The following is a 57671-nucleotide window of genomic DNA, read 5'->3' on the forward strand; positions in this document are numbered from 1 at the left end:
CACAAGCAGAGCATTACTAATTAATCCGATAATGCCAATAACGACAATGAAAATAAACGACATTCGCCAATCGGTTACTTGTCCAATAAAAGTTCCTAGCGGGACACCAGTGACAGTTGCTAATGTTAGCCCAGTGAACATAAAAGCTATTGCACTTGCTCGTTTATTAGGTGCTACAACTTCTGCAGCGATAACAGAGGCAATGGACATAAACACGCCATGTGCTAATGCTGAAATAACACGACCGGTTAGTAGTAATGAGAATGATGGTGCTAGGGCTGCAAGTAAATTACCGATAATAAAAAGGACCATAACGAGCAATAATACCTTTTTGCGACTAAGACGCGATGTTAAGGCTGTTAAAAGCGGTGCACCAATAGTTACACCTAGTGCATATATGGATACGGTTAAACCCGCAGTACTTAACGTTATACCGAAATCTTCTGTAATTAATGGTAGAAGTCCGACGCTTATAAATTCTGTAGAGCCAATACCAAAAGCACTGATCGCAAGTGCGAGTAATGTTAGTTTAGCATTCGGCACTTTTGTATTTTTCATTCTATTAATATCTCCTTTGATTTTTTGTATAGTATATAGTAATATTCATACATGCCTAAAAGTTATATAGGGTACTTTTAGTTACTTTTGAATATTACAGGGGGTTTACAATGAAAAAAGTTTATAATATCGGTGTTGAAGCCACTCTTGAAGTCATTGGAGGCAAATGGAAACCTATTATTCTTTGTCATCTTAACCACCATGGTCAGATTCGTACGAATGAATTTCGCCGATTGATTCCAGGCATTTCGCAAAAAATGCTAACAAGCCAGTTGCGTGAATTGGAGCAGTCTGGATTAATTAATCGTAGGGTTTTCAATCAAGTACCGCCAAAAGTTGAATATTCATTAACACCTTATGGTCAAGAGATGGACCCTGTGCTGAACATCCTTTGCACTTGGGGTGAAAAACATATCGAAGTGCTACAAGAAAAAGGTGAAGATGTTCTGTTAATGCAACGGGATGAAGATATCGCAATAAAGCATACATCTTAAATAGATTGGAAAGAGACTGTCTAAAAAGTTTTCTATACTAAGAAAATAAGACAGTCTCTTTCACGTTTACATAGCTATCGTTTACATGACAAAATCAAACTCATCTGGGTTTGGTCCAACACGTTGATCTAGATTCATGGCGTTAATGATAGTCATCTCTTCATCAGTTAGTGAGAAATCAAAAATATCAGCGTTTTGAATCATACGTTCTTTGCGCACAGATTTTGGAATTGTGACGATACCATTTTGAATATCCCAGCGCAAGATAACTTGAGGGTTTGATTTCCCGTATTTTTCAGCTATTTTTGAAATAGTTTCATTTTCAAGAAGTCCACCTTGCATTAATGGTGCCCAAGCTTCCAGTTGTATATTGTGCTCTTCGCAGAATGAACGTAGCTCAGTTTGTTGTAATCGTGGATGAAGTTCCACTTGGTTAATAACTGGTTTGATACGAGCTATTTTAAGAAGATCTTGTAAGTGTGATACATGGAAATTACATACCCCAATAGCTTTTATTTTCCCTTGCTCGTATAAATCTTCGAGTGCTCTCCAAGCCTCAGCAAATTTATTTTTACCTGGCCAATGAATGAGATATAGGTCTAAATAATCTAGCCCTAATTTTTCTAAGCTGTCTTCGTATGCTGCAATTGTCTCTTCGTAGCTCAAGCCATCGTTCCATACTTTTGATGTAATAAATAAATCCTCACGTTTTAAACCAGTAGTTGCTAGTGCCTGACGAATACCTTCACCAACACCAGCTTCATTACCATAGATAGCAGCAGTATCAATACTACGGTAACCAACCTCAATCGCATTTTTCACCATTTCTGCTGTAACATCATTCGGTACTTGGAATACACCTAGACCCATACCAGGCATTTGTAAGCCGTTATTTAATGTAATTTTATCTTGTAAATGATTAATCATTTTTCTGTCCTCCAATTTCATTTGTGCTTTGTTGCTTTCTTATTATGCTTCCATGCCATTGCAAAAAAAAGTACGCACTTTTTGGTTTCATAGAAACGTGGAGGTAACTTTTGTGGAATATCAATGGTTCGTTGTAAGAAATTTTTATTAGTTTACGTGGTTCGGTCTTCTATATGCGTTACAATTAATGGTAGAAAATTGAATCTTTGAAAAGGGTTGGTGAACGTATGGTAATAACAAAAAACTTGGCAAATCACTTAGAAGAGACCGAAATAAAGATGTTCGAATCAAGGCTGAATGCAATTAAGGAAATTCAGAACAACGCAATGGGAGTGGAGGTTCGTCAATTTGATAGTGCCTATGCTTTCTCCATAAAAAATATCCCCGGTCCCTCTTACAATGTGGTAAAGGGTGATAGCTTTAGTTCAGAGGAAAACATAGAAAAAATACTAAACTTTTATAAAACAAGAGAAATACCAGCTCGTTTTGATTTAGCTCCACAATACGTAGATGCTACTTCACTACAAAAATTACATAACGCCGGTCTTTATCAGAGTGATTTTCATGCAACATTATATTGTGAGCTAAATGGAGAGATGGTAGGGAAAACAAAGAATTCCTTTATTAAAATAAGACAAATCGATGAAGCTGAATTTGATCGTTACGGAAATATCTATGTTGAGGGTTTTGGTATGCCAGCATTTTTAGCGGAAAGTGTCACAGCGAACAATAAAGTTTTGTATGACAAGCCAGGTTGGTCGTTTTATATCGCTTCTCTTCAAGGTGAGGACGTTGGTATCGGCTCTTTATATATAAATGATGAAACTGCTATTTTAGCCGCATCTGCCGTGAAACCAATTGCCCGTAATCAAGGGATTCACCAAGCATTAATTCAGTTTCGTATCAACGAAGCTCTTCAACAAAATTGTAGTTTAATGTTAGGTCACGCGAAATTTGCATCCATTAGCCAAAATAATATGGAACGCTGTGGGTTGGAAATGGCTTATACAAAGAGTATATGGACAGAGGCAACATGAGTGGATTGCGGAAGTTAGAAGGGGATTTAACCCTTAGGAATATTACATTTTTTCGGATTCAGATAGGTCGCTGCCACCAACCTGGTATAAAAGGTTTTTATGCGAAATCAGTGATTGGTGATATGAAAATACCCGGCAATTATTATTACATATACATATTTGTTGTAAAAAGAGGTTTTAAAAAGACTACATACTTAGATTTAATTGAAGTTCTCCTAAATTTAGAGGATACAAATTAATACATTTGATGATAATTAATAACTTTTTAATAATTATTTTTTATTCTGTAAATAAGAGTATTTTAAAACGAAAATTTTGAAAAATTCCAATGTATGTATTTTAGGTAATTTGAAGATCATTTCAATTTGTTAATAAACGAATTGAGTAAGTATCCAAATCTGTATAAGAACATGATATTAATATGCTTTAGTTAAACATTTTGATGAGAGATTTCTCATTCTATCCAAAAAACATTGTGCTGTAATTTTATTAATAAAGGTAATTACTCATTTAAAGTTTATGGTTAAAACCAATAATGCACTATAGAGGGAGGTAGTTTTTATGGAAAAAATCGCTTTAATCATTTCTATGTGTGCCTTGTTAGGTACATTTGTTGTCTTTCTTTATGAATTTATAAAAAACGGTAAGTTGGTATTTGAGTCTAAAATAGTAAAAATTTTATTCGTCGTTTATGTTGTTTTCTTTTTTGTTTTTGTGATTGGCTATAACTCTAAATAAGCATTTCTAAATTAGGAATTTCATTGCGTAAGCCGATGATGAGTATTTGAGACACTACAAGTTCTTTTTGAATTGTTCAAGTGGCATACTGTTTGCTGTTGCTACGTGTAGAAAAAATCTATAATACGCTAATTTTTCGTAGGGTATTTATGGCACATTATGAGTTATTTAAAAATATTATTTAGAGGAGACATGTTTAAATGATTTCAATTATTGATTTAAATTTACAAACAAAAAAACAAATAATATTAGAAGATATTAATCTTAACTTCAAAGATGGGAAAATATACGGTTTGTTAGGTCCTAATGGCTCAGGGAAAACAACTTTATTTAAATCTATATTAGGTTTAACTAATTATGATGGGGAAATATTACACAACAATAGACCTATAAAAGATGCGCATATTGGTAAATTAATTGAATATCCCATGTTTTATAATAATTTAACCGTGTTAGAGAATTTGAAGCTTCATGGAGCATACACAAACCTTGAAAATATAGATTATAAGGAAATCCTTAGTGGTTTTGACATTTATGAAGCTAAGGATAAAAAATATTCGGAAATATCTTTAGGGATGAAACAGCGATTAGGAATAGCTAGGGCCATTATGGGGGATCCTTCGGTTATTTTATTAGATGAACCTACAAATGGGTTAGATCCACTCGGTATTAAATCTGTTAGAAATTTGATTAAAAACTCTTTAAGAAAACCTACTAACTGTATATTAATTTCTAGTCATAATCTTACAGAAATCGAGTCAATTTCAGATGAATTAATATTTATAAAAAAGGAAAATTATTACAAAAATTAAGAACAATAATAATAAGCTATTCTATGTTGTTACTTTAAAAAATAAAGAGAGTCTTGCCAGCGATTTTTCGGAAAACCCATATGTTTCTAAATTGCATTTAGAATCAAACTTTAATAAATATATTTATAGTGGGGATGATGAAAAGTTGATTAAAGAAGGTAATTATACTTTTGAAAAATACACATTAGAGGATTTATATGAGGAAATAATGTGTTCTTAAGAAGGAGCTTATTAAAATGAAAATATTATTTAAAAATGAGTTGTTAAAATTAAAAAGAGAAAAGTTTATTTGGTTTCTACTGGCATTAAATCTATTACCTATAGCGATGAATATAATTAATTATATTGTTAACAGTAAAGATTCGAATATTAAAGATGTTTATTTTATTTTCTATAATCAATATTTTATGTTCTTCCCTATTATTGTTGGTATTTTAGTAAGTTCGGTATTTTATATAGAGTACAAAAATGGTACCTATCTAAACTGGATAACATATAACTTTTCGAAAAATAAACTTTTCTGGGCAAAAATTATTACGGCTTCGTTCTGTTTGTTTTTATTAGCAGCTTTAAATTATATATTATTATTGATCTATGGGATAGTTATTGATTGGGGGAAAGAAAGTTTAATTAAGAATATTGTTGATATCACAATTTCATATTTGATTATGACTTTTTCTTTAAGTGTGCCCATTTTACTTTTAAGCACAATTGTAGTGGTCTGGTCTAGAAATATTGTTATAAGTAGCATTATTTCTATCGTATTTTCACTATTCTCAATGATTCTAATTGCTGCACCCTTTGCTTATACTATTTTTTCAACATTCTCGTATAGGCTAGGTCTGTATAGAATAGATAAAGATTACTATTTTGATAATACTATGTCTGCCACAATAGTGGGAAGTATAGCTTGGTGTAGTACCATTTTAATTTTATATTGTTTATATGTATTTTTCACTTCAAGAAAATTAATTATTGAAAAATAGAAAAAAGAGTAACATTCAAAAGATCAGAAAAGGATCTTTTGAATATGGGACTATAGAAGATAATATTCGCTTCTATAATAATAATGTTTCATCTTCGGATATTGTACATGCTGCAAAAATGGCATGCATCCATGAAGAAATCATTAAATTTCCAATGGGGTATAATACAGTGTTAGGAGACAATGGAGCAACAATATCGGGTGGACAAAGACAGAGATTATCAATTGCAAGAACCCTTGCCGCTAATCCTGAAATGTTATTAATAGATGAAGGCACAAGTAACCTAGATATTGATACTGAGGAAGCAGTAATTAAAAATTTATTTGCTACTAACAAAACAATACTATTTATTTCACATAGACATAAAAATATCGATGGTGTAAATCATATTTATAAACTTGATAATAGATTGTTGCAAAAAGAAAAAGAATTAAATATAGTCCTCGTAATATTATTTACTTGGACTATATTTTGGAGAGGGGAGATAAAAATGGATTGCGGAATGCTAAAACATCTAAACTTAGTAATTATTGAAGATAATGAAGATATTTGCGAATTTTTACAAGACTTCTTCTCTAATTACTTCAAAAGTGTCATTTGTTTTAAAGATGGAACATGTAACTTATCAATATTTAATGGTGTACATATTGTAATACTGGACATTATGTTACCATTCGAGGATGGATTTAGTTTATGTTCCAGGATAAAATTGCAAAATCCAGAATTGCCCATTATTTTCTTAACAGCTAAAAATAATATAGACGATAAAATAAAGGGAATAACCATGGCTGATGACTATCTGGTAAAGCCCTTTGACCCATTGGAATTACTAGCTAGAGTAAACTCTATAGCAAACAAAAAATATCATTCTATTATTGAAATTAAACATTTACTATTTAATATGCAAACCAAAAGATTACATAATAAACTTAATAATGAAGAGATATCATTAACTGATAAACAACTAAATCTATTTTTATATTTCATTCATAATAAAAATATTAACCTTTCAAAAGAACAAATTATGTCTTATTTGTGGGAAAATTATAGTACTTATGGAAATTTATCGGTGCATATAAAGCATTTAAGAGATAAAATTGAAATTGACCCTCAAAACCCAACTATTATAGAAACAATATATGGTTATGGTTATCGTTTAAATTATTAACCTTGATTGGAATGAGAAAAGGTGAGTTTTAGAAGAAAATATAAATTATTCTTATATGTATCCTTAATAAGTATGCCATTTTTGTTTTTAATATCAAATTACCTTTTTTACTTATTTTTCTTAATTAGTAATTTTTTCTCGAAGGGATATTCTATATTTAACTCTGGAGATGCATATCCATATATTATAATACTCTTTTTATGTATAGTTTTTTTATACGGTTATTTATCATCAAAAATAATTGATAAGCTAACAGATGATATTAATAATATTAGAGATGTGATTGATAACATTTACAGCAATTCTAAAATACCCGTTAAGCTTCCCGTTAAAGGGGAAGATGAAATATCAAAACTTAGTTTAGCAATAAATAGGCTACTAGATAGATTAATCTATAATCAATTAAAGATTGCTCAACAAGAAAAACTAAGAAAAGAATATATGAATCAATTATCTCACGATATTAGAACGCCTTTATCAGTAATAAAAACCCAACTGTATTATATTGAGAATGAAAAAAATCTTCCACAAGCCATCCAAAAAATTAATTATAATATTAACTATTTAACTAAATTAATTGATCATATGTATGATGAAACTTTTATAAAACAAGAAGATGTAGACATTCCTTTAATAGAAGAAAATATTCAAGAAATTATATTGGAATCACTAAAGAAATGGAATTATTTATTTAAGAAAGAAAACATAACAATTCATAACAATATTAAACATTTAATAGTTTGGAAAATCGATAAATTATGGTTTGAAAGAATTTTAGATAATATCTTCCAAAACATTGTAAATCATGCATCAGATAGCGATAAAATTATAATTAATTATGTACCTTCAAACGGGGAAGTACACGAATGTATATCTATTATAGATTTTGGATCAGGTTTTGATTTTGAACAGGAAATGCGTAAAAATGAGAATACAGGTCTCAAAATTATAAATAATGTTTCAGAAAAAATAGGTATTACCGTAAATTATACTTCTTCCAACAAAGGTACTCAAATACAGATGTTTAGAAAGTTAATTTAATCTATTATGAAGTTTCGCTCGCATAGGTTAACTAATGTTTATCAAGCATTAATATAGTTTCGTTTAAATGAGCCTCCAAACGAAACTGTAGTTTCATGATAGGTCACGCAAAATTTGCATCCATTAGCCAAAATAATATGGAGCGCTGTGGATTAAAGATGGCTTATACAAAGATTATATGGACAGGAGCAACATGAGAATTGCAAGAAGCTAGAAGGGGATTCAATGCTTAAGATAGAATAAGTAATTGAATCTTTTATAAAGGAGAGAGTAGGATGAATCGTTTAAATTTAATAACATTGGGTGTAAAAGATATGGTCGAGTCTCTTAAATTTTATCGAGAGGGTCTAGGGTTTGAAGTAATTGTTTATGGTGAAGAAACAAATCCGGATGTTATTTTCTTTAATAATGGAGGGACAAAAATCTCACTGTTTCCGATTGACCGTTTAGTAAAAGATATTAACGAAGCAAATCCACCGGCTATGGGCGATGGCTTTAACGGGATTACGCTTGCTTATAACGGAAAGTCCAAAGAAGAAGTTGATCAAGTGTTTGATTTAGCTAAAAAGGCCGGAGCGAAAATTGTGAAAGAGCCAGAGACTGTATTCTGGGGAGGCTATAGTGGCTATTTTCAAGACCCAAACGGCTACTATTGGGAAGTTGCTTATGGGGACATGTGGCAGTTTGATGAAAATGATATGTTGATTATTACTAATAATTAAAGATATAGACGTATTTGGGGGATCCAAATACGTTTTTTTATTGTTAGCTTGTTTTATCGATGGAATTAAAGCCTACGGACGTAATTATGCCGAGGCATAATTGATAGTTATCGCCCAACTTTTTAGTTTTATCGACATACCTAGCACTAGATATGATGTTCGAGCATTTATTAAATGAATCTCTCACTTTACAAACAACGATTGAGTACAAATCTATGAAATCGTATAATACAGAATAACATTATTTCTAAAATATAGCTTAGATTGGGAGGATTACTATTGTATCGCATATTGTACATAGAAGACGAAAAAGAGATTGGCCAATGGGTGACAAAGGATTTAACGGAAAGAGGATATGAGGTTACATGGCTTGAATCTGGTGAAGAAGTCGATCAGCACATAGCCTCTAAGGATATCGCTATATTGGATGTGATGCTACCAGGCTTAGATGGCTTTTCGATTGGCAAAAGAATTAAGCGGGAAAATAAAGAAATCCCGATTTTAATGCTGTCAGCACGAACTGCTGTAGAGGATAAAATAGAGGGTCTCAATTTTGCAGATGATTATTTGACAAAGCCATTTCACCCAGATGAACTTATAGCTCGGGTTGAGGTTTTACTAAGAAGATATCAAAAGAATGATGATGTGCTAGATCTTCAGCATCTAAAAATTTATACGAAAGATATGCGGATTATCAATAAGCAGACCGATGAAGAAATTCAATTAACAGGTAAGCAGTTCTATCTATTACAGTATTTTATTCGCCACTTAAATCAAATTTTAACGAAGGAACAGCTTTATGAAGGTGTTTGGGGTGAAAGTTACATAGAAGGTGATAAAACATTAATGGTGCATATTCGATACTTAAGAGAAAAAATAGAAGTAAATCCAGCCAAACCGACGATTATCGAAACCATTCGAGGCATTGGGTATAGGGTGAAGCTATGAAATTTTTCCGATCATTATTAGCAAAGTATATGTTGATTATTTTTTTAGCCATCTCTATTGTTCAATTATCATACTTTGCTAGTGCCGCTTTTATTTTTGGAATAGGAAAAACTGATTTTTCAAGTGAAGTTCTCAGAGAAAACGAAGTAGAGAAAAAATGGCATACGGAAGCTAAAAGTATAAAAAGTTTTACAGATGTAGCCGTTTCTCAACATTTTGAGGATTGGCAAAAGCAATATCCAAAATCTTCTATGTTTTGGGTAGACGAGGATGGAACTTTACTAACAAAAGTGAATGTGAAGGAACAGCTTCCATCGAAATGGACTCCAGCGTATACTACAAAATTTATTAAAGAGCGATATGGGGAAGATCCGTTTACAGTTATAGCTTTTTTAGGACAGGACGAATCAAATGGGTTTATCGTTTTTGAGATTCCAAGAGAAGTGTTTAATCCACCTCTTAAAAATGTTTATGAACAATATGGAGCATTCGTATTTTTCGGTGTTATTGCGATTATATTATTTTTCATTATAGTCTCCTTTTTATTTTTCAGAGGGATTCGAAGACGACTATTGCGTCTTCAGGAAGCGATGGAAATTCGTGATGTAGATGGCTTACCTATTGAAACGAAGGTCAAGAAGAAGGATGAAATTGGTCAGCTTGAACAAAGCTTTAATCGCATGGTGTGTGAGCTTAGGGAGAGTAAGAATCGTGAGCAGAAGGAAGAACAGTTAAGACGTGAATTGATTGCTAATTTATCACATGATTTACGAACACCATTAACGAAAATACGAGCACAATCATATTCAGTTAGTAAAGAGGTATTATCAGAGGATGGAAAACAAGCGATTAAGGCAATGGAAACGTCGATTGTTAATATTGACGCCTTAATAGAAAATTTAATGTCCTATACATTGCTGACGGCTAGTAAATATAAATTTGAGGCGAAAGAAATCAACGTTATACGTTTTGTACGTGAGCAAATGACGACATGGTATCCAGTGTTTGAAAAGGAAGGCTTTGAAATCGATATTGAGCTACATCCATTTGAGAAAAATGAATGGCAAATTGATCCGATTTGGCTTGGACGTATATTTGATAATTTGTTTCAAAATATATTACGTCATGCGAGTAGCGGGAAATATATTGGCGTCGAAACCGAATCGACGGAGCGCTATGATGCATTTATCATAAAAGATCACGGAAAAGGAATGAAAAATGAATCCAATGCGAAAGGTGCTGGTATCGGCTTATCGATTGTTGATATTATGGTGAAGGGCATGGATTTAGAGTGGGATATAGAGTCCAGCGAATCCGGCACAAAGATTAAAATTAAACACTACAAATAGAATATTTCGTGAAGCATGCTAAGGCATGCTTCATTTCAGTAATTGTTCAAACAGTATGCCAGCAAAGCTTATGGCATGCTGTTTTTTTATTCATAATGCATACAGACTCCTTGGGAAAGTAGAATGGAGTAAGGCAATCGGAATTGCTATCTTCTTTTTAATGCTCATCACAAGAGTAGGGATACCATTTGTTAAAACGTACGCCATGTAAATAAGTTGATTGGAGTGGAGGCTGGGTGACTCCTCGGGGATTAGCGATAGAGGAACGAAGGCTAAAACCATCACATCCTGTGATAACGCCTTCGTGACCAACATCGTGTTGGCCCGAGACCCTGCAGCGAAGCGAAGCGGCTCATCGGACGCCCCCAGGAAGCTTTGCTCTGTGCGAAAGCGAGGCGTCAGCAATTGTTTTATCTGTGCGTAAGCGTAGCGACAGCAACAACAAAGCACCCAGTCGGAACGGAAATCAACCCACGTTATGATAAAGTATCTTTTTTAAACAAAATTTAAACTTGAGCCTTACCTGTTTTTAACCTTCATTTCTTATGATAATTACAGAGGTGAGGACAATGGAATATATCATACAAACAGAAAATTTATCAAAGAGCTTTGGTAAAGAGCAAGCTGTATCAAATATAAATTTAAAAATACGCAAAGGTGAAATATACGGATTTTTAGGACCGAATGGAGCGGGGAAAACTACGACGATTCGTATGCTTCTTGGATTAATGAAGCCAACTTCTGGGACCATTAAAATCTTCCAAAAAGATTTAACGAAGGAACGAATTAATATTTTAGCAAAGGTTGGTTCATTAGTAGAGAATCCTTCTTATTATCCACATTTGACGGCCTATGAAAATTTAGAAGCGTTAAGAAAAATTTTAGGTGTACCGAAGTCACGCATCGATGAAGTATTAGAAATTGTTCGTTTAAAGGATGCTGCAGATAAAAAAGTAAAAGGCTTTTCACTTGGAATGAAGCAACGTTTAGGTATTGCTGCATCTTTGTTACATAATCCTGAATTACTTATCTTAGACGAGCCAACGAATGGTCTTGATCCATCTGGTATTATTGAAATTCGTAATTTGATTAAACGACTTCCAGAAGAATATGGAATGACGATTATTATTTCAAGCCATCTATTATCTGAAATAGATCAAATGGCAACGCAAGTGGGCATTGTGACAAAGGGGAAAATGATTTTCCAAGATTCAATTGAAGCAATGCGTAGATTTGCTCAGCCAAAGGTAGTAATTAAAGTGAGCGATAGTGAAAAGGGCTGGCGTTCATTAGTGGCAAATGGCATTAAGGCAGAACATAAGGATGACCTCATTTTATTTGATGAATGTTCAGATGAAAAAGTAGCACATATTGTACAAATCCTTGTACAAGAAGGTATTTCGGTATATCGAGTAGAGGAAGAGAAACGATCTTTAGAGGAGATTTTCCTTCAAATGACAACAGGAGAGCAAGCGCTATGATAGGGAAACTGTTAACTTCTGACTTTTTGAAAATTAAACGCAAAGGATTATGGTTTTTAACAGCTTTAGGACCAATTGGTGTTGTTGCCATGCAAATGGTAAATTACGGCGTAAGGAAGGACTATTTGTTAGAGCAAAGCGAGGACGATTGGGGTTTCTATTTATTAAATGTTCATTCATTTACACCACTTGCTATCGTATTAGGGATTGCTATTTTAACTTCATTTATGGCGAGCATTGAAAATGAAACGAACGCTTGGAAGCAATTAATTGCACTACCGGTGTCTAAATTAACGGTGTATTTATCAAAGTTCACGGTTCTAGCGATTTTACTGTTCTTGTCTTCCACGATTTTAATGTTAATGACACTGACTTACGGAATCTTTTTAGATTTAGGCGATAGCACACCCTATATGGAAATTGCTAAATTTGCTTACTATCCATACTTTGCAGCGTTGCCAATATTGGCACTGCAGCTTTGGATTGCGAGTGTTTGTCATAATCAGGGGATCCCAATTACAGTAGGTATTTTCGGCGTGATTTTTGCTTATTCATCATTTGTATTGCCTGATTGGATGATTTGGAAATGGCCATCTTTAATGAACCGATGGGATGAACCTGTTATAAATGTCATGCTTGGAATAGGCATTGGTATTTTACTGTATATTATCGGAATGATAGATTTTGCTAGAAGGGATGTAAAGTAAATGTGGTCTATACTGAGCGCTGAATGGTTTAAATTGAGAAAATCAAAAATGGTGCCAATCATTTTAGCAGGACCGATAATCGGACTTTTTATCGGATTAACATCAAATATGGAAGCTAATTTGCAAGGTATTGATGTGAATAATTGGTATATTCCGTTAGTTTCAATGAATTTAACGTATGCATTATTATTTCTACCTTTAATTGCAGGGGTATTTGCAAGTCTTATTTGTAGATATGAGCATCAATGTGGTGGTTGGAAACAGCTTCTAGCATTGCCGGTAACGAGAGGAAAAGTATTTGCTGCAAAATATGTGTTAATTATGATTCTTATGATGGCGATGCAATTACTATATTTATGTTCTATATTTGCTGTAGGCATGATAAAGGGCTATACAGATCCTTTCCCGATGGAGATTGTTTGGAAGAGCATTATCGGAGGATGGGTAGCGACATTGCCACTAGTGGCTTTGCAGTTGTGGATGTCTATCATGTTTAAAAGCTTTGCTGCTCCATTTGCTGTTAATGTAATTTTTACTTTACCATCTATATTAGCAATCAATTCAAAAACTATCGGACCCTACTATCCATGGGCTCAACCATTCTCAATGATGTATGTAGGCGACAATACGGATGATGTATTCTTCGTACCTTGGGATCAATTATTAACAGTTGTAGGTGGAGGATTTGTACTGTTTTTCCTTGGAGGGTATTTATATTTCCAACGAAAAGCTGTATAAAGTGAAATGGGGATTTACTCATCCCCACTTAGTCTTCACCAATAGGGCGATAAGGAATAAACTTTTAAGGGAGAATTTTATAAATGGTATTTGTTAAAAAGAGCTTTTTATTAATTTCAGCATTATTTCTTTTGTTATCTCTAGCGGGATGTGGCAAGGGAGAAGCCGTTAAGGATGCTTCGAAATATACATCCGCGGTTGAAGATATCGATATTCCAAATGATGTGAAAGTAATTGGTTTTGGAGAAGCAACACATGGAAACGTTGAATTCCAAACATTAAAGAAGGATGTATTTCAGGCTTTAATTAAAAATGAAAATGTTCGTGTTTTTGTATTAGAAGGAGATTTTGGTGGCGCTCAGCAAATTAATCAGTTTATTTTAAATGGTACTGGCACAGCTGAGGAAGCGGTAAAAGCTTTGGATTATGGTATCTATAAAACGGAGCAAATGATTGAGTTTGTTCAGTGGATGCATGATTATAACATGGCTGCAGATGAGAAAGATAAAATTTATTTTTACGGTAACGATATGCAACGCTATGATTATAGTAAAAAAGGGTTACTAGATTATTACGAAGTGGTTAAAAGTGAAGGCGCTAAGAAATATAAGGCACAGCTAAAAGATGTAACGAATAAAACAATGAGAGATTTATCAACTAGTAAGCTAGAGGAGCTTGATAAAAATATTGATGCAATCATCAAGGATTTGCAAACTAATAAAGAATCTTATGAAAAGCAATCCTCGAAAGAAGCATATTTATTTGCTGCTCAATATGCACAAATCATCAAGCAACGAACGCAATTATTTTTAAATGACAGCAATTATATGAATCTTCGTGATGAATATTTAGCGAACAATTTACAATGGATCGTTGATTTTGAAGCGTCTCAAGGTCATGATAAAGTACTAATGTCTGCTCATAATGGACATATAGAGAAGACTTCTGCTAATGTGGCAGGATACAAATCTATGGGTCAATACTTAGACGAAGTGTATAAAGATGCGTACTTTGCCATTGGGACTGACTTTGTTAACAATACGTTTCAGGCACAAAATGGGTCAGGCGAAAGAAAAAATTATACAATTAAGCATCATAATGCTTTAGTAGACGCCTTTAGTGAGGTCAAGGACAATATTTTCTATGTAGACTTTAAAAAGGCTAATGAATCTCAGGAGTTAGCTGACATCGTAGCAAAAGAACAAAGAATGGGCAATATCGGCGATGATTTTAGCTTTTGGTACAAGTTCACACAGATGCTTTATACGATTAAAATGACACCTGCTGAGGCATATGATGGCATGATAATTGTTCAAGAGGCAACACCAACAAAGGTTATTGAATAATGCGCGAAAAAAATGCTATTACCTTCATGTAGGTAATAGCATTTTTTGGAATTATGGATGAGTTTCTTTACCAGAAGCCAGTAAACATCCATATACTTCTGTTTCATTACACCTTCTGTATTGAATACTTCAATTTTGTTAATGATAAAAAAGAGGAGGTGTGGAAACAATGGCACAAGAAATTCTTTGTGAAGTTAATAACTGTACATTTTGGAACTCTGGAAACAGATGTGGTGCAGAAAAAATCTATGTTGTAAGTCAAAAGGGACAACAGGCATCTAATAGTGAAGAAACAGATTGTAAGACATTTAATCCTGAAACGCATTAGATAGTAAGGGTAACCATATAAATGGTTACCCTTTTCCAATATCTTTATAAATAGACATCGACTTTTACCTTGCTAAATAAAAGCGCATGAGCATTCTTCACTTTTTCCTCTACATAATCTAATGAATACTGTCCATAGGAATCTGTTAAATCACCAATAGCACGAGATAAATTATCAATAACGGGAATCAAGGTTTCTAAGTGAGTAAGTTCTTCACCTTTATTCATTTCATCAGTAATTTCATGAGCAAGATGTTGAATCTTTCTTAGTCGCAATTTTTCAGATTGCATGGAATCCTCCTTATTGAACCGATTTATGATGCTTTAATATATGTCAAACAATACGATTTCATGAATGGTTCTGGCAGGCCTTCAAGTTGATCGGGCTCGCCCCGAAAGTGATCGGGTAAGCCTCAAAAGTGATCGGGTCCGCCCTGAAAGTGATCAGGCCCGCCGAAGAACTGCTCAAGTCCAACAACTGACAACTCGGGCGACATCCAAAAGTGTTCAATTCCCATATTACTTTTTAGGTAATGTAATAATAAACGTTGTCCCATTAGAAGGTTCGCTCTGTACTGAGATAGTGCCGTTATGAGCTTGAACGAGTTTATAAACAATCGCCATGCCCAGTCCAGTACCTTCAGAAGAAGATTCTGTAGTAGTTCCTCGATAATATTGTTGGAATATATTGTCCATCATGTGTTGAGACATACCTATGCCATTATCCACAATGTGGATTTCTACATGCTCTGCCCTGTTAAAAATCTGTGTATAAATATCTGTATTAGGTGGATTGTGGATAACGGCATTCATAAGAATGTTTTGTAATATGCGTTGCATGAATTTTGTATCAATGTCAATGTTTATAACAGATGTATCAGTTTTAAAATGCAATATATAGTCATTGGCCTGTGGATTGTTGCTTATATTGGCAACAATTCTTTTTGTGAAATCCACAATATCCTGATTTGTTTTATGCAAGGGTAACTGACCGTCTGTATTATTAAACTGAATGACAAGACTTAAATCTTGAATAAGTTCCTCCATATGCTTGCCTTTATCTGCAATCTCTTGAATAAAGGAACGAGCTTCCTCCTTGGACCAATCGTATTGATCGTTTAATAGTAGGGTAGAGTAGCCTGTAATATACGTTAATGGCGTTTTTAAATCATGGGATATACCGGCAATCCATTCTTGTTTTGCTTGTTCAACCTTTTCACGTTCTGTTTCAGCAGCTTTTAATTTTCCTGATAAGGATTGTAGGTGTTGAAGTACCTCTTGATATAACATATAACGCATACGGAGCTTTCCTTTGCGTGTATAGATTTTAGATAGTCCAACAGGTTGTGTATAGTTTTCCTGTGATAGCTGATGGATCCAAGACATTATAAAACCAAGAGGACCCCCGAAATACCAGCCAAATACAGCGATACAAACAATAGTGCTGAATCCGAAAATCCATGCGACTAGTAGACTCTGATAAGCTTCACTAACAGATTTTTTAAAGAGTGGGAGAATACCTTCGAGTCCGATCACAATACAAATTCCACTCAAAAGCATCCACAGAATAATCCCCAATGCAAGATGTAACGTAAATCGAGTGTTTATTCGCATAGTGAATCCTCTTTCGGTGGAATGAATTTATACCCAATGCCCCTTAAGTTCACAATTATTTTAGGTTTACGCGTATCATCCCCAAGCTTTTTCCTTAGCTTCGAAATATGAATCGTGACGGTTTTCTCCTCACCATATACATCATTTCCCCACACGAATTCGTAGAGCTGTGAAGTTGTAAAAATACGATTTGGATTTTTACAAAAGAAATGCAGTAGCTCTAGCTCTTTAGCCGTACATTCGACGAGCTGATTGTGAACGGTTAATGTTGCAGATTCAGGATTAAGAGCAAAATAACCGAAATCAAATTTTGTAGTCTGCTGTTGTTGAGCACTTTCATACATTTTTTGACGTCGAAGGATGACCTTTATTCGAGCGACGACTTCTAAAGGATTAAAAGGTTTTGTAATATAATCATCTCCGCCAATACCCAATCCCGTTAATTTATCAAAATCGGTAGAGCGAGCACTGACAAAAATAATAGGTGTATTTGTATGCTTGCGTATTTCTGTGCAAAGTTCAAAGCCACTTATATCTGGTAGCATTATATCGAGCAAAATAATATCGTAATTCTTGTCTTTTACAAGCTGTAGTGTACTTTTACCTGTTGAAGCAGTATCAATATTGATAAAGTTTTCTTTCCGTAACGTAATTTCTAATAATTTTAAGATACCAATCTCATCATCTACGATTAGGATTTTTTCAGCAGTTTCCATTTTTATCCCTCATTTCAATTTCATCATAACAGCTTCTGATTTTTATATCTTTACTATCTTGAAAAAATTACTGTCATTTTCCATCGAGTTTACTTTGATTTTACTTTCGTTTATTAAGCTTAATGTAACGAATTCAAAATGGTAAGGAGCACATAACATGGAAACTGTTATTCAACTACATCAATTAAGTAAGAGCTTTAAAGGAATCGAAACCGTCTCGAATGTCAATATGAATGTTAAGAAGGGAGAGATTTATGGGTTTTTAGGTCCGAATGGGGCTGGAAAAACAACGATTATGAAGATGATTTTAAATTTAGTAAAACCAACTTCAGGTGAAATTAAAATATTGAATCAATCCATTTCTACTACTTCCTATCAATACTTAAGTAAAATAGGCAGTATTATCGAGTACCCGGAATTTTATGACAGGCTAACAGCGAAGGAGAATTTAGAGCTTCACTGTGAGTATATTGGAGTTTATGAAAAAGGAGCTACCGAAGAGGCATTAGAGATAGTAGGTCTTAATGGTGTTGAACATAAAAAAATACATGAATTTTCTCTAGGAATGAAGCAAAGATTAGGTATCGCACGTGCCATTGTTGCTAAACCAGAAATTCTTATTTTGGATGAGCCGATAAATGGTCTTGATCCAATAGGTATTAAAGATATTCGAGAGCTCTTGTTATATCTAAAGGAGAAGCTTGGAATCACTATATTAATATCAAGTCATATCGTGTCAGAAATTGAATCAATAGCAGATACAATTGGCATCCTTCATCATGGGAAATTATTAAAGGAAGTAAAAATGGACGATATTCGAAAAGAGAACATGGAGTATCTGGAGATTAAAATAGACGATGTGAAAAAAGCGATTCATGTGCTAGAGAACAAGTTAGGAATTCGAAAATATGAGATTGTCAATCAACATTGTATTCGAATTTTTGAACATGATATTTCTCAATCTCAAATTAATAAAGAACTTATATTCAATAATATTACTGTCAATAGCATTGAAAAACAGCAACAGCATTTAGAAGAGTATTTCTTAAACCTTATTAATGGAGGGAATCAAATTGCTTAAACTATTAAAACTTGAATGGAAAAAGAATAGTATGTCTAGCTATTTTAAAGGCTTAACCATTTGTATTATTGGAATTTTTGCGGCAGTGGCACTTATGGCAGTTGGTTCTGCAGATGAAAAGATGTTTCAAGATTATACAGATTTTATGTCTTTGACAAATATATTAATTCGCATTGTTTTTATCATTTTTTCGAGTGTAATTCTATCTCGTTTAGTCATTGACGAATACAAAAATAAGACGGTTCAATTATTATTTACGTATCCATTAAAAAGGAAAAAAATTATTTTTGCTAAGCTGTCTTTAGTTTTCGGATTTTGTTTCTTTAGCATTATCATTGCGACCTTAATGATGAATATCGCTGTTTATTTTTTAAATCCAATGATGAACTTCTTTGAATCTCCTGTTGAGATACAGGATATGGTAGCTACTATACCGTCTACTTTTATCATTGCTTTTATGATGGCTGGGGTAAGCTTAATTCCTTTGTATTTTGGTATGCGAAAAAAATCAACAGCTGCGACAATTACATCTGCTGTTTTAATTGGATTTTTGATTAATGCAACGGTTTCAAATGGGGATACATCTACAAGTTTATCTCAATTTATCATTGTCCCAACAATAATGTGTCTATTAGGGCTTATTATCGGCTATCTGTCCTATTATAAAGTCGACAAAGTAGATTTAACTTAAAAATGAGAAATGAGGATGTAAAGTGAAAAAAGCAATCATAGCCTTAATATTCGTTATTGCGGTAGGAGGAATATTCTTCACTCTTAAAATCAATGGAGAAAAGAGCATCACTGAAGAACAGTCCTTTGATGTTGAGCAAATAGAAGAACTAGAACTAAACATAGAGTCCTGGAATATAGCATTAGAAAATACAGAATCTGATAAACTAACAATTGAATTTGAAGGTAAGCAACAACAAAAGCAGCAAAGCAATCCTGTTGAAATTAAGAAAGACGGAAATAAAGTAAAGGTACTTCAACAAGACACTGAAAAAGGGGCTATGAAAAACTTTAGCTTTGGAAAAAAAGATACTATTCACATTTATATCCCTAAAAATGCAGTGAGTAAGATTGCATTAAAAAATAGTTATGGTGATATCAAAATTAACAACATTGAAACAGAAGAACTTTCGATTTCAACGGATTCTGGCGCTAAAATCATTAAAGGACTATCGGCTGATAAAGGTACAATTACATCAAAAGATGGTGAATTAAGTATCGTAGACAGTTCTTTAAATGAATTAACGATAGCTGCTACAAATGGTGATAGCTATATTACTAGGGTCAACAGTCCGAAAACGAAAATTACTTCGACTAGCGGTGAAGTCTTAATGAAAGAAATCAGCGAAGGAAAAGCACTATTTGTAGAAACGTCTTCAGGGGATATTACAATCTCATACAAAGAGGCACCAAAATCATTAGGGGTTATAGCGAACAGTGAATCATCTGACATAAGCGTGAATTTAGAAGGTTACCAGAAAGAAAAACATACGGAAAACCAAAAGAAAGGTAAGATTGGTGATGCATCAAACGAATTGGAACTAATTAGCAAAAGAGGTATAATAACCGTAAAATAAAAAACTTACAATCAGTGAGGTTAATGCATAATGTTAAGACGAGAACTTGTTTCAAAAGTAGCGGATAATAATGATCGGTCCTCCATATTTCCTCTAGGAGGTTAGAAATGGCTAAACATATCTATGTAATAAGGCATTGCGAAGCCAAGGGACAGTCACCGGATGCTTCTTTAACAGAACAGGGCTTTCAGCAGGCTGAAGTTTTAACAGAGTTTTTCGCTGACAAAAAAATTGATCGAATTATTACTAGTCCCTTTTTACGAGCAATTCAAACTATAGAACCGCTAAGTAAGAGGGAAAATATAAATGTTGAAATTGACGAACGCCTTTCAGAACGCATATTAAGCACAAGTGATTTGCCCGATTGGTATGAAAAACTTCGAGCAACTTTTACCGATATGGAGTTAAAGTTTGAGGGTGGAGAGTCAAGTAATGAAGCGATGGAACGTATCGTTAACGTCGTTGAGGAAACTTTCAAAAGTGAGTCTGAACATACAATTATCGCTAGTCATGGAAATATAATGACCTTACTTTTGAAAAACTATAATAGCGATGTTGACTTTCAATTTTGGACACGTCTAAGTAACCCAGATGTTTTTCAGTTAAGTGTTAAGGATCATGAAGTGACTCTAGAACGTATATGGGAATGATAAAAATAAATAGCCTCCTATTCAGTAAAAGTTCGATGTCACTAGTTAAAACGTATTCAGTGTGTAAGTTGATTGGATTGGAGGCTGCTTCAATAACCTCAAGAGCCTTCAGGTATGAGGTAGAAGGCTCATTTAATATTGAAACTTCACTCTGACATTCGCATTAATAGTAATTTGACCTTGTTCTATAGGTGTAGAAATGGTGGAATCAACCGTCGCCATTGATCTATATAGGACAGGTCCAGTTTCATGTTCCTCAATGATTTCGATTGGCTGGGGTTGGATGGGCAAATGCATCGTTTCAGCAATTGTTTTGGCTTTCATTTGGGCATTATGAAGAGCTAAGCTGAGTGCCTGCTGGTAGTATGCATCCGTATTTTCAATGTTAAAATGTATAGAGGAAATGCGGTTTGCACCATTTTGCACAGCTGTATCAATGACTGAGCCAACCTGATTTGTATCAGTTACTTTAACGGAAATGGCATTTGTCACTTCATAGCCATTAAAAACTTGTTTACCATTTTCAAATTCATAATGAGGTGCAATATTGTAGCCTGCCGTTTGGATATGTTCTTTTGGGATATGAAGAGCTAAAATGGATTGTATGACACGATTCATAATCATCGCATTTTCCTGCTGTGCATCTTGTACATTTTTCGCTTGTGTACTTACCTCTACTTGAAGCTGGACATAGCCTGCTTTAGCCATTACTTTTCCGGTTCCAGTCACAACTATGACATGGGGAGTTTGCTGACTAACATTTGTATAATACATAGAATACCACCTTTCAAAAGGCTCATACTATGCAAGATGAAATCGTTCAATTGAGTTTTATAATGAAGAAAAAGCGCCTAGTTTAATGCTTTGACGCTTTATTTATATCCAAAAATATCGATTATACCATTTTTAATAATGCCTCTACGCCAGACATTCCTTCAGTAATACCAAGTTGATGCGCTTCATATGTCACGGATTCTAATGGAGCCGTCAATAGCTCATCAATTGTTTTCACACCAACTGCTCGACCAGCAATAATCTTCCGGTCTGCTAAGCGGTCATTTAATAGACCAACATCTAAAGCCCCACACATAATGTAGCCCGTATCATTTGAAATTGTCAGCAGTGTTGTTTTTGGCAATTGAACAACTACTGCAGTGAAGAAATGGCCTTTAATCATAATAGGCTCAATTATTACCATCCGAAATCACTCCTTTTCTCTATATACATATGGCGATAGATAAAAAGGTGTTCGACTTTTCATTAAAAATTATTTGTTACCTAAAACGAACGACGCAAATGTATTATCCTCGATCATAACTTTTAAAAACCTTATAAATGATGTCACAACCGATTAAGTAAATTCGTTATAAGGAAAAAAGGAGGAGTTATGATGAAGAATATTGTCATTGTAGGCGGGGGTTATGCTGGAATAAATTTATTAGAGGGATTAAAAAAGGAATTTCAAGGTCAAATCGGAAAATCAGTAAGAGTTATTTTAATTGATAAAAATAGTTATCATTTAAAAAAAGTATTACTTGTTCGGGCTGCGACAAGGGATATAAATTTGAAAATACCTTTTACCGAATATTGTCAGAACGGGATTGAATTTATTCAAGGGGAAGCATTAGCTCTTCAGAAGCAAAATCAACAAATTACTATTAAGATGGAAAACGAGAAAACTATAGATTTACATTATGATTACTTGGTGCTGGCATTTGGAAGTGTAATTAGAGAGATATCTAAAGGTTTTGGTGGAATCACTTTAAAAGATAAGCAGAGCTCCATAGAAATAAGAGAACAACTATTGTCACTGATGGAATCATTTAAAGCCTTGGAGAAATCACAACAAAACCAAAGTTTATTTAAGGTAGCTGTTGTAGGTGGAGGAATCGCAGGTATTGAAACAGCTGCTGAAATTGCTGTGTGGTCTAAAGAAAAGTTGGCAGAAGCAGGTGTTAATCCAAGTTTAGTGGAAGTTTTACTTTTTGATGCAAAGGATCGACTTTTACCAGAAGCACCTGTGAAAGTAAGTGAGAAACTCGTCAACCATCTTGAAAATATTGGGGTAGTCGTCAAAAATGAAACAAGGGTTTCTCATTGTAAAGATGGTCAGTTATCTACTAATGATGGCCAAAAATATTCTGTAGGAACTTGTATCTTTAATCCTGGGGTAGAAGCAAATCCAATCATTTCTAGATTAGGTTTACCTATCTCAGAAGAGCATCGAATTATTGTTAATCATTTCTATCAGGTTAAAGATGAGGAACATATTTATTCCATTGGAGATTGCGCATTAGTAGTAGATTATAAAAATAATCTTCCAGATGGTATGACATGTAAGGAAGCTATTCCACAAGCGACAAGGCTAAGTAAAATATTGAAGGCATCAATAAACCAAACACCAGTGAACATATTACACGAGTCATATCCCGTAAAATTCTTTTGTATTAGTTTAGGACCAAATAATGGGTTTGTGTGGACACGAAAATGGGGGCTTGATTTTACGATAACTGGAAAAATAGGTGCAAGAATAAGATACTACACTTGGGAATTAGCAAGTCTTCAAAAATAAACAGCTTATGAGGTGAGCAATGGATAATGAGTTAATAAGTCAGTTGTATAAAGAGTATAAATCACTGCTTTTTTCAATTGCCTATCGCATGACAGGTAGTGCATCAGATGCCGAGGATATCGTACAGGATGTATTTGCGCAGATAGGGAAAACCAGAGTAAATCATATGGACAATATAAAAGCTCTTTTATGCAAGATGGTGACGAATCGTTGCTTGGATTTGTTAAAGTCTTCAAGGAAAAAAAGAGAATTATATACGGGAACATGGTTGCCTGAACCTCTAGCATTACATGAGAATGATCCTTTGTTTACTATTTTAAATGATACGAGTATTTCACTAGCAATTATGATTTTGTTTGAGGAACTAAATCCAATTGAGCGGGCTATTTTTATTCTGAGAGAAGTTTTTGAGTATGAGTATCCAACAATTGCTGCAATCGTTGATAAAAGTGAGATAAATTGCAGGAAAATTTTAAGTAGAATAAAAAAGAAATTACCTGAGCTAGTTAGAAAAAATAGTATAGTTACAGACAAGTTGGAAATAAAAAATACAGTGACTGTTTTCATGTCTGCTTTTCAACAAGGAAAGGTCAAGGAGCTTGTTCATATTTTAAAAGAAGATGTTGTTTATTATGCAGATGGTGGAGGAAAGGCTACAGCTGCATTACATCCTATTTACGGTCGTGAAAAAGTTTTCCGTTTATTATCTGCTCTTTTTCGTAAGTTTGAAAATAATGAAGAAAATTATACATTAGAATTGATGAATATTAATGGTACAACTGGCTTAGCATTAATACTCGAGAATAAAATTCAGGCAGTAATTGGCTTCGAAGTTGGACATGGACAAATCGAAGCAATTTATTATATGGTAAACCCTGAAAAGTTAAGATATGTTGCTGAAAATTGATTTATACGTAAAAAGTCAAAAGAATCAACCCGTATCATATGAGTTGATTCTTTAAAATTATTTTGTATAAGAAAGCATAGCTGTTTGCTTGAAATTTTTTAACGCAACCGTTGCCTCGTTTTTAGTTTTATACTCGAACATACGATAAGTATTTTGTTCAAAAACTGTAATAATCCACATAATGAAAGATCCCCTTTGTTGTTTTTTTTGTATTATAACAGATGATGGGATGATTGATTTTTTCTTGCGTTGTTATATATCAGTTATGTCTTTTATTTTACATCAATTAGTGAAAAAAGAAAGTACTTTGTGAGTGTTTTCACATTTCGTTCAAAATATAACAGGAAATTTAATTTTTTTGAAATAGTTAAGAGGAGAAAACAGCCAAACCTTCACAAGTATAATTCAATGTAATTCGTAAATAGTAAGTTGACGGAGTTATGTGAATTAGAAATTGGGAGGTGATGCTTATGACACGTAAATATATATTGGTTTTATCCCTTTGTTTTTTAATTATATCGGTATTTTTTACAGGGCTGACAACTTATGCGGATAAAGGTCGACCTTATTATGAGGAGACAGGGGAAGTTGTGTGGGATATTAACACAAAAGACAAAATAATTGCTCTAACCTTTGACGATGGACCTCATCCCAAATATACCGCAGCTATTTTAGATTTATTGGCAAAGTATGATGCAAAGGCGACGTTTTTTGTTATTGGAAAAAATGCAGAAAAATATCCAGACCTTGTTTTACGATCTTATTCTGAAGGGCATGAGCTGGCCAATCATACGTATTCACATCCGTTTAAAGCTTCCGTAGCTGAATTACAGGCACAACTACGTAAGACAAAGGAAATAATTTATGGTATTACTGGATTTGCACCAGTTTTGTTTCGTCCTGTAGGTGGTTACTATAATGATCAAATGATCAATTCTGCTGTTAAGGATGGATACAAAGTAGTTATGTGGTCTTGGCATCAGGATACTCAAGATTGGAAACAGCCAGGAGTTAACAAAATTATCCAAAAAGTGATGAAGGGATCGAAGCCTGGAGATGTTATTTTGTTCCATGATGGAGGCGGAGATCGTACGCAGACCATTAAGGCGCTGGAAGAAATCTTACCAGAACTTAAAAAACAAGGTTATACATTTGTCACAATATCCGAGTTGATTAAAAGCAAACAACAACAAGAGCAAGTGCAATAAGGAAAAACAAGCCATCTCAGCAACATGAAATGGCTTGTTTTTTTCCCCGATGACAGTAAGTCTTTCATCGCGCAGCGGATAGTATAATTAGTCATTTCAATATTACCAAAATAGTAGTGGTGCTAGGGCAATTCCGGCAACTGCTCCAAGTGCGATACCAACTCCAAAACCGGCTCCTGGTCCTCCCCAACCCCAATAACCTAAACCATAACCGCCAAATCGTCTATCAGGTTGAATCCATACCTGTCTTCTATCCACCCTAGTTATTTCTCCGTAATGTACTCTGCCACCTCGTTCTTCAATTCTTACACGTTTACCATGATATTGACAACAAAGATTATAAGTATTAGCTGGATTCACAAACTATCCCTCCTTTCGACTTCCTTATAAGCTAATATATGCGGTTGCAATCATTATCACTAGCCGATTGTCTACTTCAGACATAAGCTATAGTAAGGGGGGAATGTATGTCTGTAATACCAACAGATGAGTGGCTCAATCAATTAATAGCTAGTCAAAGGCTTAATCTCAGTAAAAACTTTGAAGACTTACAACGTTCTATTCTTTGCGATCGTTTAGTAGGGATTTTTATTGGTGGATCTCCAGATGAAATACAATTTGAACTACAGCAACAGGGGCTTTTTAAATCACATGAAAAAATAGACATTAACAAGTTAAAAAAACAAAACGTTTGGGAAGTAGTACAGAAGGAATTTAACTATTTAAAGGAGAAATGGAACGGTCCAACAATACCAATCTATATCTTTCCGATCACGCAGGAGCAAACGATTACTAATAAAAACGGTGTAGCCTATCCAAATGCTATGTTTTTATATATTGGAGAGCTTGAAAAGCAGGAGCTTAAAGCGTTATTTGCACATGAGTATAATCATGTTTGTCGTCTGCAATATTTAGATAAATCTCTAGATGAAGTGACTCTGTTAGATTCTTTAATTTTAGAGGGATTAGCAGAATGTGCAGTGGAGGAGATTTACGGTGATAAATGGTTAGCGCCATGGTTGAGGTCCTACTCATTAGATAAAATGCTAGAAATTTGGAAGGGGCATATTTTGCCTCAAATCAATATTCAGGGTTTAAACAATCATGCTGAATTTTTATATGGTGGAAAGCTTCCTCAATGGATAGGGTATTGTATTGGTTATGAAATTGTAAGGACGTATAAAAAAAATCATTCATCCAATAACCTGCATGTAAAAAGCTCAAAGGAAATACTTGATGGCTCTGATTTTCCATTATAATCAATACCTAAGTAAAAGGAGAAGTGGAGACTGGGCGACTCCTTGGGGTCAGATCAAGATCACAGATCGCAGCGTCACGGATGAAACCCTAGAGCACAGCGGATGTGTTCTGTGCGAAAGCAACAACAACAACAAAAGCGGCTCATCGGACGCCCCAGGAAAGCGCCCAGCCAGAACGGAAATCGACCCTACGCTATGAGGATAGAAAAATAACCAGTTGCCGATTAATACTCGACAACTGGTATTCTAGTTAATTTATTAGATAGCAATAATTCCTAGTGCTACAGCAATGAAAAGTAAAGTAATGCTCAATCCCCACATCCAGAAGAAAGAGTACTTTAAGTGTTTCCCCATTTCTAAGCCTGATAAGCCTAAAGCTAACCAAACAGCAGGGGCAAGTGGCGATACAAATGTACCTACAATATTACCAATAATCATTGCATAGGCAGTTGAAAGAGAATCAATATCGAAAGATAAGCCAATCTGTTCAACTACAGGGAATAAAGCGAAGTAATATGCATCTGTACTTAGTAATAAATCAAATGGTACCCCTAATACCCCGATAATGATATGTAAATAAGATGATAGGGCTGATGGTAGAATGTTTACAGCGTTGTTGGCAATTGCAGTTAACATCCCAGTACCATTAAGGATACCTAAAAATAATCCAGCAGCAATGATGATAGATGCCATCGTTAAGGCATTCGGAGCATGTGCTCGTACACGTTCCATCTGTTCTTTAGGAGAACGATAGTTGATTGGTAAGGCGATGGCCACCCCAATTAAAAAGGCTAATCCTGCTGGTAAAATACCTGCAACTAAAATGCCGATAACAAGAACAGTAACAATTGCATTAATCCACAATAGTTTTGGTCGTTGTAAGCTTGTGTCTACTTCTGATGAAACAACACCTTGTGTAATAACATGATCATCATTTGTGAAGTCAAGGGTACCATATTGTTTTAGAATACGGCGCTTTTCTCTAAAACCAAGGAACACTGCTAAAGCTATCATTAACACGACACCAATGATTTGAATAGTGATTAAAGGATACCAAAGTTCAGTTACATCCGTCTCTAAAACTGAAGCAACACGACCTAATGGACCACCCCAAGGAATCATATTAATAACTGCTGCAGCTCCCCCAACTAGTAACAGCAATAGATATGGATTCATGCGTAAACGTAAATATAAAGGCAATAATGCTGGGATTGTAATTAAAAATGTTGAAGCACCAGAACCATCTAGCTGCGCTACTACAGCAATGATCACTGTTATTACTGCAACGACAATAATATTTCCTTTTGAAAGCGCAATCATTTTATTGATCAATGGTTCGAATAATCCTACATCCTGCATAATACCAAAGAAAATAATAGCAAAGATAAACATAACAGCTACGTTCATCACAGAGCTTAATCCAGAACTAAAGAATTCTCCTAATTCATCAAAATTAAAGCCAGCTATAAATGCTGCTACGATAGGTGGTATTACCATTGCTACAAGTGGTGATACACGACCACTAATAAGTAGAGCAACAATAATAATAATTGTTAAAAATCCGATTATACTTAAACTCAAAAATATTTCCTCCCTTTGTGATCAATCATTCTGATTATTTAAAAAATATCATAGTGCCAAAGGGAGGAAAACAATATAGTCATATGTTAAATAAAGAATATAATATTAGTTTTGTTCATAAGTTCCATGATATACATATTTCCGTTCAGGTCTTCCGACGGTGCCGTAAATCAATTTTGTCTGTAAAAACTGTTCGCCAACTAAGTATTCTAAATAACGGCGGGCTGTTGAACGACTTGAACCGATGAGTTCGCTTAATTGTGAGGCTGTAAGATCCTGGGTTTTGAGATCTTCGAAAATGCTTTTAACAATCTGTAATGTGTGCAAATCAATGCCTTTTACAAACGTTTCTTCATCTATTATTTTATTGGTGGATTCCCTATAAAATAATGAATCAAGATCCTTTTGAGTGACATTTTTGCTATTTTGAAATAAATGATGTTCCTGTAAATATTTCTGAAATGCTCTTTGAAGTCGTTGCTCTTCAAAGGGTTTTATTAAGTAATCTGAAATCCCTAAGTCCAATATATCCTTTATTAAACTTATTTCAGTTGCTGCTGAGATTACGATAATTTTTATAGATGGATAGAGGTGGCGAATATGGCTTACTAATGAGCTACCTTCAACATCAGGAATATACAAATCTGTTAATATAATTTCTGGTAAACTAGAGGTCGTCTTTAGCTTTTCAATCGTTTCTTTTCCTGTGCGTAAATTTTCAGTAACGATAAATCCTTTTATATTATGAACATAATCTGCATGAATTTTTGCTACTCTAAAGTCATCTTCAATAATCCATACACTTTTTGATATTGTCATTCTCAATGTCTCCTTTAGGAACTATTATTAAAAAACATGCTCCTGATAAATCACCTGAATCCAATAAAATTTCCCCATTTATCTCCTGAAGGGCTTTCTTGCTTATAGCTAGCCCATGTCCGCGATCTAACCCTTCTTTAGTAGATACCCCTTTTGTAAAAATTTTATCGTACATATTGTTATCAATACCTGGTCCATTGTCTTGAATCTCAAATAAGTAATGATTTTTATAATTGTTAATTGATAGTTGAATCACTTTATTTGAGGATTCCCAGCTTTTTAAAATTTCAATAGCGTTTTGAAGTACATTACCAAGAGCTGTTAGAATAGCGTTTTCTTGCTGCTTAGATAATTCGATAGATGAAGAAATTTCGTTTAGCTCGAGTTTGATGCCTAGTTCTGCGGCTTCTGCAATTTTCCCCTGAATTAATGCAAGTAGAAGAGGGGTTGTTACATTGCTATTTAAAAAAGCTTGATTTTTAAGTTGTATATTTCGTTCTTCTTTAATAAATTCAATGGCTTCGTTGTAATGCTTATGAACAAGTAAACCTAAAATGATATGAAGCTTATTAGCAAATTCATGAGTATATGCCCGTTGAACATTTGCATACTGCTTCATCTGTTTTAATTCATCGATGATTTTTTGAATATCTACTTTCTTTCTAAAGGTGTATAGTGAGCCAATTTTCCTTTTCTTTTCAACTAAAGGCGTTTTATTTAAAATGATAATATGCTCATCAAGTGGTAGCTCTAGATTATGAATGTTTTTCTCTGCAACAATTTTAGGCGTAAAAATATGTTCAATTTTTGCACCCATCCAATCTGATAGAGATTTATTGTGAGCTGAATCTAGCATTTCATAAGCACTTTTATTGATGGTCGTAATTTGATTAAAGTGATCGACAGCTATTATACCCTCGGCTGTTGTTTCTAAAATGACCTTGTTTTGTTGATATAACTTAGCAATTTGAATAGGTTCCATATTAAACAATAACTTTTTAATATAAATGGAAATAGCTATTGCACCCAATATGCCTATTATAAGAATAAATACGGTGTATTTGATCCATTTGTGAATATAGCTTTCGATGATTGTATCGATATTTTCTGTTAAAAAACCGACAGATACAACACCAATAATTTTATTGTCTAATATGATGGGGGCTTTACCTCGAATAGATTCGCCTAATGACCCTATAGTTTTAGAAATATAAGCTTGTCTATCTAGCAATGCAGCATCATTATCTCCACCAACCATTTTTTCTCCAATTTTATCTTTTATAGGATGTGAATAACGAATTCCTTCAGAATTACCAACGACAATATATGCTGCGCCAGTTTCTTTTCTTAAAGGCTCGACGATTGGTTGGATGATTTCACTTGGATTTTCTTTATTAAATGCGGTAATGATTTCTTCCATAGATGCGAGGGTTTTTGCAATATTTAATGCTTCCTCTCCCATCTGTTTTTCTGTCGTATCCCGAATATGTTCTTGCAAAAGATACATAAACATACCACATATTAAAAGAATCAAAATACTTATTAAAAAAATCATTTTAACTGTAAGAGATTGGAACCAACTTCTCATATTTCACCTCTATGTAGTTTGATACTCGGAATTAATTTTTCTTCGTATAGGCACTTTAAAAAATAAGTGACAGTATACTAACAAAAACATCTCAAAAAGAGTGCATTTGAATTAGTCTATCATAAATATCCAACAAATAGAGAAAGGCCCTCAAGCTTGATTTATTTAATCAACCCGCGATATGAAAAGTATTGATTTTTGATAATTGATACATGCCCTTCAAGGATATTGCCACAAATTTTCCGCTACAATATAAAGAAGGAGTGATTGTAATGTCGAATGAACTTAAAAATGTATTACCACCAGTTATTGATCTATCAACGAAGGTGCTAATTGTCGGCTCAATGCCAGGAAAGCAATCATTAGAGAAACAACAATATTATGGTAACCCGCGCAATCACTTTTGGCCGATTATTGAGAGAATATTAGAAGTAGATGTACCTCAGGATTATGGACAAAGATTAAAATTGTTAAAGGATCATCATATCGGTCTCTGGGATACAATTGAATCGTGCGAACGCAAAGGGAGCTTAGATGCGGCCATTCGCAATGAAAAACCGAATGATTTTAAAACGCTTTTTGAACACTATCCTAATATTGAGTTAGTGCTTTTCAATGGCGCAAAGTCATTCGAAGTTTTTAAAAAGCATATTGGCCTTGAGGTTTTAGATGGTCGAGCATATCAGAAAATGCCTTCTACTAGCCCAATACCAGGTAAAAATATTAAATCTTTTGAAGAAAAGCTAGAGGATTGGCGAGTGATAAGCGCGTATTTGCTTAGATAATTTCATTACAAAAAATCTCCTCATATTAGTGTTATTTGACGGAGAGGATTATAAGTACTATTGAATTGGACATTACTGCCGAGTGTTTAGTTAGTTCCTGCGGGGCATTAATAGAATTTAAAATGATATTTTTCAGCAAAGGTACGACTTTTTTTCTTGGAAAACATACCTTGTAAATACGATTACGCTTTAGAACGACTGAATACAAGACCAATGGGCAATTTGCTCAACGGTTATTAGCCCTTTTACATATATTGAATTATGTAAAGGGAGGGGTTTATCATGTACAATCCATATGAAGAAATTATGCCACTGCCAGAACCCGGTTTCGAACCATCATTTGGACTTCCTGGCTTTAGACCGCCACCATCATTTGGACCACCCGGTTTTGGACCACCACCAACATCTAGACCACCAAGTTTTGGGCCGCCACCACCGTCTGGACCGCCTGGTTTTGGGCCGCCGCCAGCAGGTCAAATGCCTCTTGGACCACCGCCTAGCTTTGTGCCATCACTTCCACCTTTTGGAGTAGGTACAAGTGGTATTCAATCATGCTTATTCAGGAATACGTATATATGGATGTTAAATGGAACAGGCTTTTGGTTCTTCCTAACTGCTGTAGGAAGAGAGTTTATTGCAGGGTTCCGCTGGAGTAGTAGAAGTGGTTGGCGCTTCCAAACTATTGCAAGAAGAAATATTCGCTCGTATGAATGTTCGAGATGGTAATTAGGCGTATTAAGTAGCCATGTTAAACTTTGTTCCTTTATTACTAATCCCAAAGAAGTCGTCTAATCGGAACGAAGACAAACTATATTACTTAGCATGTATCTTCTAGTATGTTATTCCGAAAGCGAATAAAACGTAAATCAACTAAACGTCTGCATTGACCATTTTATTTTTCAACAAGAATAAAACTCCTAAAGCATGTGTCTCTGCTCTAGGAGTTTTATTCGTGATATGTTTAAATCTCCTCTACAGCATCCACAAGTTGTTTATACTCTGCAAACCATTTTTGCCATTCTTCCATTGGAAATTTCTCATGTACAGTTCCGTTTAATAAGTCCGAAAGCAGGTTTAAGCATATATGCCAGCCGGCTAAATCTTTAGGCGTATGGTCAGTTAGCCCACCAATCGTTTCAAGTAATACTAATATGGAGCCATTGTCAGTGGGGGAGAGTTCAAATCTTACTGTATCTTTGCCCCAATCAAATTCGAGTACTTCCTTCTCGGCATAGTCTGTAATCGCTATTTCCTTATAAGCATTTGTTTCATCATTCATATTAAAATGGATTTTGCCATTCTTTCGAAGATCAATGATTTCTAAATTATTCATCCATTTTTGAAGCTTTTCATTCTCCGTTAATACGGCCCAAACAGCATCAGCTGAATGTGACAGCGGACGGTTGAATTTTACGACATAGTTATTTTGTTGTTTTTGAATAATAGCGAGCATAAAGATCCTCCTTATTTACTTTACCTCATCATAAACTGTTTGAAATAGTCTTGTCACACCTTCTGCTATTTCATTCTTTTTTGTTTCTAAGTAGTAGAATTCCGGTTAATATTAGTTAAAAAGGGGGAATTACCATGCCGTATCAACAAGCTTTAGAGAGTTATATTGCAGCGACAAACTCCCATGATTTTAATAACGTAAAGGAAATTTTGCATCCGCAAGCAGTGTATTGGTTTTCGGATAAAACATGCATAACCTTAGAAGAAATAGGTGCTTATTTTAATAATGCTTGGAATTTGATAAAGGAAGAGATATATTCAGCTACTAATGTCCAGTGGCTTACGGTTGATGAACAATCAGCTACCTGCATTTATACATACCACTATGAGGGCTATCATAACAGAAAATTTGTATCAGGTAGCGGAAGGGCAACGAATATTTTTACTGTCCTAAACAATGAATGGAAGTTAATTCATGAACATTTAAGTAGTTAAATGATTTTTATTGCTACTTGAATAAGTAGTAATGTAATGATGATTATTAGTAGTATTTTAGCTGCTTTTATCGGAATTTTCGGTAGAATTAAAAGGCCGAGTTGGGAGCCGATAATGGAGCCTATTGCCATCGCTATTGCATATTGCCATTGAATAAAGCCAGTTTGGTAAAATACTAAAAATGCCCCTGTACAGCTCCCGAATATAAGTACACGTGTGAGCTGTACAGCCTTTATGTAGGAGTAATGATAGCGTAAAAAATGCAGTATGCTGAAGGTTGAAGAGCCGGGTCCAAAGCCGCCATCATAAACTGCAATTAAAAATGGCTGCCATAATTTATTACTGTGTTTAGTGTCATTTTCTTCTGAGCTAATAGTCCATTCTTTATTTTTCAACGTTATAAACAGGGCGAAAATAAGTAGCATGCATGCAATAATATTCATTGCTTTTTCTGAGATGGATACTGTTAGGAGTGCTCCACACACGCCTCCGGCAATTGCTACAGCAACATATTTCATAATAGCTGCTAGACGAAGCTCTTTATGATAAAGAAGATAAAAGATGCTCGACAACGCTGCAATGCCCGATGAAAATTTATTCGTAGCAATGCCTGTTTGAATAGGTATACCAACAAGCATCATAGCAGGGATCGTAATTAGCCCAGCACCTCCAGCAAGTGTACCGATAAAAGCAGCAATAACTCCGATACCGACGAGCGTCAGTGAAAGCTTTGTATAAAAAAGTCCTATTGCAATGGCAACGGTCACAATGAAAATAAAAGATTTTTTCATAAGCGGCTCCTTTAATGTTGTTAGTTAAAGGGTAATGGTAAACAATTTATAAATCTAATATATTATTTTTCGTTTTGTATAAATGATATTTATACAAAGTACAACTGATTTTTTCTTTTTAAATACAGTCTTCTTAAAGCTTCAACCTCTCCTAATTTATTATGCTTACGTTCATCTGCATAGCCCCTTTGAAATAGAATTAAAAATAGTTATTATTGTAAGTAATGGAAGTGATCATTTGCTGAAGGGGATGGTAGCAATGAAACAAAATATTTATCAATGGGGCGACTCACAAAATCCAACGTTAATCTTTTTACATGGGCTAGGGAGTACGGGCCAAGCATTTGGAGAACTAGCAAAACATTTATCAGAGTATCATATCGTCACTTTTGATTTACCTGGACACGGCTATGCAAAAGCCTTGGAAGAAGAAAAGGCTTATTTTCCGTCCAATTTGATTGAAAACATAGAAGAAACAATAAATCAGCAGTTAGGGTATACATCTCATTATTTAATAGGTCATTCTTTTGGGGCTGATTTGGCATTGCATTATGCCGCTAAATATCCTAAACGAATAAAGGGAATTATTTTGTTAGATGGCGGTTATTTGTCGCCGAAAGATCTTGGCATGTCATTAGAAACAGAATTACAAGCTATAGAGAAATTTTGCGATGAAGTAAGATTCCCATCATGGGACGTATTTTTTGAATCGGAAAAAGAAGAGCTTTCCCGATGGTCAGTAGAGCTGGAAGAGGCATCGAAAGCTCAAGTTAAGGAACAGGATGGAGAAATTAGACTAACGATTTCTACTTTTACAGGGCAATCTATCATAAAAGGTATTTATGCAGAACCTGTCACAGATATAATTGCACAGGTGCATTGCCCGGCTCTATTGATACGCGCAACAAAACCAACTGAAATAAACTCTACTAGAAAGAAGAGTATTCAAATTTTGCAAACAAGAGTTAAGAACTTGGCTATTGAACCAATCACGGATGCGGGGCATGATATTTTCCGTGAAGCACCTAAGGATGTTGCTAAAAAAATAAGAACATGGGTTGAGAATCATTAATAAAGAAATAGCGCAAGCATTGGTATGACAAATTCTGAGGTGAATGAAACTGATAAAAACAGAAGAAGAGCTAAAAAACTTAATTGCAGCAGATGAATGGATGATGGAAATTTTAACAACTGTAGAAAAGCTACAATTACCAGATTCATGGGTATGCGCTGGATTTATTCGCTCGAAGGTGTGGGATTTTCTACATAAAAAGGAGTACAGAACACCATTAGCCGATATTGATGTAATATATTTTGATAAAGTAAACTCTTTAGAAAAATATGAGAAGCAGTATGAACAAAAATTGACGAAGTATTTACCGAATGAGCCTTGGTCTGTGAAAAATCAAGCGAGAATGCATGTAGTAAATAATAGTGAACCTTATCAATCATCTATTGATGGCATTGCGCATTTTCCAGAAATACCGACAGCTATTGGTGTGAGGCTAACTAATGGAAGACTTGAAATAGCAGCACCTCATGGTATCAAGCACTTAGTTTCTGGGATTGTCGCTCCTACACCATATTTTCAGAAAGGCTCTCCAATGCATGAGGTTTATATGAATAGAGTTCGTAACAAACAGTGGTAATTAAGTTGGTCGAAGCTACAGATTGTCTACTAAATTGAAGCGAAGGAGCTAAAGACGTGTATTACGATAAACATCATATAATTTCGCATTATGAAAGATCTATCGTGTTTGTGGAAAGCTTAGCAAACATAACAGAAGAACAATGGCGTACTCCTATAGAATCTGGAAAATGGACGGTTGCAGAGGTCATTGGACATCTTACTCCGTGGGATGAATTCGTGATAAAACAACGTCTACCGTTTCTTTTTACAGAAGAAAGCTTACCAAAAGGACCGGCTGTAGAAGAGATGAATGCTAGTGCGGCAAGGAATAGTCGTGCACAAAGTAAAGAAGAAACGATAGCCGATTTTATCACTCAGAGACAGCAGCTAATTGACGCACTTTATCAAATAGTGGATAAGCAATGGCAGCAGCCTTTTACAATAGGTGCATCAGAATTAACACTTTCCGGTTATTTTGCTAGTTTAGCAGATCATGATTTGCATCATTTTTCTCAAGTACAAAAAGCTTTAAAGAATATAGAGGGTATAAAGTGGATATCAAGCATTTAATCGATTATTATGCACATGCATCTGTAAGTTTTACGGATGTTTTTACAAATAAAATGGAGCCGGGCCAAATAGATATTGGTCGAACAACAGCCCCTAGGAAGTGTGGCTTGGTTGTGCCGCTGGCGGGTAGCGCTATATTTAGCTTTAACGGTATCCCTTATGCAATGGAGCCGGGTATGGTCGTACATGCAGGGCCACAAATGCCAATCGAAATTAAAGTTACTAGCGATCAGGAATGGGAGTATGCAGTTGTACATTATCATATTCCTCCCGAAGAAATACCTCAATATCCATTATCAGCTCAGCATTTTTTTATCAATACAGGCTATCATACAAAAATTATTGACTATGTACAGCAGCTAATAGAAAGCCAAGCAATGCCAGGTAATATGTCAATATTCAAAGCAAAGATTCTATTTATGAATCTTTTGGAAGCCATTCTTATGTCGGCAAAAGTGAAGGTTCTTGATACGGCAAGTGAGCAGATGGAGCAAGCTTTACAGTATATACATGAGAATTATGCTAAACAACTTTCTGTTTCGAAAATTGCTGAAGAATTTGGCGTGGAGCGTCGTAGGTTTGCCTATTTGTTTGAACAGCATACTGGGATGAATCCTAGCATTTACTTAACGGAATATCGTATACGACGGTCGAAGGAGTTACTGAAATATGACAATTCCCCAGTAGCGGAAATAGCTGAATGTGTAGGTTATGTAGATTGCTTTTATTTTAGTCGAGTATTTAAAAAATGTACGGGAATGTCCCCGACAGCTTATCGGAAATTAATGATGGAGGAAGCTAAATACGTATAAAAAGTTGTTTCTTGAAAAAAGAAGCAGCTTTTTTTGTTGTTTCAAATCGGCAAAAGTCCATGTGATTCATGAAATTGTCCATTCACAACAGGTTTTCTCTTTGTTAGGATAGTATCCGTAAATGATAATGAATATCAATTAAATTAATAAAGTCTATTGACTTATAAATGAAAATGATTATCATTATCAATATAATTAAGTTCGTTAGGAGAGAATAAATCTATGAATAAATATTTTAAAATGTGCGCACCCGCTTTATTAGCTCTATCCTTGGCTGCATGTGGTACGGATAAAGCGGAAGAGTCTAATACATCTACAAATAATACGGCAGAAACTAGTGCAACAGAAACACAAACAAATCAGGCGAAAACACAGACGATTACATACTTAGGCGAAAAATATGAACTTCCTGCAGAAGTGAAAAACATTGTAGCTGCAAGTTTAGAATCTATGGAAGATGCGGCAATGCTCGGTATTAAGCCTGTTGGTGTACTTGATATCGGTGGAAAAATTCCTTCCTATCTTGCTTCTGAATTAGAAGGTGCTGAGCTTGTTGGAAATAAAATGACACCGAATACTGAAGCCATTCTTAAACTTGATCCAGATGTTATTTTAGGTTCCTCAAAATACCCTGAGGAAATGGCTGAAAAGCTTAAAAAAATTCAAACGATGATTCCATATTCACATGTCTCTACAAATTGGAAGGAGAATCTAACATTACTTGCCCAGCTTACAGGTAAAGAAGATGAGGCGAAAAAAATCATCGCTGATTATGAAGCGAAGGTTGCTGATTCCCAAGCGAAATCTAAAGAGCAATTAGCGGACAAGCAAGTTCTAGTTATTCGGATACGTGGTGGCATAATGTATATCTATCCAGCAGGCGTTTACTTAAACCCTGTTTTATATGAAGATTTAGGGGCTCCGGTACCAGAGGTTTTAAAAACAGCAAAGGCACAGGCCGAACTATCGCTTGAAACATTAGCAGAGGTAAATCCTGATGCTATTTTCCTTCAATTCGAGGAATCAGAAAATGCTGACGCACCAAAAGCGTTAGAAGAGCTACAAAAAAATCCGATTTTCGCAAGCTTAAAGGCATCACAAAATAAACAGGTTTTCGTGAATGCAATTGAACCGTTAGCACAAGGTGGTACTGCATGGTCTAAGGTGAAATTCTTAGATATCGCAGCTGAAAAATTACTTAAATAGTTTAGACAGGCTGGTAGTAGATTTGGTGGCATCACCAGGCTATTACCAGCCTTTTAAAGGCATAATTGATATAGAAAAAGGTGTGGAAATTGAAAAAAACAAACATGGTGGCATTTTCAATAGTAGCAGCTTCTCCATTCCTAATTGCGGTTGTGGCATTAGTATCTGTTATGTATGGCACAAAAGACATTAGCGCAATTACGGTGTGGCAGGCGATTACTGCATTTGACCCTTCAAATGTGGATCACCAAATTATTCGAACAGGACGCATCCCTAGAATTGCCGCAGTGTTACTAGTTGGAGCATTTTTAGCAGTAGCTGGGGCAGTGATGCAAGGTATTACACGAAATTATTTAGCGTCCCCTTCATTAATGGGAGTTAATGATGGTTCAGCATTTGTGATTACGTTAGCAATAGTATTTTTCCCAGGGCTTCCTAATTACCAAATGATTCTACTTTCAATGCTTGGTTCAGCATTAGGGGCAGGGATTGTCTTTGGTTTTGGCTCTTTAATTCGAAATGGTTTATCACCAGTAAGACTGGCCATTATTGGAACGGTCATTGGTACGTTTTTAAGCAGTATTGCTACAGCCATTGCGATGTATTTCCAAGTATCACAAACGGTAAGTGTTTGGTATAACACAAAGGTACATATGGTGGATATGGATATGCTCATGTTAGCTGTTCCATTTGGAATAATTGGTTTAGTTCTTGCACTGTTATCAGCTAAGGCTATTACAATAACTTCACTAGGAGAAGATATCGCTATTGGACTTGGACAAAAAACAAAAGCAGTGAAAATTATTAGTATGCTTGCTGTAGTTTGTTTAACAGGTACAGCAGTTGCACTTGTAGGAAAGATAGCCTTTGTAGGGTTAGTCATTCCTCATATTACACGTTTCCTTGTTGGAGTCGATTATCGCTTTATCATTCCTTGTGCAGCTGTAGTAGGTGCGTTTTTCTTAGCGCTCTGTGATGTACTTAGTCGCTTTGTTAATTATCCATTCGAAACTCCAATCGGCGTATTAACGGCCTTGGTTGGTGTCCCATTCTTCCTATACTTAGTTCGTAAACACGGAGGTGAACAACGTGCGTAAAAAAACCTCAAGTGTATTTGTTATGACTGTTTCCATACTCATGTTATTTATTTTAGGTGCCAGCTATCTCCATATGACAAATGGTGTCTTTGATATGTCGGTGATGGATGTTTTAAAAACATTGCTGCGCATTGAACCAAATCCAAAATTCGATCTTGTCATTTTTGAATTCCGTTTACCACGTATTGTTATTGCAGCATTAGTAGGTGTTGGCCTAGGGATGGCAGGTGTTGTGCTACAAGGCATTACGCGTAATGGCCTAGCAGATCCTGGGATTTTAGGGATCAATGCTGGGGCTGGTGCAGCGGTGGTCATATTTATGTTTTTCTTTCAATTACGTCTCACATCCGCTGATTATAGTAGCTGGTTATCGATTTTGATGATGCCGATTTTTGGATTCGTCGGTGGTGCGATGGCAGCTATGTTGATTTTCTCATTTGCCCGAAAAAATGGTCATTTAGATATGCAACGGCTAATTTTAACGGGGATTGCGATTAATAGTGGCTTTGGGGCATTGTCACTGTTTTTATCATTGAAAATGAATGCTCAAGATTATGAAGCTGCCGCTGTTTGGATGGCAGGCTCTATTTATAATGCAAACTGGATCTTTGTTGTGACAATGTTACCGTGGCTTATTTTATTAGGCTTTTATGTTTATCGGAAATCGTATTTGCTCGATTATTTTCAATTAGAAGAGGATAGTATTACTAGCTTAGGAATAGCGGTAGAAAAAGAGAAAATGAAGCTGTTATTGGCAAGCGTCGGCTTAGTAAGTGCCTGTGTATCAGTATCAGGTAGTATCGGTTTTATTGGATTAATGGCACCACATATTGCTAAACAGCTTGTTGGTATCCAACATCGTTATGTCATGCCAGTAAGTGCGTTGATAGGCGCGGGATTGCTTATATTAGCTGATTTTATAGGGAAAACAGTATTTGCGCCGTCTGAGCTGGCAGTTGGTATTGTCGTCTCGATTATTGGGATTCCGTACTTCTTATATTTACTAGTGAAATCGAAGGCATAGGAGGAAAAAGTGTGCAAACTGCATTTAGAATGGAAAATTTATCTTCTGGCTATGAGCAGATTCGTGTGTTTGAAGACTTGAATTTAACAATAGAAGAAGGAAAGGTTACGACCATTATTGGTCCCAATGGATGTGGGAAATCTACACTATTAAAAACAATTGGTCGTATATTAAAGAAGCAACAGGGCACGGTTTATTTACAGGATCAAAACATGCAAAATTTATCGACGAAGGAAATTGCGAAAAAGCTAGCTATCTTGTCTCAGACTCCTGTTGCGCCAGGTCAGTTAAAGGTTGAAGAGCTCATTGCTTATGGTCGTTATCCACATCGAAATAACGTTAATCGCTTAACAAACAAGGATGAGGAAATGATTGAATGGGCCTTAAATGTGACAAATACAATGGAGTACCGAAATCGAGAGCTTGCTCAGCTTTCTGGAGGTCAACGCCAGCGTGTATGGCTTGCAATGGCCTTAGCGCAAGAAACAAGTATTTTGTTATTAGACGAACCGACAACATATTTAGATATGGCACATCAGTTAGAAGTGTTAGAAATTGTGAAAAATTTAAACGAGCAGCATCGTTGTACGATCGTTATGGTATTGCACGATATTAATCACGCGGCACGATATTCCGATCGTTTAATTGCAATGCGACAGGGGGCTGTAATGAAAACCGGAACACCTGAGGAAATTTTATGTGCAGATGTTATGCGGAACGTCTTCAATATTAATGCACGTATTATGGAAGATCCAGTTACGAAAACACCAGTATGCTATGGATATGATGTTATGAAGGAGACCAACAAATGATTGAGGAGAAAATCGTGAAAGCACTTGATTATATGACGCAGCAAATTGTATCGAAGTTTACGGATTATACGTATACGGTAAATATTTATGTACCGAACGGAGAAGTACCAGAAGGAGGCTTTCCAGTCTTATACGTATTAGATGGCTCGTCTTATTTTCATCTTGTAAAGGAAGCGGTTCGCCTACAAAGTCGTAATGCACCTAAAACAGGAGTTTTACCAGCCGTTGTCGTTGGCATTGGGCATGGCGCAGACATGCATGAACGACGATTTTATGATTTTACAGGACAAGCCGAAACGTATACTTATCCTGCTAGGTTTAAAGGTAAGGGCCATGAGAAACATGGAGGTGCAGAGAACTTTAGTAGATTTTTAGAGGAGGAATTAAAGCCAAATATTCAGGCTCAATTCCCTGTAAATATGCAACATGAAGCACTATTTGGACATTCATTAGCGGGTTACTTTGTACTTTGGCAATTATTCCATCATCAAGCAAGTTTCCAACGCTATATAGCGATTAGTCCTTCTATTTGGTGGAATGAGCATGAACTAGTAGGTTATGCGTCAACATTTTTAAAAGAGCGTCCATTTGCTTATGAAAAACTATTCATCGGTGTGGGAGAACTGGAAACCTTTATGGTTGATGATGCACAACAAATCGCGAGTAAATTGCAGAATATCATGGATATCTCCTTCTATGAAGCGTTGGAGGAAAATCATGCTTCAATCGTTCCAACTGTTATGAGTAGAGCAATACGTTTTGTGAACAAAAAATAAAGAGTGGTGACCGCATTATCTTAAGGTAATGCGGTTTATTTATGATTAAAAATGCATTATAATGTATTTTTAACCATGAAAGGAGTGTTGACAGATGAACATTATTTTAGCACAAGTAGAGGATGCTTCAGTAATTCATAACGTTATGCTACAAGCCTTTAAAGAGTATGAACATGCAACACCACCATCAAGTGCATTAAATGAAACGATTGAATCGATTGAACAGGCGATGATGAAGAAAGGAGAGCATGCCTTCATCGGTTATATAGATGAACAACCAGTTGCAATGGTAAGATTTACACTTAGCGCTCAAGGAATTTATTTTTTTAGATTATCTGTAATTCCAGAAAAGCAAGGACAAGGATTGGCTACAGCATTAATTGCTGAGCTTGAACAATTCGCGTGCACGAAAGGAAAAAGGATTAGTGAATGTAAAGTGCGTATGAGTGTACCAAGAAATATTGAGTTATATCGCTCATTAGGTTATATTGTCACAAAAGAAAGCAAGGAAGAAAATCGTAACGGTTTCTCTCTTTCTGTGGCGACAATGGAGAAACAGCTTACGAATTAGGGGGGACTGCTCTTGAGGAAAAAGCTTGGCTGTTTACATGCACATCATTCAAATATTGAGTATATAGAACAGGCATTTCAAAACATTGAAAACGTAGAACTAGTCCATTTTGTGGATCCAGGTCTTATACTTCAAGTATCGAAAGGGGCAGACAGGTTAGTTTTTAAGGTGAAAGAGCAACTCAAATGGATGGAAAGTTGTGATATGGATGCCATTTTAATAACGTGCACGAATTATATTGCATTGTTAGAGAAAGAACAGCTGGAACTTTCTATTCCAATTATTAAAATAGATGAGCCGTTCTTTGAAACAGTATGTGAAGAAAAACAGCCTCAAATGATTCTTTTTACAAATCCAGAAACCGTAGAAGGTACGATGAACAGACTTCAGCAATACGCTGAGCAACATGAAAAAACAGTAGATGTAGTAGCAAAAGTTATCGACAATACGTTTGAACTGATTATGCAGGGAAAAAAGGAAGCGTATAATAACGCTATTAGACAAACTCTTCATCATCTAGCGGAGGAGCAACGGCAAATTTTAGTTGCACAACTTTCAATGGTTGAGGCTGCACGGCGATTCGAAAAAGAGTCAACGTTAACGATTACTCATCCACTAAAGTCGTTAGCTAAATTTGTGATGAAGTCTATAGAATAATAGTCCGTACCGAATTTTCTGAATACTCTGTAACAATTTGTGTGAAAAATTCGTTTCATAGGAAATAGCCATAACTTATAGGGAGTGTAGTAATGAGGCGATGGGTACTTATGGTAACCGTGTTGTTATTGTTGGCAGGCTGTACAATGAGCGAGAAAGCGATTGCTCTGCCAAATGATTTACCTGATTTTGTGCAAGAAAGTGACTTTAAATCAATTGATTGGGACCAAAAGGTAGCTGAATTTGGAGAGAGAGGTATTATTGGTAATGCAAATAAATCGGGTGTTATCGGTGCCGATATGCCGAGTTTAAACACTCAAAAATGGATGTGGCATATTTGGGGAATTGAAGAAGGTCAAGATACCAAGTTAACAATTGTCGGGTATCATAAAGATTCTAAAACAGTGCATCCTATTTTAGTAGATGGTTGGACTATAGGGCTTGGAGGACCTGCTAATGGTGCAGATGCTCATGCACCTTCAAATGTGACAATCCCGAAGCCTGGAGAATGGGCAATTTTACTTTATACGAATGGGAGCTATTTTGATACGTTAATTTATGATATTACTAAATAAAAAGTTAATATTCCACATAATGTGACCCTCGTTTTGTAAGCAGAAATTCTTACAAAATGAGGGTTTTACTTAAAAAAATTAAGGTGAATAGCGTGAAAAATATAAAATTGGTAATATGAAAAGTAAGAAAATAGAAATGGAGGATAGCTAAATGACCGATTTACGATATCCAATTGGACAATTTCAATTTCCGGATGTAGTGACAGCGCAGCAAGTAAAGGATTGGATAGAGGATATTCGTCTATTACCGACACAACTAGCAGAGGCACTTAACGGAGCAAGTGAACAAGCCTTAACAAAATCCTATCGAGAAAATGGTTGGACGGTTACGCAGCTTGTCCACCATATTGCAGATAGTCATATGAATAGCTATATCCGTTTTAAGCTAGCTTTGACAGAGGATGCTCCAACGATTAAGCCATACAATGAGGAAGAATGGGCAAAGTTACCCGATTCAGAAATGCCTGTCTCAACATCATATAAAATGATTGAGAGCTTGCATGAACGTTGGGTTTATTTGTTAACAAATTTAACAGCAGAGCAATTACAACGAGCATTTAATCATCCTGATACGGGATTAATGACACTTGAAAAAGCTGTAGCCTTATATGCTTGGCACGGGAAGCATCATCTTACTCATATTCAGATTGCTTTGGCGAAATAATAACTAGAACGAAAAGTAGGCGATTTTCCGATTAGGAGAAAATCACCTACTTTTTAAATTTTTTTCAAGTAAATATCGTATGTTACATGGATAAGGATATTATAAGGTAGCTTTAATCTTACCTACGAACATATTTTTTATACAATATTAATTCCTGCACTTGCGTTACCTTCAACAGCAGCAACAATTCCTGAGGAAGTAATGGAGAACACCATTAATAAACGATCACCAGCAGCTACTGGCACTGGTGTAACGTTTGCAGTACCAGATGTAATAGTACCTACTACTATTGTTGAGAGAGCTGGTGTTAAATCAACAAATGCTGTTGTAGGGCTGAAAACATTACTTCCCGCAACCGCACGGTAAATTTGTGCTCTAACTGTTGCTGTTCCTGTAAGGGTTACAGCAACTGTTGCAGACAATGATGCAGAAATAGACGTAATAGTACCAGCACGTGGAACTGAAAAGGCTTCTGTTCCTGTAGCAGCTGTTAAGTCTATATTTGTACCAGTAAGAGTTACCCCTGGAATAGACGTACCGAATCCTACAAGACTAACTGTACCGATTGCGCCACCAAGAACTGATGTTAAAATAACAGGAACTATTCCTGATGAGAATGGGATGATCGAGCCTGTTGCTGGTGGAGTAGTAATACATGCAGCTTCTATAGCTTCAAAAGGACCGAGTGCAGTACACTCATTTTTATTTGCGCAGCCGCCGCACGTTGAATTCATACAATTCATACACATTTTTACACCCCCTTTCTTCATTATTCTATTCAGCTAAGATTATAGAGTGAGGGCAATTAACTACAATGCAATTTTTATATGGAGGTTTCTTTAGGGGAGTTTTTGGCAATGGCAAGTATTCGCTAATGAATATGACTTTCTGCTAATTTTTTAATTGAATACAAAAAAGTCCAATATGTATTTTCATACTTATTGGACGGATTTAACGTATAAATCTCCATTGTAACTGAATTCGGTACACTACTTTAAACTAACTCCATTTTCGAAAGAAATTGAAAAATAAAGAACCCTTCTCTTTTTTATGACCTTCTTCAGCTGATTCTTCTTTTATCTTAGTTTGCTTATTTATCTCTTCAATTTGTGTATGGGTTTCATACACTTCCTCTGACGTAGGTTCAAAAGTTTCAAATACATCACTTTTTAAAATAGGGAAAGTATTTACGTCCCCTTGCTCATTAACCACTTTAGCTGCTTCAAGAATAACAGGTTCATTAACCACTTTAGATACTTCATAATTGTCTAGGTCATTTGTTTTTACAGAGTTCACTTCATCAACAATTACTGTGTTATTTATGTAATTTGCTGGATCTGAGGCATCGGCAGTCGATAAAGTATTAGATTCATAAACTCTAATTGGAATTTCCTGTGCGTTCGTAGCGTTTTTAAAATGGAAGGTAGATTCGGTAGTGGTATTTTTATATAAACCATTATATATCTGGCTTGGATGAGTGTTTATTGATTGAAAGTATTGTTGATTAAAATGGCGTTCTTCGGGTACATTTCTTTGATTTTCGTTGCGAGTAGAGGGTACACCATTGTTGGCATCTAATTGCCCATTTGTTGCTTTACCTGCTAGACTTTGTAGCATTTTATAAGATGGCTGTGCTGACGCATTCGCCGATTGGCTTGTTGTTTGTGCCATTATCGGATCCCTTTGTGCACCGTTAGCCATAAATTTAGGTGTGTTTTCAGTTTTGGGTATAGTGGCAGGCGCTTTAGTATTTTCACTCGTAAGTAATTTGTTTAAAACCCTTAGTATTTCTTGGTTCATTTTCTCAATCATTTGATTCAGAGACTCAATTTGTGTCGATAGAAGGTTTATTTGCTCCTCATAGCCCCTGATTTGTGAATTTTGCTTATCATCTATTGTTTCAGTTTGCCCTTCTAAAAGTGCCGTTTGCGTTTTAATCTCCTCAAAATCCTTTTTCATAAATAGGTAATCATCAATTGAAGTTTCCATTTTCAATGAAGTTAACGTATCCTTGTAGGCATCTAACTTCTGCTTCAATTTCTCAATGTCTTGAGTGGAGTACAATTTTGAATCTTCCATTGCATTTCACCCCTTTCAGTCCATTAATATTTTATTAAAAATATTTACTTTCTGTTACAAATATACAGATTCTTTCAAATGTTTTAGTTTCTCCATTAGAAAAGAAAATGTAAGCAAAAACGATACATACTGATACTTAAGTATTTTAATAAAAATCAAAACGAATTATTTGTTAGCCCATGCACTTAAAGCTAGAAAACATATGATACAAACGAAAGATAAAAAATTTATGGAGGTGTCAAAAGGATGCTAGAGAATATGCCATCCCAGGCACAGGAACTAATTTGTATAAACGTCGATAAGGTATTTGACTGGATTGTAAAGGAGATGTCATTTGATATTTCCCCTACGGGACCAATTACTTTCCCAGGAGTAACACCAACTACTGATTTAACAGGTGCAGTAGTTACATGTAAGGTAGTTCCAGCAACAACTAACCCTATTGTTATCTTGAATCGTGAGAATCGCCAATTCTCCATCGATGGTGCAACTGTATGTCTTCAAAATCTAACTATTCAAAAGAACTTTATTCTTACAATAGTTGTTTGTTTACCAAATGGCACTATGTTCACAAGCAATACTATTCCAGTTTCTCGTTGTGAACAAGTTACATTATGTGCACCAACAGGGACAGACGTAGAAATTTTATTCACTGATTTAGATTGTTTCGTGTGTACAACAGGAACATTAACAGCTGGAACAGGCACAATTACGTTTTCTGCGCTAACAATTACTGTATCAGTTTGCCAAAGTATTCAATCTACATTCCCAGTTACTGTGGAATTCTTAGCGACATTCTGCGAACCAAGAGCAGAATTACCATTCACATGTCCGGGTGTAGTTCGCCCTGCGCAATGCCCTGCTGTATTCCCGTCTGTTGGTTAATGGTACTAACACATAGAAGAGAATCATATTGTAAAGAGAGGGTAATCCTCTCTTTTTTTTTTATGAAAGTATTTCAGAAAGTAGCTATCGTCTAAAGTGTGAATTCTATGGTTAATTTAATACTATTGGCAAGGGGGTACTAATTATGACTACACGTATCGATCCTGTGGAAGAAAAGATAAATGAACTAAAAAAACAAACGGATTTTTATGTTCATGAAATTAAAAAAACGGTTGAGAAGCTTTTTATTCCGGATAGTGTCAACATCATAAGTTATTTCACATCCTCGTTCAATATTTCTTATAATCCTGATGAGGAGAGCTTATGCTTGGGCTCTTATCATATTCGCAATATAGGTAATCAGCCTATAACAAATCCGTATCTATGTATAAAACTGCCTGAAGAATCTCCATTCTCATTCTCAGGAAGGTATGTCTATGAACATTTCGCACCAAATTTAAAAGGAAACAGTAGCTGGGAGCGAATCAATGATCAATCAAGCAAGGAGGAATTCTGGCTTAGACCTATAGGAAAAACAACGCTGGAGCCAAACGAAACACTATCATTCCCTAACTTTCAAATCAAATGGGGTCATAATTTTTCTTATTCAGGAAGTATCATGGGTTTTACATATTGTGATCAGCTAAAAGATGGTGTCGTTGTCTTAAATCCTATTAATCTCAATGGAATTAGTCATACACAGGAGGATGAAAATGAGTGAGTCTGAAAATATAAATCAAAAAATAGATAGTGTTGTCCATCAACTAATAAAGGAACAGCTTACGAATCTATCTAACTATAGTAATACGAAAAATAACAGCTTTGCTTATCTCGAGAAAGGAACTTTGAATCTACTTCTTGCTTATTTAATGTCAGGAGAAAAGAGCAAAGCTGAAGAAATTGGTGATGAGGGAATAGAAATTAAGATTATTAAGCAGCTTGATGAGATGTTAGAGGATAGTAAGGAGCAATTTGAAGAAGTGATTAGTTTACTTAGAAAAATGTCGTGATAGGTGGTGCAAGTGTGGATAATGATATTGTTAAAAACAATGATCCTGTTCAGCTGCAGCAAATGATCATTTTTTTAAGAGCCGAATTAGCGAAATATAAAAATGAAGTTAAAAGGCTCAGAGATAGTGATTATTATTCACTAGTACTGAGATTAGAGCGAGAAAATGTTCAATTAACAGATCAGAAAAAGGAGCTTTCGATGGAGCTTTTAAAGCAGAAGAGAGACCATGAAAGAAAGATAAAAACTTACTACGACGATATACAAGCAAGAGAAATCCAGAAGAAAAAACAACTTTCGGCGATAGAGAGTTTATTAAAAGAATTAGAAGAACTGCGTGCGGAAAATAAATTAATAAAGGAATCTTTAAAATTCACTAAAGAAGAATTGCTTTCTATGAATTCAGATGCTAATGATAGGTCAATTCTGGAAGGCCTTGAAAATAAGTTGAATGTTTTTACAAAGGATATAAGCCAACAAATGAAGATTATGATTGAAGCCGTTGAAAAATCTCAATTAGAACAAGCCGATTTAGACATTCTTAATAAGCATTTAGTCTTGGAAATAGAGGGGAAAAGTACTGAAATAGAAAAATTATCGGAAGAATTAGCGGATGTAAAAAAACATAGCTTTTCTTTAGATCGAAAAACAATGATGAATCCAGAGTTCCTTGCACATTTGGATGCTCAAGTAAATAAGGTATTGGCTCAATCAATGGATTTTGAAAAGCAGTTGAATTATAAATTACGTTTGCTTGATGACTTGGAACACAAATTAAACGAGCTAACTATGGAAATAAATGCTAATGAAACTATATAAAGTATTATGGAAGGCTGTTTCAAAAGTAAGGTGAAACAGCCATTTTTATGTTATGAGGCGATTAACGTGGAATAAAAGAAGATTTTGGCTGGTCTGTAACATTTAGGACAAGTAATGGCACAAGGTGAAAATTCATTTCTTCAGTTAAAAATTTTTCTCCAAAAGTTGTAAGTCTGGCTTTAGATAGGTCAACAGAGTGAACTCTTTCATCGTAATATGTATCATCATCCCCAAACCAATAAATAGTAACATCAGCTATATATGTTCTATCATGCATATACTCAATAAGATCTGCCCACATGTCTAAATTTAAATTGTAATCTGTATGAACAGGTATATTTCCATTTTTGACTTCATTTAAGATATTAAGTATTATTTCATTGTTTTCCAATTAACAACACCACCTTCCGAAATACTTTATGAATTCCAGTCTATAGTATATATAAAACCTCCAAAGCGTCGTTGGGTAACATTTCATAAAAGGTTGTTATTCAATAATATGGCCCGATTGTTGAACAACAAGTTAAACAACACTCTTCAACTAAACTGCGTCGTTAGTTCAAAAAAAATAAAATGAAGGTTGTTTTTTTTCCCCTCTTAAACACTTTAATTATATGAGAGCGAAAAATCGTTGATAACATGGTTCGTGGATAACCTTAATCAACGACATCCACTAGTCTCACATCTCAAATAACTTTTAGGAGGAAATAATAATGGCTTCATGTTCTCAATCTGATTTAACTGCTGTGACAATCCCAAATGTTGTACCATCTTTAAAGTTATACGGTAAAGCAAGTAATAATCAACGTTTTTTCTTGTCTGATAATCCAGAGACTATTAGTAGCTCTGTTCCATTTACTAATGGTTATGCAACGCTTTGGGCAGATACTGCACCTGGATTATTGAGTGTAACTTATCGGATGTTTGTTTGGCATCTAAATAACACGGGTGCGACTATCAAGTTCGGTGTTACCATTGGTAATGGTTCAAGTGGCAGTACTTATAAAGTCTCTGGTGTTAAAGACTGTATCGATACTATTACCGGCTTTGTAGCTCATGGGAAATGTGCCGCAAAAGCTTTACTCGGGAATACATTAACTCCTAGTTCTCCGGTTGATAGTTCCATTGCAGCGGGGAAAGTTGGATTAGTTAAAGAATGGAAAGTACCAAATGGTTATTTGGTAGGTGGAATTATTGAGTTTACTTTATCGTCTAGTTCTGCAATGTCTTATAAAGTCAGAACAGTAGCTGCTAAAAGTACTACTGCCGATCTTCGTAGTAATCAAAATGCAGTTGTGTCACCAGTTGGGACTCATCCGCGTGGTTCTTGGAACTTTTCCAATATCGACGGCTTTGGTACTTCAGGTGGCTCTGCTGCTCTATATACTGTCGGAGACGGCAATAAAAGTTTCTCCATAAATAATGGAGATAATGACAACTTAATGACTAAAGACACTAGCTATTCGCCTGGTGATGCTGTAGCAACTAATAAGGGGCATTATGGTGTTATTTACAAGGCGAATATCACTTTCAAAAACCCAACTCAAGCCGATAAGACATTAAAGGTATATTTGACAGGTCGTGGAGGTCCATACGGCGGTGCTGTACGTTGGAACAACGGTACAACTCAAGGTATTCCTACACTGTCTTCCAATACCCAAGGTGTTCGGATTGCTACATTTACTGTACCTAAAGGAACTAGTGTTACACATCCAGTCTATACTTCTACAGCTGGCTCGCTTAACACCCCAGCGGCGATACTGATTACAGAGTAATTAAATATATTAAAAAATTTCTCGTAAAATAAAGGAACCCTGTAGCTTATCGCAAATTCTCCGATGAGCTACAGGGTTCTCTACATATCATAATATAATAGTCATTCAGAAACATCTTGGAACGTTAAACCAGGGGAAAACGGTATAACTACTTAATTGGGTATCACTAATTATTTGAGCTTTATCTAAAAGGATAAAACCTAAAACTCCCCATCCCTCAACTAAGAAATCTCTAGAGGGGAGATGATTTTAATCAATCTTTTCTATAAAACTGCAAGTATAGGAATGAACAGGACGACATCATATAGATGGATGCCGTCTTAAAAGAGTCATTAAAATGTGCAACATTCTAATAAATTAACTAAGATAACAACTTAAACGAATTAGTTATTGACTTTTAATAAATTAGGATTCCGAAATCTTCTTTTGAAATACATGATTATAATTTGTAGCATCTCGCAAAGCTTTTTCCTCAATTGGAATGCGCACAGACAGCATTGTTACATTTAAGAGTGTAAAGCAAAATGCTGTGAAATATGCTTGAAACATTAATGGCAGTAGAATAATTTCTAAGCAAACTACAGCGTAATTTGGATGACGCATAAATGTGTAAGGACCTTTCCGTACAACTTTTGCATCCGGCAATATGAGTATTTTTGTGTTCCAAAAAGACCCTAATGAACGGATACACCAAATGCGTAATATTTGAACGGCAATAAATAATAAGAATAATAACGGAAATAGAGGCGATAAACTTTTATGATTAGTAATGACTTCAATAATTAAAAATAGGAAGAAACCGGTGTGCAAAGAAACCATATATGGATAATGAGAAGAACCAACTTCATATGCCCCTTGTGAAAGCATCCATCTTTCATTGCGTTTTGCAATGAAAACTTCTGTCAATCTTTGTAGAATGACGAGGATCAAAATAATATAAATAATCATGCTACTCCCTCCATTTAAGTAATACAGCTTCAGCACAGAAGCCAGGGCCGAGAGCGACGAGCAAACCAGTATCCTCTACTTGTCCTTCGTTTAACATAAATTGCTCCAATACATATAGCACCGTAGGAGATGACATATTTCCATGAAATTTCAATATTTCCCGAGAAATATCGGTTTTTTTGGAAGCTAAATACAGAGTATCTTCATAAGCTTTTAACACTTTTTTACCGCCAGGATGTGCAATGAAATGGTTAAGCTGTTCACTGTATAGTTCGTGTTCCAACAAAAATTGCTCAATGAATGGGCCGAGCCAATTGGTGATTATGGCAGGAATACTTTTCTGAAAAACGACATGGAGTCCATTGTTTTTAATATTCCAGCCCATAACATTTTCTGAATCGGGCATCCATTTAGAGCCAGTCCCGATAATAGCAGGTAGTGGTTTCTTTACTTCGATATTCACTTCATCTCCACAGACGAGTATACATGCGGCTCCATCTGCAAAAAGAGAGGCACCAATTAAATTGCTTTTTGAAAAATCATTTGGCTGAAAGGTTAGACTACAAAGCTCAACACAAACGACAAGAACTTTTGCTTCTGGATGGGCACGACAAAAATCATAGGCTCTACTAACACCGGCCGCACCACCAGCACAGCCAAGTCCCCAAAGTGGAATACGTTTAAGTCTGTCTGAAAAAGGAAGTTTATTCATAACTCGTGCATCAATACTTGGTGTGGAAATACCAGTGCTACTTACAAAAATAATGGCATCAATGTCTTTAGGAGAAACCGGTGATTGTAAAAACGCTTCATTTTGTAAACAGGCTTGAATGACATCAACGCTATATTGTGTAGCTAGTTCAATATATAAATCGTTACGTTCTTCAAAGGAATGATCAGTACGATGCCATTCAGGCGGTACACAAAAATGGCGTGTTGCAATACCACCATTCTCAAAAACTTTTAAGTAGCGTTCTAATTTAGGGATTTTTGCATGGAAAAGCTCCTTTGTTAGCTCCTCGGCATTTGTCTGTTGTAATGTGTACGGTGGTTGGTATGTACTGATAGAAATGATTTTTGACAATTCAACATCTCCTTCATAAATAGTGGACTGGTTTATTGTATGCAGGAGGGGAGGGGATACATGCTTGTTAGAATTTAATTGACAATTTAAGAATATTTTGCTACATTGAGAACAACTAAATCGGAAGTAGGTGATGTGACATGATGAATAGATCCGTTTTTAACGAACTGCAATTCGGTTTGTTCAGTTTCACACGCCTAAAATATATAAATTGACCACGTAGTGTATTTAATTCACAATTGTGGTGATTTGTATATTCTCTTAAATGTGCCTGTGAACCTTGTAACTGCCGAATTGCGCAGAGACAAGGTTTTTTTGTTTATTATCAATTGATTACAAAGGATATTCACATTTAGGAGGAAAACAAATTGAATTTAACAACTTTAGGATTTTCAACATATTTTGAAGAGCAAATGACTGGATTTAAACAGGAGGCTAAGCTGACGAATTGTGTGCCGGCTAGGGTTACTTTAGAGCATAAGCATTCCTATCGTGTGCTGGCAGAAGAAGGAGAGTGGCTAGCCACGATTGCTGGACATTACGCGTATACATCATTAGCACGTGAAGATTTCCCTGCGGTAGGGGATTGGGTGCTAGTGGAGAAAATGCCGGGTGAGGAAAAGGCGATTATTCATAAATTGTTTACACGAAAATCAGTTTTTTCCCGCAAGGCCGCGGGGCTGGAAATACAAGAGCAGATTGTAGCATCGAACGTTGATATCGTACTTCTCGTTATGAGCTTAAATGCAGACTTTAATATTCGTCGTTTAGAACGCTATTTAGTAGCTGCGTGGGATTCGGGTGCGAAACCAATCGTTATATTGACGAAGGCTGATCTCTGTGAAGATATTTCTAGTAAAATACGTGAGGTTGAGTCTGTAGCGTTTGGTGTGGATGTTTTTGTAACTAGTGCTTTGTCAGGCGAGGGCATAGAGGATATTCGTGCGCTATTTACGGAAGGTGTGACAGGAGCATTGCTTGGCTCTTCTGGCGCAGGGAAATCCACTTTAACAAATGCTCTTAGTGCTGAGGAACTTATGAAGGTTTCGGATATTCGTGAAGATGATGCGAAGGGGCGCCATACAACAACACATCGTGAGTTAGTTCTATTGCAAGGTGGCGGATGTTTAATTGATACGCCTGGAATGCGAGAGCTACAATTATGGGATCAAAGCGATAGCTTATCCTCTAGTTTTCAGGATATTGAGGAACTTTCTGCTGCCTGTCGTTACAGGGATTGTACACATAAGAAGGAACCACATTGTGCTGTACAGCAAGCCATTACAGATGGTGTGCTTGAACAATCACGTCTCCAAAGCTACTTTAAATTGCAAAGAGAGCTTGCTTTTATCGAACGAAAAGCAAATGCACAGGCAAAACTAAATGAGCAACGTAAATCAAAGCAAATTGCGAAGGGGAAGAAAGGTAAAAAATAAAATTAAACGAAACTTGATATGAGGATGAACGGTTATCAGCGAGAATCACACTTTTATCAGCAGTTTCAAAGTTGAGGGCACACGCATGACAATCCAAAACATAAATCATTTATTATTTTCAGTTTCAAATTTAGAGGAATCCATCGCATTTTATGAAAAGGTTTTTGACGCAAAATTATTAGTGAAGGGTAGAACTACAGCCTATTTAGATGTAAATGGGCTGTGGCTTGCCCTGAATGTAGAAAAGGATATCCCACGCAATGACATACATCAATCCTATACACATATAGCGTTTTCTATCCAGGAGGACGATTTTGACAAAATGTATGAAAAGCTAGTCCATCATAATGTCAACATTCTGGAAGGCAGACAAAGAGATGCACGAGATAAAAAATCGATTTACTTCACGGATCCAGATGGTCATAAATTCGAATTTCATACAGGGACTTTACAGGACCGATTGGACTACTATAAGAAGGAAAAAATGCATATGGAGTTTTTTGATGTCTAATGGTTGCAACACTCCTTCTAATGAAAACGTAATAATAGTAGAAGGGGTGATTTTATGAAAAAAGCTATTATTTTTGATATGGATGGTACTTTATTTCAAACAAATCTAATATTAGAGCCAGCACTGTCGGCAACGTTCGATGTGCTACGTGCAAAGGGCTTGTGGCAGGGAGAAACACCAATAGAGAAATACCGTGAAATTATGGGGGTCCCATTACCTGTTGTCTGGGCAACGTTATGTCCTATGCACACGCTAGAGACACGTGAAGAAAGCAACGCATTATTCCATGTTAAGCTTATTGAACAAATACGTAATCGCCAGGGCGCATTGTATCCAAATGCAGAGCAAACACTTGCTACGTTGGCAGAAAACTATAATTTATTCATTGCCAGTAATGGGCAAACAGAGTATTTACAAGCAATAGTAGAAACCTATCAATTACAACGTTTTATCAAAGATACATATAGTATTCAGTCCATTTCGAGCGGTCATAAATCTGATTTAGTGAAAAAGGTCATCGAGGAAAATGCCATTGAACGCGGAGCAGTTGTAGGAGATCGTTCTTCTGATATTCAAGCAGCCCATGACAATCAGTTACTCTCTGTTGGTGTTCGTTTCGACTTTGCGCAGGACACAGAATTACAGAAAGCAGACATAGTCATCGATGATTTAAATGAGCTACTTGATTTAAAGCTAGGATAAAATTTTATCGACTACATTCTCTGATTTATCACCCAACTTTTTTGTCTTATCGGGAATTTTCAGATATTTATCGACATGCATTGCAATTTAAAAGAAGAAAGAGTAAAATGGGTGGAAATCTATAGTAAAAGCATTGATAAGGAAAAGTAAATTGGAGAAGCATTATATAGAGAGCCTCTGTTGGTGGAAATGAGGTAAATGATCCCTTTTGAAAATGACCTTTGAGCTTCGTACCGAAAGCAAGTTTGCGAGTAGATTACGACGAGATGGGCACTCGTTATAACAGCGGCAGTATCTCTCATTGAAATTTGAAATGAGACGCACTGATGGAGGCAAATAGTGTGAGCTATTTGTAAATATAGGTGGTAACACGGGTATACTCGTCCTAATCAATTTTTGATTAGGGCGTTTTTTTATACACTTTTTTACAGATTTTAGAGGGGAGCAACTTAGGATGACAATTGTTATTGGAGGCGCGTGGCCATATGCAAATGGTTCTTTGCATTTAGGGCATGTTGCCGCATTATTACCAGGTGATATTTTGGCTAGATATTACCGACAAAAGGGCGAGAAGGTTTTATATGTTTCGGGAAGTGACTGTAATGGCACGCCGATTTCTATTCGGGCTGCACAGGAAAACACGACAACGGAAGCAATTGCTAATCATTATCACGAGGAATTTACAAGATGCTTCAATGATTTAGGATTTACTTATGATTTGTATACGCGAACAGATGCGCAGCACCATCATGAATCTGTTCAAACGATTTTTTTACAGCTACTAGCGAACAATTTTTTATACAAAAAGAAAATTGAACAAGCCTATTGTGAAACGGACAAGCAGTTTCTGCCTGATCGATTTGTAGAGGGGATTTGTCCAAACTGTGGTGCGAAGGCGCGTGGTGACCAATGTGATAATTGCTCAACCATTTTAGACCCGCTTGATTTAATTGATAAGAGCTGTAAAATTTGTGGAAATAAACCAGTTATCAGGGAGACAGAACATTTTTATTTTGCTTTTAGTCAGTTTCAAGGGAGGTTGGAGACTTATTTAGCGGGGGCAAAGGCGGAAAAACGCTGGCGAGACAATGCTTTAGGTTTAACAGAACGTTATTTGGCAGAAGGGGTCCCTGACCGTGCTGTAACGAGGGATTTGCCAAATGGTATCGATGTGCCGGTACCAGGTTTTGAAGGCAAAAAAATATATGTGTGGATTGAAGCAGTAGCAGGTTACTTAACAGCGAGTATTGAATGGGCGAAGCAACATCAAATAGCGATTGAAGATTTGTGGAATAAAGAAACAATTTCGTATTATGTGCATGGTAAAGATAATATCCCGTTCCATACAGTTATATGGCCAGCCATTCTTATGGGGATAGGGGCAAAGGCCTTACCTACACATATTGTATCGAACGAATATTTAACATTAGAAAAACGAAAATTATCGACGAGCCAAAACTGGGCGGTATGGGTGCCGTATATTTTGAGTCGATACGATGCAGATTCCATTCGATATTTTTTAACAATGAATGCGCCAGAAAATCGC

At 35.5% G+C, this 57671-nt stretch carries 67 protein-coding genes and 1 other annotated feature (2 of these 68 cut by a window edge); of the genes, 48 read left to right on the forward strand and 19 right to left on the reverse strand.

Annotated elements, in window-relative coordinates; translation table 11 throughout:
• Positions 1-558 carry the 5' end (the start) of an MFS transporter gene (locus ACMZ42_RS04310; protein WP_415730711.1) on the reverse strand. It extends 627 nt beyond the left edge of the window, so only the first 558 of its 1185 coding nucleotides appear in the window; it begins with the start codon at positions 556-558; its stop codon lies beyond the left edge, outside the window.
• 110 nt (positions 559-668) lie between these two features.
• On the opposite strand from ACMZ42_RS04310, the gene ACMZ42_RS04315 reads away from it, so the two are divergent.
• On the forward strand, positions 669-1052 hold the full coding sequence (locus ACMZ42_RS04315; RefSeq protein WP_415730712.1) for a winged helix-turn-helix transcriptional regulator: 384 nt from the start codon (positions 669-671) through the stop codon (positions 1050-1052).
• Positions 1053-1133: 81 nt separating this feature from the next.
• On the opposite strand, the gene ACMZ42_RS04320 is transcribed toward ACMZ42_RS04315, so the two are convergent.
• Positions 1134-1979: an aldo/keto reductase gene (locus ACMZ42_RS04320; RefSeq protein WP_415730713.1), complete on the reverse strand. Its 846-nt coding sequence runs from the start codon at positions 1977-1979 to the stop codon at positions 1134-1136.
• Between the two features lie 227 nt (positions 1980-2206).
• Here ACMZ42_RS04320 and ACMZ42_RS04325 point away from each other — a divergent pair, with 227 nt between their 5' ends.
• The 14 genes from ACMZ42_RS04325 (at position 2207) to ACMZ42_RS04390 (ending at position 15380) form a co-directional block, all read left to right on the forward strand.
• Entirely contained in the window at positions 2207-3016 is an 810-nt protein-coding gene (locus ACMZ42_RS04325) for a GNAT family N-acetyltransferase (protein WP_415730714.1), read from the forward strand.
• A gap of 561 nt (positions 3017-3577) precedes the next feature.
• A complete protein-coding gene (locus ACMZ42_RS04330) occupies positions 3578-3754 on the forward strand; it encodes a hypothetical protein (protein WP_415730715.1) in 177 nt (58 codons plus the stop codon).
• Positions 3755-3954: 200 nt separating this feature from the next.
• Positions 3955-4566: an ABC transporter ATP-binding protein gene (locus tag ACMZ42_RS04335; protein ID WP_415730716.1), complete on the forward strand. Its 612-nt coding sequence runs from the start codon at positions 3955-3957 to the stop codon at positions 4564-4566.
• A gap of 236 nt (positions 4567-4802) precedes the next feature.
• Positions 4803-5552 carry an ABC transporter permease gene (locus tag ACMZ42_RS04340; RefSeq protein WP_415730717.1) on the forward strand — a complete coding sequence of 250 codons (750 nt, stop codon included), beginning with the start codon at positions 4803-4805 and terminating at the stop codon, positions 5550-5552.
• The gene (locus ACMZ42_RS04345; protein WP_415730718.1) at positions 5542-6720 is read left to right on the forward strand and encodes a response regulator; all 1179 of its coding nucleotides are present in this window, start codon (positions 5542-5544) and stop codon (positions 6718-6720) included. Before ACMZ42_RS04340 ends, ACMZ42_RS04345 begins: the two co-directional genes overlap by 11 nt.
• Before the next feature lie 21 nt (positions 6721-6741).
• Complete coding sequence (locus ACMZ42_RS04350; protein WP_415730719.1) at positions 6742-7761, forward strand: ATP-binding protein; 1020 nt, start codon at positions 6742-6744, stop codon at positions 7759-7761.
• Between the two features lie 275 nt (positions 7762-8036).
• On the forward strand, positions 8037-8483 hold the full coding sequence (locus tag ACMZ42_RS04355) for a VOC family protein (protein ID WP_415730720.1): 447 nt from the start codon (positions 8037-8039) through the stop codon (positions 8481-8483).
• Positions 8484-8762: 279 nt separating this feature from the next.
• Entirely contained in the window at positions 8763-9431 is a 669-nt protein-coding gene (locus ACMZ42_RS04360) for a response regulator transcription factor (RefSeq protein WP_370077200.1), read from the forward strand.
• Positions 9428-10780 carry a histidine kinase dimerization/phospho-acceptor domain-containing protein gene (locus ACMZ42_RS04365; RefSeq protein ID WP_415730721.1) on the forward strand — a complete coding sequence of 451 codons (1353 nt, stop codon included), beginning with the start codon at positions 9428-9430 and terminating at the stop codon, positions 10778-10780. Before ACMZ42_RS04360 ends, ACMZ42_RS04365 begins: the two co-directional genes overlap by 4 nt.
• Before the next feature lie 569 nt (positions 10781-11349).
• Positions 11350-12261 (forward strand): ABC transporter ATP-binding protein, encoded by a 912-nt coding sequence (locus tag ACMZ42_RS04370; protein ID WP_370077196.1) that lies wholly within the window; start codon positions 11350-11352, stop codon positions 12259-12261.
• Positions 12258-12968 (forward strand): ABC transporter permease, encoded by a 711-nt coding sequence (locus tag ACMZ42_RS04375; protein WP_415730722.1) that lies wholly within the window; start codon positions 12258-12260, stop codon positions 12966-12968. Before ACMZ42_RS04370 ends, ACMZ42_RS04375 begins: the two co-directional genes overlap by 4 nt.
• Positions 12969-13706 carry an ABC transporter permease gene (locus ACMZ42_RS04380; RefSeq protein ID WP_415730723.1) on the forward strand — a complete coding sequence of 246 codons (738 nt, stop codon included), beginning with the start codon at positions 12969-12971 and terminating at the stop codon, positions 13704-13706.
• A gap of 83 nt (positions 13707-13789) precedes the next feature.
• Positions 13790-15052 (forward strand): erythromycin esterase family protein, encoded by a 1263-nt coding sequence (locus ACMZ42_RS04385; RefSeq protein WP_415730725.1) that lies wholly within the window; start codon positions 13790-13792, stop codon positions 15050-15052.
• 169 nt (positions 15053-15221) lie between these two features.
• Positions 15222-15380: a DUF1540 domain-containing protein gene (locus tag ACMZ42_RS04390; RefSeq protein WP_082172635.1), complete on the forward strand. Its 159-nt coding sequence runs from the start codon at positions 15222-15224 to the stop codon at positions 15378-15380.
• 44 nt (positions 15381-15424) lie between these two features.
• Here the strand turns inward: ACMZ42_RS04390 and ACMZ42_RS04395 are convergent, their stop codons facing one another.
• The 3 genes from ACMZ42_RS04395 to ACMZ42_RS04405 form a co-directional block, all read right to left on the reverse strand.
• Positions 15425-15670 (reverse strand): group-specific protein, encoded by a 246-nt coding sequence (locus ACMZ42_RS04395; protein ID WP_370077188.1) that lies wholly within the window; start codon positions 15668-15670, stop codon positions 15425-15427.
• A 228-nt stretch (positions 15671-15898) separates the two neighbouring features.
• Complete coding sequence (locus ACMZ42_RS04400; protein WP_402874361.1) at positions 15899-16993, reverse strand: sensor histidine kinase; 1095 nt, start codon at positions 16991-16993, stop codon at positions 15899-15901.
• Positions 16984-17709 (reverse strand): response regulator transcription factor, encoded by a 726-nt coding sequence (locus ACMZ42_RS04405; protein ID WP_415730726.1) that lies wholly within the window; start codon positions 17707-17709, stop codon positions 16984-16986. The genes ACMZ42_RS04400 and ACMZ42_RS04405 overlap by 10 nt, the downstream gene beginning before the upstream one ends.
• Positions 17710-17866: 157 nt before the next feature.
• On the opposite strand from ACMZ42_RS04405, the gene ACMZ42_RS04410 reads away from it, so the two are divergent.
• From ACMZ42_RS04410 to ACMZ42_RS04425, 4 genes are all read left to right on the forward strand, one after another.
• Positions 17867-18790, forward strand: coding sequence for an ABC transporter ATP-binding protein (locus tag ACMZ42_RS04410; protein WP_370077181.1), 924 nt, complete (start codon positions 17867-17869; stop codon positions 18788-18790).
• Entirely contained in the window at positions 18783-19481 is a 699-nt protein-coding gene (locus tag ACMZ42_RS04415) for an ABC transporter permease (protein WP_370077179.1), read from the forward strand. Before ACMZ42_RS04410 ends, ACMZ42_RS04415 begins: the two co-directional genes overlap by 8 nt.
• Positions 19482-19503: 22 nt before the next feature.
• The gene (locus ACMZ42_RS04420) at positions 19504-20376 is read left to right on the forward strand and encodes a DUF4097 family beta strand repeat-containing protein (protein ID WP_415730727.1); all 873 of its coding nucleotides are present in this window, start codon (positions 19504-19506) and stop codon (positions 20374-20376) included.
• 107 nt (positions 20377-20483) lie between these two features.
• Positions 20484-21026, forward strand: a complete 543-nt coding sequence (locus ACMZ42_RS04425; RefSeq protein ID WP_415730728.1) for a histidine phosphatase family protein — start codon at positions 20484-20486, stop codon at positions 21024-21026.
• Positions 21027-21158: 132 nt separating this feature from the next.
• On the opposite strand, the gene ACMZ42_RS04430 is transcribed toward ACMZ42_RS04425, so the two are convergent.
• On the reverse strand, positions 21159-21800 hold the full coding sequence (locus tag ACMZ42_RS04430) for an SIMPL domain-containing protein (RefSeq protein ID WP_415730729.1): 642 nt from the start codon (positions 21798-21800) through the stop codon (positions 21159-21161).
• A 121-nt stretch (positions 21801-21921) separates the two neighbouring features.
• Positions 21922-22224: a YunC family protein gene (locus ACMZ42_RS04435; RefSeq protein WP_049663111.1), complete on the reverse strand. Its 303-nt coding sequence runs from the start codon at positions 22222-22224 to the stop codon at positions 21922-21924.
• 192 nt (positions 22225-22416) lie between these two features.
• On the opposite strand from ACMZ42_RS04435, the gene ACMZ42_RS04440 reads away from it, so the two are divergent.
• On the forward strand, positions 22417-23598 hold the full coding sequence (locus ACMZ42_RS04440) for an NAD(P)/FAD-dependent oxidoreductase (RefSeq protein ID WP_415730730.1): 1182 nt from the start codon (positions 22417-22419) through the stop codon (positions 23596-23598).
• A 19-nt stretch (positions 23599-23617) separates the two neighbouring features.
• Entirely contained in the window at positions 23618-24505 is an 888-nt protein-coding gene (locus ACMZ42_RS04445) for an RNA polymerase sigma-70 factor (RefSeq protein WP_415730731.1), read from the forward strand.
• Positions 24506-24562: 57 nt separating this feature from the next.
• Here ACMZ42_RS04445 and ACMZ42_RS04450 read toward each other — a convergent pair whose 3' ends face one another.
• Positions 24563-24685: a hypothetical protein gene (locus ACMZ42_RS04450; RefSeq protein ID WP_256469487.1), complete on the reverse strand. Its 123-nt coding sequence runs from the start codon at positions 24683-24685 to the stop codon at positions 24563-24565.
• Positions 24686-24975: 290 nt separating this feature from the next.
• Here ACMZ42_RS04450 and ACMZ42_RS04455 point away from each other — a divergent pair, with 290 nt between their 5' ends.
• Complete coding sequence (locus ACMZ42_RS04455; protein WP_370077169.1) at positions 24976-25713, forward strand: polysaccharide deacetylase family protein; 738 nt, start codon at positions 24976-24978, stop codon at positions 25711-25713.
• 102 nt (positions 25714-25815) lie between these two features.
• Here ACMZ42_RS04455 and ACMZ42_RS04460 read toward each other — a convergent pair whose 3' ends face one another.
• A complete protein-coding gene (locus tag ACMZ42_RS04460) occupies positions 25816-26073 on the reverse strand; it encodes a hypothetical protein (RefSeq protein WP_370077167.1) in 258 nt (85 codons plus the stop codon).
• Positions 26074-26180: 107 nt separating this feature from the next.
• Here ACMZ42_RS04460 and ACMZ42_RS04465 point away from each other — a divergent pair, with 107 nt between their 5' ends.
• Positions 26181-26972, forward strand: a complete 792-nt coding sequence (locus ACMZ42_RS04465) for a DUF2268 domain-containing protein (protein ID WP_415730732.1) — start codon at positions 26181-26183, stop codon at positions 26970-26972.
• A 258-nt stretch (positions 26973-27230) separates the two neighbouring features.
• Here ACMZ42_RS04465 and ACMZ42_RS04470 read toward each other — a convergent pair whose 3' ends face one another.
• The 3 genes from ACMZ42_RS04470 to ACMZ42_RS04480 form a co-directional block, all read right to left on the reverse strand.
• The gene (locus ACMZ42_RS04470; protein WP_370077163.1) at positions 27231-28553 is read right to left on the reverse strand and encodes a CitMHS family transporter; all 1323 of its coding nucleotides are present in this window, start codon (positions 28551-28553) and stop codon (positions 27231-27233) included.
• Positions 28554-28658: 105 nt separating this feature from the next.
• Positions 28659-29372: a response regulator gene (locus ACMZ42_RS04475; protein ID WP_415730733.1), complete on the reverse strand. Its 714-nt coding sequence runs from the start codon at positions 29370-29372 to the stop codon at positions 28659-28661.
• Positions 29341-30885: an ATP-binding protein gene (locus ACMZ42_RS04480; protein ID WP_415730734.1), complete on the reverse strand. Its 1545-nt coding sequence runs from the start codon at positions 30883-30885 to the stop codon at positions 29341-29343. Before ACMZ42_RS04480 ends, ACMZ42_RS04475 begins: the two co-directional genes overlap by 32 nt.
• A gap of 347 nt (positions 30886-31232) precedes the next feature.
• Here ACMZ42_RS04480 and ACMZ42_RS04485 point away from each other — a divergent pair, with 347 nt between their 5' ends.
• Positions 31233-31745, forward strand: coding sequence for a DNA-deoxyinosine glycosylase (locus tag ACMZ42_RS04485; protein WP_415730735.1), 513 nt, complete (start codon positions 31233-31235; stop codon positions 31743-31745).
• Between the two features lie 282 nt (positions 31746-32027).
• A complete protein-coding gene (locus ACMZ42_RS04490) occupies positions 32028-32471 on the forward strand; it encodes a transporter (protein ID WP_415730736.1) in 444 nt (147 codons plus the stop codon).
• Positions 32472-32706: 235 nt separating this feature from the next.
• Here the strand turns inward: ACMZ42_RS04490 and ACMZ42_RS04495 are convergent, their stop codons facing one another.
• On the reverse strand, positions 32707-33198 hold the full coding sequence (locus tag ACMZ42_RS04495; protein WP_415730737.1) for an SRPBCC family protein: 492 nt from the start codon (positions 33196-33198) through the stop codon (positions 32707-32709).
• A 134-nt stretch (positions 33199-33332) separates the two neighbouring features.
• Here ACMZ42_RS04495 and ACMZ42_RS04500 point away from each other — a divergent pair, with 134 nt between their 5' ends.
• A complete protein-coding gene (locus tag ACMZ42_RS04500; protein ID WP_415730738.1) occupies positions 33333-33692 on the forward strand; it encodes a YybH family protein in 360 nt (119 codons plus the stop codon).
• On the opposite strand, the gene ACMZ42_RS04505 is transcribed toward ACMZ42_RS04500, so the two are convergent.
• Positions 33689-34483 (reverse strand): sulfite exporter TauE/SafE family protein, encoded by a 795-nt coding sequence (locus ACMZ42_RS04505; protein ID WP_415730739.1) that lies wholly within the window; start codon positions 34481-34483, stop codon positions 33689-33691. The genes ACMZ42_RS04500 and ACMZ42_RS04505 overlap by 4 nt on opposite strands.
• Positions 34484-34742: 259 nt before the next feature.
• On the opposite strand from ACMZ42_RS04505, the gene ACMZ42_RS04510 reads away from it, so the two are divergent.
• From ACMZ42_RS04510 to ACMZ42_RS04570, 13 genes are all read left to right on the forward strand, one after another.
• Entirely contained in the window at positions 34743-35555 is an 813-nt protein-coding gene (locus tag ACMZ42_RS04510; RefSeq protein ID WP_415730740.1) for an alpha/beta fold hydrolase, read from the forward strand.
• A 43-nt stretch (positions 35556-35598) separates the two neighbouring features.
• Complete coding sequence (locus ACMZ42_RS04515; RefSeq protein ID WP_415730741.1) at positions 35599-36132, forward strand: nucleotidyltransferase family protein; 534 nt, start codon at positions 35599-35601, stop codon at positions 36130-36132.
• Between the two features lie 56 nt (positions 36133-36188).
• On the forward strand, positions 36189-36683 hold the full coding sequence (locus ACMZ42_RS04520) for a DinB family protein (RefSeq protein ID WP_415730742.1): 495 nt from the start codon (positions 36189-36191) through the stop codon (positions 36681-36683).
• Complete coding sequence (locus ACMZ42_RS04525; protein ID WP_415730743.1) at positions 36665-37495, forward strand: helix-turn-helix domain-containing protein; 831 nt, start codon at positions 36665-36667, stop codon at positions 37493-37495. Before ACMZ42_RS04520 ends, ACMZ42_RS04525 begins: the two co-directional genes overlap by 19 nt.
• Before the next feature lie 222 nt (positions 37496-37717).
• A complete protein-coding gene (locus ACMZ42_RS04530; RefSeq protein ID WP_415730744.1) occupies positions 37718-38701 on the forward strand; it encodes an ABC transporter substrate-binding protein in 984 nt (327 codons plus the stop codon).
• A gap of 89 nt (positions 38702-38790) precedes the next feature.
• The gene (locus ACMZ42_RS04535; RefSeq protein ID WP_415730745.1) at positions 38791-39798 is read left to right on the forward strand and encodes a FecCD family ABC transporter permease; all 1008 of its coding nucleotides are present in this window, start codon (positions 38791-38793) and stop codon (positions 39796-39798) included.
• Positions 39791-40822, forward strand: a complete 1032-nt coding sequence (locus ACMZ42_RS04540) for a FecCD family ABC transporter permease (protein ID WP_415730746.1) — start codon at positions 39791-39793, stop codon at positions 40820-40822. Before ACMZ42_RS04535 ends, ACMZ42_RS04540 begins: the two co-directional genes overlap by 8 nt.
• 29 nt (positions 40823-40851) lie before the next feature.
• Positions 40852-41634, forward strand: a complete 783-nt coding sequence (locus tag ACMZ42_RS04545; RefSeq protein WP_415730835.1) for an ABC transporter ATP-binding protein — start codon at positions 40852-40854, stop codon at positions 41632-41634.
• Complete coding sequence (locus tag ACMZ42_RS04550; RefSeq protein ID WP_370077136.1) at positions 41631-42410, forward strand: alpha/beta hydrolase; 780 nt, start codon at positions 41631-41633, stop codon at positions 42408-42410. Before ACMZ42_RS04545 ends, ACMZ42_RS04550 begins: the two co-directional genes overlap by 4 nt.
• A 94-nt stretch (positions 42411-42504) precedes the next feature.
• A complete protein-coding gene (locus tag ACMZ42_RS04555; RefSeq protein WP_415730747.1) occupies positions 42505-42981 on the forward strand; it encodes a GNAT family N-acetyltransferase in 477 nt (158 codons plus the stop codon).
• A gap of 12 nt (positions 42982-42993) precedes the next feature.
• On the forward strand, positions 42994-43638 hold the full coding sequence (locus tag ACMZ42_RS04560) for a hypothetical protein (protein WP_370077132.1): 645 nt from the start codon (positions 42994-42996) through the stop codon (positions 43636-43638).
• 92 nt (positions 43639-43730) lie between these two features.
• Positions 43731-44213, forward strand: coding sequence for a hypothetical protein (locus tag ACMZ42_RS04565; protein ID WP_415730748.1), 483 nt, complete (start codon positions 43731-43733; stop codon positions 44211-44213).
• Between the two features lie 151 nt (positions 44214-44364).
• On the forward strand, positions 44365-44877 hold the full coding sequence (locus ACMZ42_RS04570; RefSeq protein WP_415730749.1) for a YfiT family bacillithiol transferase: 513 nt from the start codon (positions 44365-44367) through the stop codon (positions 44875-44877).
• 137 nt (positions 44878-45014) lie between these two features.
• Here the strand turns inward: ACMZ42_RS04570 and ACMZ42_RS04575 are convergent, their stop codons facing one another.
• On the reverse strand, positions 45015-45626 hold the full coding sequence (locus ACMZ42_RS04575; RefSeq protein WP_415730750.1) for an exosporium glycoprotein BclB-related protein: 612 nt from the start codon (positions 45624-45626) through the stop codon (positions 45015-45017).
• Positions 45627-45876: 250 nt separating this feature from the next.
• Positions 45877-46956: a hypothetical protein gene (locus ACMZ42_RS04580; protein WP_415730751.1), complete on the reverse strand. Its 1080-nt coding sequence runs from the start codon at positions 46954-46956 to the stop codon at positions 45877-45879.
• A gap of 246 nt (positions 46957-47202) precedes the next feature.
• Here ACMZ42_RS04580 and ACMZ42_RS04585 point away from each other — a divergent pair, with 246 nt between their 5' ends.
• From ACMZ42_RS04585 to ACMZ42_RS04600, 4 genes are all read left to right on the forward strand, one after another.
• A complete protein-coding gene (locus ACMZ42_RS04585; protein ID WP_415730752.1) occupies positions 47203-47841 on the forward strand; it encodes a hypothetical protein in 639 nt (212 codons plus the stop codon).
• Between the two features lie 145 nt (positions 47842-47986).
• Complete coding sequence (locus ACMZ42_RS04590; protein ID WP_415730753.1) at positions 47987-48562, forward strand: hypothetical protein; 576 nt, start codon at positions 47987-47989, stop codon at positions 48560-48562.
• Positions 48555-48851, forward strand: coding sequence for a hypothetical protein (locus ACMZ42_RS04595; protein WP_415730754.1), 297 nt, complete (start codon positions 48555-48557; stop codon positions 48849-48851). The genes ACMZ42_RS04590 and ACMZ42_RS04595 overlap by 8 nt, the downstream gene beginning before the upstream one ends.
• Positions 48852-48865: 14 nt before the next feature.
• Positions 48866-49669, forward strand: coding sequence for a hypothetical protein (locus tag ACMZ42_RS04600; protein ID WP_415730755.1), 804 nt, complete (start codon positions 48866-48868; stop codon positions 49667-49669).
• A 61-nt stretch (positions 49670-49730) separates the two neighbouring features.
• On the opposite strand, the gene ACMZ42_RS04605 is transcribed toward ACMZ42_RS04600, so the two are convergent.
• On the reverse strand, positions 49731-50060 hold the full coding sequence (locus ACMZ42_RS04605; RefSeq protein ID WP_415730757.1) for a hypothetical protein: 330 nt from the start codon (positions 50058-50060) through the stop codon (positions 49731-49733).
• 322 nt (positions 50061-50382) lie between these two features.
• Between ACMZ42_RS04605 and ACMZ42_RS04610 the strand changes: the two genes are divergently transcribed.
• Complete coding sequence (locus ACMZ42_RS04610; protein ID WP_370077113.1) at positions 50383-51444, forward strand: hypothetical protein; 1062 nt, start codon at positions 50383-50385, stop codon at positions 51442-51444.
• 405 nt (positions 51445-51849) lie between these two features.
• On the opposite strand, the gene ACMZ42_RS04615 is transcribed toward ACMZ42_RS04610, so the two are convergent.
• Both ACMZ42_RS04615 and ACMZ42_RS04620 read right to left on the reverse strand, forming a co-directional pair.
• Entirely contained in the window at positions 51850-52392 is a 543-nt protein-coding gene (locus ACMZ42_RS04615; protein ID WP_415730758.1) for an isoprenylcysteine carboxyl methyltransferase family protein, read from the reverse strand.
• A 1-nt stretch (position 52393) separates the two neighbouring features.
• Positions 52394-53476 carry a type III polyketide synthase gene (locus ACMZ42_RS04620; RefSeq protein WP_415730759.1) on the reverse strand — a complete coding sequence of 361 codons (1083 nt, stop codon included), beginning with the start codon at positions 53474-53476 and terminating at the stop codon, positions 52394-52396.
• Between the two features lie 368 nt (positions 53477-53844).
• On the opposite strand from ACMZ42_RS04620, the gene rsgA reads away from it, so the two are divergent.
• From rsgA to metG, 4 genes are all read left to right on the forward strand, one after another.
• Positions 53845-54912 (forward strand): ribosome small subunit-dependent GTPase A, encoded by a 1068-nt coding sequence (rsgA, locus tag ACMZ42_RS04625; RefSeq protein ID WP_415730760.1) that lies wholly within the window; start codon positions 53845-53847, stop codon positions 54910-54912.
• 85 nt (positions 54913-54997) lie between these two features.
• The gene (fosM, locus tag ACMZ42_RS04630) at positions 54998-55423 is read left to right on the forward strand and encodes a FosM family fosfomycin resistance protein (RefSeq protein ID WP_415730761.1); all 426 of its coding nucleotides are present in this window, start codon (positions 54998-55000) and stop codon (positions 55421-55423) included.
• 54 nt (positions 55424-55477) lie between these two features.
• Positions 55478-56125 carry an NIF family HAD-type phosphatase gene (locus ACMZ42_RS04635; protein WP_370077104.1) on the forward strand — a complete coding sequence of 216 codons (648 nt, stop codon included), beginning with the start codon at positions 55478-55480 and terminating at the stop codon, positions 56123-56125.
• A 124-nt stretch (positions 56126-56249) separates the two neighbouring features.
• Positions 56250-56516 (forward strand) — a binding site (T-box leader).
• Positions 56517-56579: 63 nt separating this feature from the next.
• Positions 56580-57671 carry the 5' portion of a methionine--tRNA ligase gene (metG, locus tag ACMZ42_RS04640; RefSeq protein ID WP_415730762.1) on the forward strand. Its footprint extends 543 nt past the window's final position, so only the first 1092 of its 1635 coding nucleotides appear in the window; the start codon lies at positions 56580-56582; its stop codon lies off the right edge, out of view.

Source organism: Lysinibacillus sp. NPDC056185, from assembly GCF_047737915.1.
Taxonomy (GTDB): Bacteria; Bacillota; Bacilli; order Bacillales_A; family Planococcaceae; genus Lysinibacillus.

Coding starts and splice junctions, on each gene's coding strand:
- ACMZ42_RS04445 (WP_415730731.1), top strand. CDS start 23,618: ATGGATAATGAGTTAATAAGTCAGTTGTATAAAGAGTATAAATCACTG.
- ACMZ42_RS04355 (WP_415730720.1), top strand. CDS start 8,037: ATGAATCGTTTAAATTTAATAACATTGGGTGTAAAAGATATGGTCGAG.
- ACMZ42_RS04545 (WP_415730835.1), top strand. CDS start 40,852: ATGGAAAATTTATCTTCTGGCTATGAGCAGATTCGTGTGTTTGAAGAC.
- ACMZ42_RS04400 (WP_402874361.1), bottom strand. CDS start 16,993: ATGCGAATAAACACTCGATTTACGTTACATCTTGCATTGGGGATTATT.
- ACMZ42_RS04565 (WP_415730748.1), top strand. CDS start 43,731: ATGAGGCGATGGGTACTTATGGTAACCGTGTTGTTATTGTTGGCAGGC.
- ACMZ42_RS04610 (WP_370077113.1), top strand. CDS start 50,383: ATGGCTTCATGTTCTCAATCTGATTTAACTGCTGTGACAATCCCAAAT.
- ACMZ42_RS04340 (WP_415730717.1), top strand. CDS start 4,803: ATGAAAATATTATTTAAAAATGAGTTGTTAAAATTAAAAAGAGAAAAG.
- ACMZ42_RS04320 (WP_415730713.1), bottom strand. CDS start 1,979: ATGATTAATCATTTACAAGATAAAATTACATTAAATAACGGCTTACAA.
- ACMZ42_RS04475 (WP_415730733.1), bottom strand. CDS start 29,372: ATGACAATATCAAAAAGTGTATGGATTATTGAAGATGACTTTAGAGTA.
- ACMZ42_RS04395 (WP_370077188.1), bottom strand. CDS start 15,670: ATGCAATCTGAAAAATTGCGACTAAGAAAGATTCAACATCTTGCTCAT.
- ACMZ42_RS04455 (WP_370077169.1), top strand. CDS start 24,976: ATGACACGTAAATATATATTGGTTTTATCCCTTTGTTTTTTAATTATA.
- ACMZ42_RS04480 (WP_415730734.1), bottom strand. CDS start 30,885: ATGTTTATGTATCTTTTGCAAGAACATATTCGGGATACGACAGAAAAA.
- ACMZ42_RS04430 (WP_415730729.1), bottom strand. CDS start 21,800: ATGTATTATACAAATGTTAGTCAGCAAACTCCCCATGTCATAGTTGTG.
- ACMZ42_RS04385 (WP_415730725.1), top strand. CDS start 13,790: ATGGTATTTGTTAAAAAGAGCTTTTTATTAATTTCAGCATTATTTCTT.
- ACMZ42_RS04450 (WP_256469487.1), bottom strand. CDS start 24,685: ATGTGGATTATTACAGTTTTTGAACAAAATACTTATCGTATGTTCGAG.
- ACMZ42_RS04465 (WP_415730732.1), top strand. CDS start 26,181: ATGTCTGTAATACCAACAGATGAGTGGCTCAATCAATTAATAGCTAGT.
- ACMZ42_RS04585 (WP_415730752.1), top strand. CDS start 47,203: ATGCTAGAGAATATGCCATCCCAGGCACAGGAACTAATTTGTATAAAC.
- fosM (WP_415730761.1), top strand. CDS start 54,998: ATGACAATCCAAAACATAAATCATTTATTATTTTCAGTTTCAAATTTA.
- ACMZ42_RS04505 (WP_415730739.1), bottom strand. CDS start 34,483: ATGAAAAAATCTTTTATTTTCATTGTGACCGTTGCCATTGCAATAGGA.
- ACMZ42_RS04550 (WP_370077136.1), top strand. CDS start 41,631: ATGATTGAGGAGAAAATCGTGAAAGCACTTGATTATATGACGCAGCAA.
- ACMZ42_RS04580 (WP_415730751.1), bottom strand. CDS start 46,956: ATGGAAGATTCAAAATTGTACTCCACTCAAGACATTGAGAAATTGAAG.
- ACMZ42_RS04495 (WP_415730737.1), bottom strand. CDS start 33,198: ATGCTCGCTATTATTCAAAAACAACAAAATAACTATGTCGTAAAATTC.
- ACMZ42_RS04555 (WP_415730747.1), top strand. CDS start 42,505: ATGAACATTATTTTAGCACAAGTAGAGGATGCTTCAGTAATTCATAAC.
- ACMZ42_RS04570 (WP_415730749.1), top strand. CDS start 44,365: ATGACCGATTTACGATATCCAATTGGACAATTTCAATTTCCGGATGTA.
- ACMZ42_RS04500 (WP_415730738.1), top strand. CDS start 33,333: ATGCCGTATCAACAAGCTTTAGAGAGTTATATTGCAGCGACAAACTCC.
- ACMZ42_RS04435 (WP_049663111.1), bottom strand. CDS start 22,224: ATGGTAATAATTGAGCCTATTATGATTAAAGGCCATTTCTTCACTGCA.
- ACMZ42_RS04425 (WP_415730728.1), top strand. CDS start 20,484: ATGGCTAAACATATCTATGTAATAAGGCATTGCGAAGCCAAGGGACAG.
- ACMZ42_RS04370 (WP_370077196.1), top strand. CDS start 11,350: ATGGAATATATCATACAAACAGAAAATTTATCAAAGAGCTTTGGTAAA.
- ACMZ42_RS04315 (WP_415730712.1), top strand. CDS start 669: ATGAAAAAAGTTTATAATATCGGTGTTGAAGCCACTCTTGAAGTCATT.
- ACMZ42_RS04330 (WP_415730715.1), top strand. CDS start 3,578: ATGGAAAAAATCGCTTTAATCATTTCTATGTGTGCCTTGTTAGGTACA.
- ACMZ42_RS04440 (WP_415730730.1), top strand. CDS start 22,417: ATGAAGAATATTGTCATTGTAGGCGGGGGTTATGCTGGAATAAATTTA.
- ACMZ42_RS04390 (WP_082172635.1), top strand. CDS start 15,222: ATGGCACAAGAAATTCTTTGTGAAGTTAATAACTGTACATTTTGGAAC.
- ACMZ42_RS04380 (WP_415730723.1), top strand. CDS start 12,969: ATGTGGTCTATACTGAGCGCTGAATGGTTTAAATTGAGAAAATCAAAA.
- ACMZ42_RS04615 (WP_415730758.1), bottom strand. CDS start 52,392: ATGATTATTTATATTATTTTGATCCTCGTCATTCTACAAAGATTGACA.
- ACMZ42_RS04325 (WP_415730714.1), top strand. CDS start 2,207: ATGGTAATAACAAAAAACTTGGCAAATCACTTAGAAGAGACCGAAATA.
- ACMZ42_RS04490 (WP_415730736.1), top strand. CDS start 32,028: ATGTACAATCCATATGAAGAAATTATGCCACTGCCAGAACCCGGTTTC.
- ACMZ42_RS04530 (WP_415730744.1), top strand. CDS start 37,718: ATGAATAAATATTTTAAAATGTGCGCACCCGCTTTATTAGCTCTATCC.
- ACMZ42_RS04515 (WP_415730741.1), top strand. CDS start 35,599: ATGAAACTGATAAAAACAGAAGAAGAGCTAAAAAACTTAATTGCAGCA.
- ACMZ42_RS04590 (WP_415730753.1), top strand. CDS start 47,987: ATGACTACACGTATCGATCCTGTGGAAGAAAAGATAAATGAACTAAAA.
- ACMZ42_RS04595 (WP_415730754.1), top strand. CDS start 48,555: ATGAGTGAGTCTGAAAATATAAATCAAAAAATAGATAGTGTTGTCCAT.
- ACMZ42_RS04510 (WP_415730740.1), top strand. CDS start 34,743: ATGAAACAAAATATTTATCAATGGGGCGACTCACAAAATCCAACGTTA.
- ACMZ42_RS04375 (WP_415730722.1), top strand. CDS start 12,258: ATGATAGGGAAACTGTTAACTTCTGACTTTTTGAAAATTAAACGCAAA.
- ACMZ42_RS04365 (WP_415730721.1), top strand. CDS start 9,428: ATGAAATTTTTCCGATCATTATTAGCAAAGTATATGTTGATTATTTTT.
- ACMZ42_RS04405 (WP_415730726.1), bottom strand. CDS start 17,709: ATGGAAACTGCTGAAAAAATCCTAATCGTAGATGATGAGATTGGTATC.
- ACMZ42_RS04635 (WP_370077104.1), top strand. CDS start 55,478: ATGAAAAAAGCTATTATTTTTGATATGGATGGTACTTTATTTCAAACA.
- ACMZ42_RS04410 (WP_370077181.1), top strand. CDS start 17,867: ATGGAAACTGTTATTCAACTACATCAATTAAGTAAGAGCTTTAAAGGA.
- ACMZ42_RS04335 (WP_415730716.1), top strand. CDS start 3,955: ATGATTTCAATTATTGATTTAAATTTACAAACAAAAAAACAAATAATA.
- ACMZ42_RS04575 (WP_415730750.1), bottom strand. CDS start 45,626: ATGTGTATGAATTGTATGAATTCAACGTGCGGCGGCTGCGCAAATAAA.
- ACMZ42_RS04485 (WP_415730735.1), top strand. CDS start 31,233: ATGTCGAATGAACTTAAAAATGTATTACCACCAGTTATTGATCTATCA.